Annotated in this window: 46 protein-coding genes and 1 pseudogene; 24 read left to right on the plus strand and 23 right to left on the minus strand. The window is 72.0% G+C overall.

All coding sequences use genetic code 11. From position 1 onward, the window contains the following. Positions 1-203 precede the first annotated feature (203 nt). Positions 204-1,340, plus strand: coding sequence for a LacI family DNA-binding transcriptional regulator (locus AC069R_RS18685; RefSeq protein ID WP_478767899.1), 1,137 nt, complete (start codon positions 204-206; stop codon positions 1,338-1,340). Further along, positions 1,337-2,248, plus strand: coding sequence for a carbohydrate kinase family protein (locus tag AC069R_RS18690; protein ID WP_478767900.1), 912 nt, complete (start codon positions 1,337-1,339; stop codon positions 2,246-2,248). Before AC069R_RS18685 ends, AC069R_RS18690 begins: the two co-directional genes overlap by 4 nt. Before the next feature lie 117 nt (positions 2,249-2,365). On the opposite strand, the gene uvrA is transcribed toward AC069R_RS18690, so the two are convergent. After that, complete coding sequence (gene uvrA / locus AC069R_RS18695; protein WP_478767901.1) at positions 2,366-5,446, minus strand: excinuclease ABC subunit UvrA; 3,081 nt, start codon at positions 5,444-5,446, stop codon at positions 2,366-2,368. 224 nt (positions 5,447-5,670) lie between these two features. Between uvrA and AC069R_RS18700 the strand changes: the two genes are divergently transcribed. The 5 genes from AC069R_RS18700 (at position 5,671) to AC069R_RS18720 (ending at position 10,003) form a co-directional block, all read left to right on the plus strand. Beyond that, positions 5,671-6,357, plus strand: coding sequence for a maleylpyruvate isomerase family mycothiol-dependent enzyme (locus AC069R_RS18700; protein ID WP_478767902.1), 687 nt, complete (start codon positions 5,671-5,673; stop codon positions 6,355-6,357). Positions 6,358-6,476: 119 nt separating this feature from the next. Beyond that, positions 6,477-7,133: an MBL fold metallo-hydrolase gene (locus AC069R_RS18705; RefSeq protein ID WP_478767903.1), complete on the plus strand. Its 657-nt coding sequence runs from the start codon at positions 6,477-6,479 to the stop codon at positions 7,131-7,133. 328 nt (positions 7,134-7,461) lie between these two features. Continuing rightward, positions 7,462-8,346 carry an ABC transporter substrate-binding protein gene (locus AC069R_RS18710; RefSeq protein ID WP_478767905.1) on the plus strand — a complete coding sequence of 295 codons (885 nt, stop codon included), beginning with the start codon at positions 7,462-7,464 and terminating at the stop codon, positions 8,344-8,346. Further along, positions 8,343-9,254, plus strand: coding sequence for an amino acid ABC transporter permease (locus AC069R_RS18715; RefSeq protein ID WP_478767907.1), 912 nt, complete (start codon positions 8,343-8,345; stop codon positions 9,252-9,254). Before AC069R_RS18710 ends, AC069R_RS18715 begins: the two co-directional genes overlap by 4 nt. Beyond that, positions 9,251-10,003, plus strand: coding sequence for an amino acid ABC transporter ATP-binding protein (locus AC069R_RS18720; protein WP_478767908.1), 753 nt, complete (start codon positions 9,251-9,253; stop codon positions 10,001-10,003). The genes AC069R_RS18715 and AC069R_RS18720 overlap by 4 nt, the downstream gene beginning before the upstream one ends. Positions 10,004-10,033: 30 nt before the next feature. Here AC069R_RS18720 and aroQ read toward each other — a convergent pair whose 3' ends face one another. Then, positions 10,034-10,507: a type II 3-dehydroquinate dehydratase gene (gene aroQ, locus AC069R_RS18725; protein ID WP_478767909.1), complete on the minus strand. Its 474-nt coding sequence runs from the start codon at positions 10,505-10,507 to the stop codon at positions 10,034-10,036. 175 nt (positions 10,508-10,682) lie between these two features. On the opposite strand from aroQ, the gene AC069R_RS18730 reads away from it, so the two are divergent. Further along, positions 10,683-11,999 carry an MFS transporter gene (locus AC069R_RS18730; protein ID WP_478767910.1) on the plus strand — a complete coding sequence of 439 codons (1,317 nt, stop codon included), beginning with the start codon at positions 10,683-10,685 and terminating at the stop codon, positions 11,997-11,999. On the opposite strand, the gene AC069R_RS18735 is transcribed toward AC069R_RS18730, so the two are convergent. From AC069R_RS18735 to AC069R_RS18760, 6 genes are all read right to left on the minus strand, one after another. Continuing rightward, positions 11,989-13,089 (minus strand): calcium:cation antiporter, encoded by a 1,101-nt coding sequence (locus AC069R_RS18735; protein ID WP_478767912.1) that lies wholly within the window; start codon positions 13,087-13,089, stop codon positions 11,989-11,991. The two genes, AC069R_RS18730 and AC069R_RS18735, sit on opposite strands and share 11 nt — an antisense overlap. A 201-nt stretch (positions 13,090-13,290) precedes the next feature. After that, complete coding sequence (locus AC069R_RS18740) at positions 13,291-14,295, minus strand: TerC family protein (protein WP_478767913.1); 1,005 nt, start codon at positions 14,293-14,295, stop codon at positions 13,291-13,293. Between the two features lie 225 nt (positions 14,296-14,520). Further along, positions 14,521-16,392 carry a TerD family protein gene (locus AC069R_RS18745; protein ID WP_478767915.1) on the minus strand — a complete coding sequence of 624 codons (1,872 nt, stop codon included), beginning with the start codon at positions 16,390-16,392 and terminating at the stop codon, positions 14,521-14,523. Positions 16,393-16,445: 53 nt separating this feature from the next. Next, the gene (locus AC069R_RS18750) at positions 16,446-17,024 is read right to left on the minus strand and encodes a TerD family protein (protein ID WP_478767916.1); all 579 of its coding nucleotides are present in this window, start codon (positions 17,022-17,024) and stop codon (positions 16,446-16,448) included. Positions 17,025-17,194: 170 nt separating this feature from the next. Next, a complete protein-coding gene (uvrB, locus tag AC069R_RS18755; protein WP_478767918.1) occupies positions 17,195-19,342 on the minus strand; it encodes an excinuclease ABC subunit UvrB in 2,148 nt (715 codons plus the stop codon). 40 nt (positions 19,343-19,382) lie between these two features. Next, positions 19,383-20,249: an MHYT domain-containing protein gene (locus AC069R_RS18760; protein ID WP_478767919.1), complete on the minus strand. Its 867-nt coding sequence runs from the start codon at positions 20,247-20,249 to the stop codon at positions 19,383-19,385. Between the two features lie 318 nt (positions 20,250-20,567). On the opposite strand from AC069R_RS18760, the gene AC069R_RS18765 reads away from it, so the two are divergent. The 4 genes from AC069R_RS18765 to AC069R_RS18780 all read left to right on the plus strand — a co-directional run bounded on the left by AC069R_RS18765 (position 20,568) and on the right by AC069R_RS18780 (position 24,160). After that, positions 20,568-21,443, plus strand: coding sequence for a glycerophosphodiester phosphodiesterase (locus tag AC069R_RS18765; protein ID WP_478767920.1), 876 nt, complete (start codon positions 20,568-20,570; stop codon positions 21,441-21,443). Positions 21,444-21,606: 163 nt separating this feature from the next. Next, complete coding sequence (locus tag AC069R_RS18770) at positions 21,607-22,161, plus strand: methylated-DNA--[protein]-cysteine S-methyltransferase (RefSeq protein ID WP_478767921.1); 555 nt, start codon at positions 21,607-21,609, stop codon at positions 22,159-22,161. A 146-nt stretch (positions 22,162-22,307) separates the two neighbouring features. Further along, the gene (locus AC069R_RS18775) at positions 22,308-23,216 is read left to right on the plus strand and encodes a pseudouridine-5'-phosphate glycosidase (RefSeq protein ID WP_478767922.1); all 909 of its coding nucleotides are present in this window, start codon (positions 22,308-22,310) and stop codon (positions 23,214-23,216) included. Beyond that, entirely contained in the window at positions 23,201-24,160 is a 960-nt protein-coding gene (locus AC069R_RS18780) for a carbohydrate kinase family protein (RefSeq protein WP_478767923.1), read from the plus strand. Before AC069R_RS18775 ends, AC069R_RS18780 begins: the two co-directional genes overlap by 16 nt. 114 nt (positions 24,161-24,274) lie before the next feature. Here the strand turns inward: AC069R_RS18780 and AC069R_RS18785 are convergent, their stop codons facing one another. After that, entirely contained in the window at positions 24,275-25,069 is a 795-nt protein-coding gene (locus AC069R_RS18785; protein ID WP_478767925.1) for a methyltransferase domain-containing protein, read from the minus strand. 259 nt (positions 25,070-25,328) lie between these two features. Here AC069R_RS18785 and AC069R_RS18790 point away from each other — a divergent pair, with 259 nt between their 5' ends. Further along, positions 25,329-26,456 (plus strand): magnesium and cobalt transport protein CorA, encoded by a 1,128-nt coding sequence (locus tag AC069R_RS18790; RefSeq protein WP_478767927.1) that lies wholly within the window; start codon positions 25,329-25,331, stop codon positions 26,454-26,456. Positions 26,457-26,565: 109 nt separating this feature from the next. Here the strand turns inward: AC069R_RS18790 and AC069R_RS18795 are convergent, their stop codons facing one another. Next, a complete protein-coding gene (locus AC069R_RS18795; RefSeq protein WP_478767928.1) occupies positions 26,566-27,198 on the minus strand; it encodes a nucleoside/nucleotide kinase family protein in 633 nt (210 codons plus the stop codon). Between the two features lie 224 nt (positions 27,199-27,422). Between AC069R_RS18795 and AC069R_RS18800 the strand changes: the two genes are divergently transcribed. Further along, complete coding sequence (locus AC069R_RS18800; protein WP_478767929.1) at positions 27,423-28,157, plus strand: DUF2293 domain-containing protein; 735 nt, start codon at positions 27,423-27,425, stop codon at positions 28,155-28,157. A gap of 169 nt (positions 28,158-28,326) precedes the next feature. Beyond that, positions 28,327-29,814 carry a glutamate synthase subunit beta gene (locus AC069R_RS18805; protein WP_478767930.1) on the plus strand — a complete coding sequence of 496 codons (1,488 nt, stop codon included), beginning with the start codon at positions 28,327-28,329 and terminating at the stop codon, positions 29,812-29,814. Positions 29,815-29,959: 145 nt separating this feature from the next. Here the strand turns inward: AC069R_RS18805 and AC069R_RS18810 are convergent, their stop codons facing one another. From AC069R_RS18810 to AC069R_RS18820, 3 genes are all read right to left on the minus strand, one after another. Next, a complete protein-coding gene (locus tag AC069R_RS18810) occupies positions 29,960-30,769 on the minus strand; it encodes an SAM-dependent methyltransferase (RefSeq protein ID WP_478767931.1) in 810 nt (269 codons plus the stop codon). Positions 30,770-30,871: 102 nt separating this feature from the next. After that, entirely contained in the window at positions 30,872-31,126 is a 255-nt protein-coding gene (locus AC069R_RS18815; RefSeq protein ID WP_397986496.1) for a DUF397 domain-containing protein, read from the minus strand. Further along, positions 31,127-31,987: a helix-turn-helix domain-containing protein gene (locus AC069R_RS18820; RefSeq protein WP_478767933.1), complete on the minus strand. Its 861-nt coding sequence runs from the start codon at positions 31,985-31,987 to the stop codon at positions 31,127-31,129. A 217-nt stretch (positions 31,988-32,204) separates the two neighbouring features. On the opposite strand from AC069R_RS18820, the pseudogene AC069R_RS18825 reads away from it, so the two are divergent. Both AC069R_RS18825 and AC069R_RS18830 read left to right on the plus strand, forming a co-directional pair. Then, positions 32,205-32,804: pseudogene (locus AC069R_RS18825) on the plus strand (ATP-binding protein); the annotation flags it as partial. 353 nt (positions 32,805-33,157) lie between these two features. Beyond that, on the plus strand, positions 33,158-33,550 hold the full coding sequence (locus AC069R_RS18830; protein ID WP_478768073.1) for a hypothetical protein: 393 nt from the start codon (positions 33,158-33,160) through the stop codon (positions 33,548-33,550). A gap of 25 nt (positions 33,551-33,575) precedes the next feature. Here the strand turns inward: AC069R_RS18830 and AC069R_RS18835 are convergent, their stop codons facing one another. The 3 genes from AC069R_RS18835 to AC069R_RS18845 form a co-directional block, all read right to left on the minus strand. Then, positions 33,576-33,752 (minus strand): hypothetical protein, encoded by a 177-nt coding sequence (locus tag AC069R_RS18835; RefSeq protein WP_478767934.1) that lies wholly within the window; start codon positions 33,750-33,752, stop codon positions 33,576-33,578. 152 nt (positions 33,753-33,904) lie between these two features. Beyond that, positions 33,905-34,549, minus strand: a complete 645-nt coding sequence (locus AC069R_RS18840; RefSeq protein ID WP_478767935.1) for a DUF899 family protein — start codon at positions 34,547-34,549, stop codon at positions 33,905-33,907. An 88-nt stretch (positions 34,550-34,637) separates the two neighbouring features. Then, complete coding sequence (locus tag AC069R_RS18845) at positions 34,638-35,495, minus strand: nucleotidyltransferase domain-containing protein (RefSeq protein ID WP_478767936.1); 858 nt, start codon at positions 35,493-35,495, stop codon at positions 34,638-34,640. Positions 35,496-35,639: 144 nt separating this feature from the next. On the opposite strand from AC069R_RS18845, the gene AC069R_RS18850 reads away from it, so the two are divergent. Both AC069R_RS18850 and AC069R_RS18855 read left to right on the plus strand, forming a co-directional pair. Further along, complete coding sequence (locus tag AC069R_RS18850) at positions 35,640-35,819, plus strand: hypothetical protein (RefSeq protein ID WP_478767938.1); 180 nt, start codon at positions 35,640-35,642, stop codon at positions 35,817-35,819. After that, a complete protein-coding gene (locus AC069R_RS18855) occupies positions 35,816-36,268 on the plus strand; it encodes an N-acetyltransferase family protein (protein WP_478767939.1) in 453 nt (150 codons plus the stop codon). The genes AC069R_RS18850 and AC069R_RS18855 overlap by 4 nt, the downstream gene beginning before the upstream one ends. A 6-nt stretch (positions 36,269-36,274) precedes the next feature. Here the strand turns inward: AC069R_RS18855 and AC069R_RS18860 are convergent, their stop codons facing one another. Then, a complete protein-coding gene (locus tag AC069R_RS18860) occupies positions 36,275-36,976 on the minus strand; it encodes a uracil-DNA glycosylase (RefSeq protein ID WP_478767940.1) in 702 nt (233 codons plus the stop codon). A 250-nt stretch (positions 36,977-37,226) separates the two neighbouring features. Between AC069R_RS18860 and AC069R_RS18865 the strand changes: the two genes are divergently transcribed. After that, positions 37,227-37,895 (plus strand): RNA-binding S4 domain-containing protein, encoded by a 669-nt coding sequence (locus AC069R_RS18865; protein WP_478767942.1) that lies wholly within the window; start codon positions 37,227-37,229, stop codon positions 37,893-37,895. A 259-nt stretch (positions 37,896-38,154) separates the two neighbouring features. On the opposite strand, the gene AC069R_RS18870 is transcribed toward AC069R_RS18865, so the two are convergent. After that, positions 38,155-38,850 carry a class I SAM-dependent methyltransferase gene (locus AC069R_RS18870; RefSeq protein WP_478767943.1) on the minus strand — a complete coding sequence of 232 codons (696 nt, stop codon included), beginning with the start codon at positions 38,848-38,850 and terminating at the stop codon, positions 38,155-38,157. Positions 38,851-39,076: 226 nt separating this feature from the next. On the opposite strand from AC069R_RS18870, the gene AC069R_RS18875 reads away from it, so the two are divergent. Continuing rightward, on the plus strand, positions 39,077-39,406 hold the full coding sequence (locus tag AC069R_RS18875; RefSeq protein ID WP_478767944.1) for a DUF6343 family protein: 330 nt from the start codon (positions 39,077-39,079) through the stop codon (positions 39,404-39,406). Between the two features lie 48 nt (positions 39,407-39,454). On the opposite strand, the gene AC069R_RS18880 is transcribed toward AC069R_RS18875, so the two are convergent. The 3 genes from AC069R_RS18880 to AC069R_RS18890 all read right to left on the minus strand — a co-directional run bounded on the left by AC069R_RS18880 (position 39,455) and on the right by AC069R_RS18890 (position 41,516). After that, positions 39,455-39,835, minus strand: a complete 381-nt coding sequence (locus AC069R_RS18880) for a tetratricopeptide repeat protein (RefSeq protein WP_037653237.1) — start codon at positions 39,833-39,835, stop codon at positions 39,455-39,457. Between the two features lie 49 nt (positions 39,836-39,884). Further along, positions 39,885-40,511 carry a dephospho-CoA kinase gene (gene coaE / locus AC069R_RS18885; protein ID WP_478767946.1) on the minus strand — a complete coding sequence of 209 codons (627 nt, stop codon included), beginning with the start codon at positions 40,509-40,511 and terminating at the stop codon, positions 39,885-39,887. A 66-nt stretch (positions 40,512-40,577) separates the two neighbouring features. Then, complete coding sequence (locus AC069R_RS18890; RefSeq protein ID WP_478767947.1) at positions 40,578-41,516, minus strand: PAC2 family protein; 939 nt, start codon at positions 41,514-41,516, stop codon at positions 40,578-40,580. A 220-nt stretch (positions 41,517-41,736) separates the two neighbouring features. Here AC069R_RS18890 and AC069R_RS18895 point away from each other — a divergent pair, with 220 nt between their 5' ends. Continuing rightward, positions 41,737-42,699, plus strand: a complete 963-nt coding sequence (locus AC069R_RS18895; protein ID WP_478767948.1) for a right-handed parallel beta-helix repeat-containing protein — start codon at positions 41,737-41,739, stop codon at positions 42,697-42,699. 121 nt (positions 42,700-42,820) lie between these two features. On the opposite strand, the gene rpsA is transcribed toward AC069R_RS18895, so the two are convergent. Further along, complete coding sequence (rpsA, locus tag AC069R_RS18900; RefSeq protein ID WP_478767949.1) at positions 42,821-44,311, minus strand: 30S ribosomal protein S1; 1,491 nt, start codon at positions 44,309-44,311, stop codon at positions 42,821-42,823. A gap of 304 nt (positions 44,312-44,615) precedes the next feature. Here rpsA and AC069R_RS18905 point away from each other — a divergent pair, with 304 nt between their 5' ends. Both AC069R_RS18905 and hrpB read left to right on the plus strand, forming a co-directional pair. Beyond that, entirely contained in the window at positions 44,616-45,521 is a 906-nt protein-coding gene (locus AC069R_RS18905) for a class I SAM-dependent methyltransferase (RefSeq protein ID WP_478767951.1), read from the plus strand. Between the two features lie 115 nt (positions 45,522-45,636). Continuing rightward, positions 45,637-48,153 carry an ATP-dependent helicase HrpB gene (hrpB, locus tag AC069R_RS18910; RefSeq protein ID WP_478767952.1) on the plus strand — a complete coding sequence of 839 codons (2,517 nt, stop codon included), beginning with the start codon at positions 45,637-45,639 and terminating at the stop codon, positions 48,151-48,153. Between the two features lie 188 nt (positions 48,154-48,341). On the opposite strand, the gene AC069R_RS18915 is transcribed toward hrpB, so the two are convergent. Beyond that, the gene (locus AC069R_RS18915; RefSeq protein WP_478767954.1) at positions 48,342-50,093 is read right to left on the minus strand and encodes a lytic transglycosylase domain-containing protein; all 1,752 of its coding nucleotides are present in this window, start codon (positions 50,091-50,093) and stop codon (positions 48,342-48,344) included. Positions 50,094-50,740 lie beyond the last annotated feature (647 nt).

Genomic DNA, 50,740 nt, shown 5'->3' on the forward strand with positions numbered 1-50,740 from the left:
CCGGACGAACTCCCACTCGGCATCCGACAGTTCATGGCGACGTATCACGACACCATGATCTACCAGCAATGATCATTTGAAGACACCGCCTAGGGCGAGAGCGGGCGCGTAAACGCTTGCGCAAGCGTTTACGCGGGGGCGGCCGGTGGGGTACCTTCCCGGCCGGAGGGCGCCCGTCCGGCGGGCGGCGAGGAGGGGGAACGATGGCCACCATGGCGGACGTCGCGCGGAGCGCCGGAGTCTCCGTGGCGACCGTCTCCCACGTCCTCAACGGCACGCGCCCGGTGTCGCCCGGTACCCGCCGGGCCGTCCTGGACGCCGTGGACGCGCTCGGCTACACGCCCAATACCCTGGCCCGCTCGTTGGTGACCGCGCGCACCCGTTCCATCGGGCTCGCGGTGTCGGCGGTCAGCAATCCGTACTTCACCGAGATCCTCCAGGGTGTCGAGACCGCGGCCCTGGAGTCCGGCTACGGGCTGCTCCTGGCCGATCCGCACGACGACCCCCTTCACGAGCGCAAGGTCGCGCAGCTTCTCCATGAGCGCCGGGTCGACGGCATGATCGTCGCCCCGTCCGCGCGGCCGGGCGAGCTGGTCGACTACCTCGGCCGCCATGCCGTGCCGACCGTGTTCCTGGACCGGCTGATCGACCCGACTGGGCCCGGCAGCGCGCCGGACACCGCGACCGCGGCCGCCCCGCTCTTCGATCAGGTCTGTGCGGAAAGCGCCGCGCCGACGGCCCGCCTCGTCGCCCATCTCGCCGGGCTGGGGCATCGCAGGGTCGGTCTGATCGCCGGGTTGCCGGGGCTCAGCACGACCCGTGAGCGCGTCACGGGTTACCTGGACGGCCTCACCACCGCGGGCCTGGCGCACGACGACCGCCTTGTGGTGTCCGGCAACTCGGAGTCCGCCGGTGCCGAGCGGGCCACCACCGCTCTGCTCGCCCTTCCCGATCCGCCCACCGCGCTCGTCACCGCCAACAACGCGATGACCCTCGGCGCCCTGCGCGCCCTGCGGCGACGCGGTCTATCCGTGCCCGGCGACATCGCCCTGTGCTGTTTCGACGACTTTCCCTGGGCCGACCTCTTCTCGCCCCGGCTCACCGCCGTCGCCCAGCCCAGCCGGGAACTGGGCGCCCGCGCCGTACGGCTGCTCCTGGAACGCCTGGCCGAGCCGGGCCTGCCGTCCCGCACCGTGCGGCTGCCCTGCGCGTTCGTGCACCGCACCTCCTGCGGCTGCCCGGAGGAGCCCGAGCGGCCCGCGGCAGCCGCGCCGGCCGCGTCGTCCGTCCTGTCCGAGATCCCGCCCGAGCCTCCGTCCGAGAAGGGAACCGCCTCGTGATCGTCGTCGCCGGTGAGGCACTGATCGACCTGGTACCGCAGGGCCCCGGTGCCCTCGCGGCCCTGAAACCGGCGCCCGGAGGCGGCCCGTACAACACCGCCCTGGCCCTCGGCCGGCTCGGCTCCCCCACCGCCTTCTGCTCCCGTATGTCGTACGACGCCTTCGGCGAGGCGCTGCTCGACGGGCTGCGGCGGGCCGGCGTCGAGGTGTCGGGTGTCCAACGCGGGCCGGAGCCGACGACCCTTGCGGTGGCCACGATCGACGACGGTGGTTCGGCGTCGTACTCCTTCCATGTGGAGGGCACCGCCGACCGTCTCTTCACCGCGCCCGCCGCGCTCCCCGCGGGCACCCGCGCGGTGTCCTTCGGCACCCTGTCGCTCGTCCTGGAACCCGGGGCGAGCGCCTATGAGGAGCTGATGCGCGGGGCGGCCGGGCAGGGGCTGTTCACCGCGCTCGACCCGAACATCCGGGCGGGGCTGATCCCGGACGCGGACGCCTACCGGGCGCGTTTCGCGGGCTGGCTGCCCTCGGTGACGCTGCTGAAGGTGTCCGCGGAGGACGCGGCGTGGCTGGGCGGGACGCCGCGCGAGTGGCTGGCCGAGGGACCGTCGGCCGTGGTGGTGACGCGGGGCGGCGAGGGTCTGACCGTGTACACGCGGGACGGCGGGGAGTGCTCCGTGCCCGGTGAGAAGGTCGATGTCGTGGACACCATCGGCGCCGGTGACACGGTGAACGCGGCGCTGCTGCACGGTCTGTCCGCCCTGGACGCGCTGTCGCGGGAGGCACTGGCCGCCCTCGGGACGGAGGGCTGGGCGCGGCTGCTGCGCTTCGCGGCGCGTGCGGCGGCGGTCACCTGTTCACGGGCGGGGGCGGAGCCGCCGTACGCGGACGAGCTGGGTGATGTGTGAGCCGTCCGCTCGCTGTCTGCTCTTGTCAAGGAGCGGCCGCCGGTTCATGCGGCTGATGGTGGAACGAACGGCGCCCCGCGGGGAGTTCCCGCGGGGCGCCGTACTTTTGACCGGATGTCAGGCTTTGCTCGCCCGCGTCGTCTTCTTCGCGGGCGTCGCCTTCTTCGCGGCCGTCTTCGTCGCAACGGTCTTCGTCGCAGCCGTCTTCTTCGTGGCCGCGGCGGCCTTCTTGGTCGCCGTGTTGTTGGCCTTGGCCGTCACCGTCTTCTTCGCCGCCGTCCCGGCCGCGGCGGTCTTCCTGGTGGCGGCCGTCTTCCTGGTCGCGCGCGGCGCCTTCGAGGTATCCGCGTCACTGACCCGGTCGCCGAGGATCTCGCGCAGGAACTTGCCGGTGTGGCTGGCCGGGACCGCGGCGACCTCCTCGGGTGTGCCCTCGGCGACCACCAGGCCACCGCCGGCGCCGCCCTCGGGGCCCATGTCCACGAGCCAGTCGGCGGTCTTGATCACGTCGAGGTTGTGCTCGATGACGATGACCGTGTTGCCCTTGTCGACCAGGCCGCCCAGCACCTTCAGCAGCTTGCTGATGTCCTCGAAGTGCAGACCGGTGGTCGGCTCGTCCAGGACGTAGACCGTGCGTCCGGTGGAGCGCTTCTGCAACTCGCTGGCGAGCTTGACGCGCTGGGCCTCGCCGCCGGAGAGCGTGGTGGCGGACTGGCCGAGCCGGACGTAGCCGAGGCCGACGTCGTGCAGCGTCTTCAGATGGCGGGAGATCGCCGGGACCGCCTCGAAGAAGTGCATGGCCTCCTCGATCGGCATGTTCAGCACTTCGGCGATGGACTTGCCCTTGTAGTGGACCTCCAGGGTCTCCCGGTTGTACCGGGCGCCGTGGCAGACCTCGCACGGGACGTAGACGTCCGGGAGGAAGTTCATCTCGATCTTGATGGTGCCGTCGCCCGCGCAGTTCTCGCAGCGGCCGCCCTTGACGTTGAAGGAGAAGCGGCCGGGCTGGTAGCCGCGGACCTTGGCCTCGGTGGTCTCGGCGAACAGACGGCGGACGTGGTCGAAGACGCCGGTGTAGGTCGCCGGGTTGGACCGCGGGGTGCGGCCGATCGGCGACTGGTCGACATGGACGACCTTGTCCACCAGGTCGTCGCCGGCCACCCGCGTGTGGCGGCCGGGGACGGTGCGCGCGCCGTTGAGCTCGCGCGCCAGGTGGGTGTACAGGATGTCGTTGACCAGCGTGGACTTGCCGGATCCCGAGACGCCCGTGACGGCCGTGAACACGCCCAGCGGGAAGGACACGTCGATGTCCTGGAGGTTGTTCTCGCGGGCGCCGTGCACGGTGAGCTGGCGGGAGGGGTCTCGGGGGCGCCGGACGTCCGGGAGCGGGATGGCCTTGCGGCCGGAGAGATAGGCACCGGTCTGCGACTCGGTATTGGTGAGCAGTTCCTTCAGGGAGCCGCTGTGCACCACCTTGCCGCCGTGCTCACCGGCGCCGGGGCCGATGTCCACCACCCAGTCGGCGACCTTGATGGTGTCCTCGTCATGCTCCACGACGATGAGGGTGTTGCCCATGTCGCGCAGCCGGACCAGGGTCTCGATCAGCCGGTGGTTGTCGCGCTGGTGCAGACCGATGGAGGGTTCGTCCAGCACGTACAGAACGCCGACCAGGCCGGAGCCGATCTGGGTGGCCAGGCGGATGCGCTGGGCCTCGCCGCCGGAGAGGGTGCCGGCCGCGCGGTTGAGCGAGAGGTAGTCCAGGCCGACGTCGACCAGGAAGCGCAGTCGCTCGTTGACCTCCTTCAGCACGCGTTCGGCGATCTTCTTGTCGCGGGCGCTCAGCTTCAGCTCGCGCAGGAAGTCCGCGCAGTCGCTGATGGACATCGCCGAGACCTCGGCGATCGACTTCCCCATGATGGTGACGGCGAGGACGATCGGCTTGAGGCGGGTGCCCTCGCAGGAGGGGCAGGGCACCTCGCGCATGTAGCCCTCGAAGCGCTCGCGGCTGGCGTCGCTCTCGGCCTCGCTGTGCCGGCGCTTGACGAAGGGCACCGCGCCCTCGAAGGGCGTGGTGTAGACCCGCTCGCGGCCGTACCGATTGCGGTAGCGCACCTCGATCTGCGTCTTGTGGCCATTGAGCAGGGCCTTCTTGGCGCGCTGCGGCAGGCCCGCGAACGGGATGTCCGTACGGAAGCCGAGCGCGTCCGCGAGGGCGCCGATCAGGCGGCCGAAGTAGTCCTTGGTGTGTCCGTGCGACCAGGGGTGGATGGCGCCTTCGTCCAGGGACTTGTCGGGGTCCGGGACGATCAGCTCGGGGTCGACCTCCATGCGGGTGCCGATGCCGGTGCACTCGGGGCACGCGCCGAAGGGCGAGTTGAAGGAGAAGGAGCGCGGCTCCAGCTCCTCGAACGACAGGTCGTCGTACGGGCAGTACAGGTGCTCCGAGTACATGCGCTCGCGCTCCGGGTCGTCCTCGGGGAGGTCGACGAAGTCGAGCACGACCATGCCGCCGGACAGGCCGAGGGCGGTCTCCACGGAGTCGGTGAGGCGGCGCTTGGCGGAGTCCTTCACCGTGAGGCGGTCGACGACCACCTCGATGGTGTGCTTCTCCTGCTTCTTCAGGGTCGGCGGTTCGGACAGCTGGATGGTCTTGCCGTCCACGCGCGCGCGGGAGTAGCCCTTGGTCTGGAGGTCGGAGAAGAGGTCGACGAACTCTCCCTTGCGCTCGCGCACCAGCGGCGAGAGCACCTGGAAGCGGCTCCCCTCCGGCAGCTCCAGGACCTTGTCCACGATGGCCTGCGGCGACTGGCGCGAGATCGGGCGGCCGCACTCGGGGCAGTGCGGCTTGCCGATGCGCGCGAACAGCAGCCGCAGGTAGTCGTAGACCTCGGTGATGGTGCCGACGGTCGAGCGGGGGTTGCGCGAGGTCGACTTCTGGTCGATGGAGACCGCCGGGGACAGGCCCTCGATGAAGTCGACGTCCGGCTTGTCCATCTGTCCGAGGAACTGCCGTGCGTACGAGGAAAGCGACTCCACGTAGCGCCGCTGGCCCTCGGCGAAGATCGTGTCGAAGGCCAGGGAGGACTTGCCCGACCCGGACAGGCCCGTGAAGACGATGAGCGAGTCACGAGGCAGGTCGAGCGAGACATTCTTCAAGTTGTGCTCGCGCGCGCCACGGACGATGAGACGGTCGGCCACGCCGGTCCGCACCTTTCTTGGGAGAAGTGACAGGGGCGAAGCCCCCGTGCTTCTTCACACTAGGGGGAGCCACTGACAACGCCGGTCGGATTGCCCGGTTGCATAACAATCCCCGGCCTTCCAGCATGCCCGACGCCACCTTCGACCATATAGCACGCGCATTCGAATAACGGGCAAGCTTCACCAGCTTCACCCGAACGAGTGGCACGGCTAGGGTCGGGCCCATGATTGATCACGCTCATGACCTGGCATGTGTACGTGACGCGACCGAGCGGCTGCTCAACGCGGTCGCCCAACTGGACAACGCCTCACTCGCCGAGCCGTCACGGCTTCCCGGCTGGAGCCGCGGCCATGTCCTCGCCCACCTGGCCCGCAACGCGGACGCGCTCGTGAACGTCCTCGAGGGCCGCCCCATGTACGCGAGCGCCGAGGCGCGGGACGCGGACATCGACAGCGGCGCCGCGCGCCCCCTGGAGACCCAGCTCGCCGACCTGCGAGAGACGGCGGACCGGTTCCGGGCGGCGGGGGACGCGCCCGCGGACTGGACGCGCACGGTGGAGCTGCGCAACGGGGTCACCGACGACGCGGCGCGGGTGCCGTTCCGCCGGTGGGGCGAGGTGGAGCTGCACCATGTGGACCTCGGGATCGGGTACGAGCTGGAGGACCTGCCCGCCGAGTTCCTGGAGCGCGAGACCGACTTCCTGGCCCGGCGCTTCTCCGGCAATCCCGACGTCCCCGCGACCCGTGTCACGGACGGCACGCACGCGTGGACCACGGGCAGGCACGCGGACGAGCCCGAGATCACCGTCTCGGGCACCCCGGCCGACGTGGTCGGCTGGCTCGCCGGCCGCCGCGACGGTTCCGCCCTGACGACGGACGGCGGTGACCTGCCGAAGCTCCCGCCGCTGTAGGTTTCGAACGCGCGGCACGGCAGAGCGGTCGCGGGCGCCGAGACGGAAGTGGCGGGCGGGACAGCGCTCGATCGTCAGTGAGGCGTCGCTCCCCGCCGGTACGGCATAGGCTGATCGTCATGACGTACACGGGCGAGGTCAGGGTCGGCGGGCCGGCGGATGTGCACGAGCTCAAGGACCTGATGATCACGAAGATCGCGGTCGGGCCGATGGACAACAACGCTTATCTGCTGCGCTGCCGGGCCACCGACGAGCAGCTTCTGATCGATGCCGCGAACGAGCCGCGGACGCTCCTGGGAATGATCGGTGACGACGGCATCGCGTCCGTCGTCACCACCCACCAGCACGGCGACCACTGGCAGGCGCTCGCCGAGGTCGTGGCCGCGACGGGCGCGCGCACGTACGCCGGCCGCGAGGACGCGCCCGGCATCCCGGTGCCCACCGACGTGCTCGTGGACGACGGCGACGTCATCCGGGTGGGACAGGTGGAACTCACCGCGCGCCACCTCGTGGGGCACACACCGGGCTCCATCGCGCTGGTCTACGACGACCCGCACGGCCATCCGCACGTCTTCACCGGCGACTGCCTCTTCCCGGGCGGTGTCGGCAACACGCGCAAGGATCCGGAGGCGTTCGCCAGTCTGATCCACGACGTGGAGACGAAGATCTTCGACGTGCTGCCGGACGAGACCTGGGTCTATCCGGGACACGGCGACGACACCACGCTCGGCGCCGAGCGCCCGCATCTGCCGGAGTGGCACGCGCGCGGGTGGTGAACCCCGGCCGCTCGTAAGAGGCGTGCCGTACGCCAGGCATGGATGCCGTCCCGCACCCCGTGTGAACGTTTCGCACGCGCCAGGCACACGCGCACGCTCCCCCGGACCCGTGGCGCGGGGTCAACTGGTGGCAGCCCCGCTCGGGTTGACGGCTCCCGAGCGGCGGGGGCCGCCGGTCTGCCCACCCCACCCTGGCCCGGCGGCCCGGCCAGGGCCCGTGCGCGGCCGTCCGGGCCCGCGTTCACACGGCCGCAACACCCGCTTCCACTATGCGGACAAAAATGGTCGTGACCTCGACAAAGGCCGAGTTCACTGCCACTCTCCCGCCATGCACCTCGCCCCTCGCACAGTGCGCCGCGCGGCAGCGGCCGCCACCCTCGCCCTGCTCGCCACCGCCGCCGGCTGCGCCCCGCAGCCCGAGGCGAAGTCACCGGCCACCGGCGCCGGTTCGGCCGGCACGAGCTGCGCCAAGGGCAAGCTGGCCACCAAGACGTCCGGAAAGCTGACCATCGCGACGGACGAACCCGCGTACGAGCCCTGGTTCCAGGACGACAAGCCCGCCAATGGCAAGGGCTTCGAGTCCGCGGTCGCCTACGCGGTGGCCCGGCAGCTCGGGTACGGCAAGGACGCGGTGGTCTGGCAGAGCGTGCCCTTCAACAAGGCGTTCGCGCCCGGTGTGAAGACCTTCGACTTCGACATCAACCAGGTTTCGATCAGCGCCGAACGCAAAAAGGCCGTCGACTTCTCCTCCGGCTACTACGACGTGCGCCAGGCCGTCATCGCGCTCAAGGGCGGCAAGGCCGCGAAGGCGACGAGCATCGCGGACCTGCGCGACCTCAAACTGGGCGCCCAGGTGGGCACCACCAGCCTCGACTACATCACCGACGTGGTGAAGCCGAAGCAGGAGCCCGCCGTCTACGCCAAGAACGACCAGGCCAAGTCCGCCCTGAAGAACGGACAGGTCGACGCCGTCGTCACCGATCTGCCGACCGCGTTCTACATCACCTCGGCCGAGGTGACGGACGCCAGGATCGTCGGTCAGTTCGAGAACCAGGGCGGCAAGCCCGAGCAGTTCGGCCTGGTGCTCGACAAGGGGAGCGCGCTGACCCCGTGCGTGAGCGGCGCCGTGGACGCCCTGCGCAAGAACGGCACGCTGGCGCGGCTCGACCAGCAGTGGCTGTCCGACGCCGTCGGCGCCCCGGTGCTCAAGTGACCGTCACCAAGGGCGAGTCCGCGTGGGAGGGAGCCGACGACGAGGACGGCATGCCCGGCGACGACTACGTGCCCTCCGAGCGGCGGCTGGAGCGCGAGCGCCACAAGCGGGCACGGGCCCGCCGCGCGACGGCCGTCGCGGCGCTGTCCACCCTGGTCACCGCCGCCGTGCTCTACCTGGTCGTGGTCGACGCGCCCGGCTGGCCGCGCACCAAGGAGACGTTCTTCAGCGCCCAGTACGCGCGTGAGGCGCTGCCCAAGGTCCTCGAAGGGCTGTGGCTGAACGTCCGCCTGCTGGTGATCTGCGGCATCGCCGTCCTGGTCCTCGGCATGCTGATCGCGATCGCGCGGACCCTGCGCGGCCCGGTGTTCTTCCCCCTGCGCGTGCTGGCGGCGGCCTACACCGACTTCTTCCGCGGACTGCCGCTGATCATCAATCTGATGATCGTGGTCCTGGGCGTGCCCGCGCTGCGGCTCCAGGGCGTCACGGTCGATCCGGTACTGCTCGGCGGTACGGCGCTGACGCTGACGTACTCGGCGTACGTCGCCGAGGTGTTCCGGGCCGGCATCGAGTCGATCCACCCCTCCCAGCGCGCGGCAGCCCGCTCCCTCGGCCTGACCAACCGCCAGGCCCTGCGCTACGTGGTACTCCCCCAGGCCGTGCGCCGGCAGGTGCCGCCGCTGCTCAACGACCTGGTGTCGCTCCAGAAGGACACCGGCCTGGTGTCGATCGGCGGCGCGGTGGACGCCGTACGGGCGGCCGACATCATCGTGGGCCGCAGCCTGAACTACACGCCGTACATCGTGGCGGGCCTCGTGTTCGTGGCGCTGACCATTCCGATGACCCGCTTCACGGACTGGTTGACGGCCCGGCTGGACCGTCGGCGGGAACAGGGGGGATCCCTATGAGCGACGTGCCCGTGCTGCGCATGGAGTCGGTCCGCAAGGCCTTCGGCGGCTCGGTGGTCCTGCGGGACGTCGACCTGGAGGTAGCCCCGCACACGGTGACCGCGCTGATCGGCGCCTCCGGGTCCGGGAAGTCGACGCTGCTGCGGTGCGCCAACCTCCTGGAGGAGATCGACGACGGCGCGATCTGGCTGGACGGCGAGGAGATCACCGATCCGCGGACCGACCAGGACGCGGTGCGGCGCCGGATCGGGGTGGTCTTCCAGGCGTACAACCTCTTCCCGCACATGACCGTGCTGGACAACATCACGCTCGCCCCGCGCCGGGTGCACGGCGTCGGTCGTGCCGAGGCCGAGGAGCGGGCCAGGGGGCTGCTGGAGCGCCTCGGGCTGGCCGGCAAGGCGAACGCCTACCCGGACCGGCTCAGCGGCGGCCAGCAGCAGCGCGTGGCGATCGTACGGGCCCTCGCCGTGCGGCCCCGGCTGTTGCTGCTGGACGAGATCACGGCCGCGCTCGACCCCGAACTGGTCGGCGAGGTGCTGGAGGTGGTCCGGGGGCTGAAGGACGAGGGGATGACCATGGTGCTGGCCACCCATGAGATGGGCTTCGCGCGGGACGTCGCCGACCAGGTGTGCTTCCTGGACGGCGGGGTCGTCCTCGAACGCGGCACCGCGGAGCAGGTGTTCGGGGATCCGCGGCAGGAACGCACCCGGCGCTTCCTGCGGCGGATCGTCGACGCGGGCCGCCTGTAGGACCGCCTCAGGGCCTCCGAGGGCGCGGGGCTACGCGTCGGCCCGCGTCGCGCCCAGGAGAGCCACGACGCGCTCGACACCGAACGCGTAGCCCTGCACACCGCAGCCCGCGATCACGCCGTCGGCGCGCAGGGAGACGTACGAGTGGTGCCGGAACGTCTCACGGCGGTGGATGTTCGAGATGTGCACCTCGATGACGGGCATGCCGTCGCAGGCGTTGAGCGCGTCCAGGATCGCCACCGAAGTGTGGGAGTAGGCGCCGGGGTTGATGACGATCCCGCAGTGGTCGAGGCGTGCCTCGTGGATCCAGTCCACCAGTTCGCCCTCGTGGTTGGACTGCCGGAAGTCGATCGTGCCCCCGTGCGCGGCCGCCGTCTTGGCGCACAGGGCCTCGACGTCGGCAAGCGTCTCCTTGCCGTAGATCTCCGGCTGGCGCTGGCCCAGCAGGTTCAGGTTGGGCCCGTTGAGGATCATGATCGGGGCGTTGGCCAGGGTGCGGGGCACGGTTCCTCCGGTCGTTCCGGGCGGTGCGTCCGCGACCGCCGCTCGTCCCCGGTCTATCACGGCTCCGGCGTGCGCTCCGGCTCCGTGCCCCACTCGCCCCGGGCGCGCGCTTCGGCCACTCGGTCACCCCTGTACGCCCCCGTAACCCGAGATCACAGTGGGTAGTTGAAACACCATGCACGACGTACGCCCTGTGACCAGGGTTTCTCTGCCGCGCCTGGCCGCCGCCTCCCTCGCGGGCACCGCGGTCGAGTTCTACGACTTCTACGCCTACGGGACCGCGGCGGCACTGGTCCTCGGGCCGCTGTTCTTCCCCTCGTTCTCGCCGGCCACCGGGACGCTCGCGGCGTTCGCGACCTTCGGTGTGGGTTTCGTGGCCAGGCCGCTGGGTTCGGTGCTGTTCGGGCACCTCGGGGACCGGCGCGGACGCCGCCCGGTGCTCATCGCCTCGCTGCTGCTCACCAGCACCTCGACGATCGCGGTGGGCTGTGTGCCCTCGTACGCCTCGATCGGCATGGCCGCGCCCGTGCTGCTCCTGATGCTGCGGTTCCTGCAAGGGCTCGGGCTCGGCGGCGAGTGGGGCGGGGCCGTCCTGCTCACCGTCGAGCACGCGCCCGCCGGACGGCGCGCCCTGTGGTCCAGCATTCCGCAGCTGGGGCCCGCGATCGGCTTCGTGCTCGCCAACGGGGTGATGCTGGCGCTGTCCGCCGGGCTCTCCGACGCGCAATTCGCGCAGTGGGGCTGGCGGGTGCCGTTCTGGTCGGCCGCAGTACCCGCGCTGGCCGGGCTGTGGCTGCGTTCGTCGCTCGCCGAGAGCCCCCGGTTCCTGGAGATCGACGACCACCCGCGCGTGCCCCTCGTGGAGGTCGTACGGCATCACAGACGGCCGGTGCTGCTGACCGCGGGGGCGCTGTCCGCCGGGTACGCGGTGTTCTACGCGGTGACGACCTGGTCGCTGTCGTACGCGACGGAACGGCTGGAGGTGAGCCGGAGCGTCATGCTGACCTGCGTCATGGCGGCGGTGCTCGTGCAGGCCCCGCTCATCCCCGCCGCGGCGATGCTGGGCGACCGTTACGGACGCCGGCCGATGTGCGTGACCGGATGCGCGGCCTGCGCGCTGTGGATGCTGCCCATGGTCTCGCTGCTGGCGAGCGGCGAGCCGCTGCTGATGTTCCTCGGGATGCTGGGCGCGCTGCTCGCCTTCGTCACCGTGTTCGCGGTGGTCTCCGCCTATCTGCCGGAGCTGTTCGACGCGCGGGTGCGCTGTACGGGCGCCGCGGTGGGCTACAACCTCGGCGGGGTGCTCGGCGGCGCGCTCACCCCGATCGTGGCCACGGCGCTCGCGCAGGGCGGCGGACGCGTCCCCTGGGGCGTGGGCGGTTATCTGACCGGCATGGCGCTGCTCAGCCTGGGGTGCTTCGCGCTGCTGCCGGAGACGAACCCGGCGCCCGTACCGGCGGTGGAGACGGTGGCCGGCCCGGTCAGGGGTTGATCGCCAGCTCCAGGTAGGCCGCGAACAGCACCAGATGGACACCGCCCTGCAAAGGGGTGGCCCGGCCCGGCACCACGGTCAGGGAGGCGACCACCACCGTCAGCGCGAGCAGCAGCATATGGACGGGGTCGAGGCCGAGGACGAGCGGTCCGGGCAGCCAGATGGAGGCCAGCGCCACGGCCGGGATGGTCAGTCCGATGCTGGCCATCGCGGAGCCGAGCGCGAGGTTGAGGCTGGTCTGCACACGGTCCCGGCGCGCGGCGCGCAACGCGGCGATGGTCTCCGGGAGCAGCACGAGCAGGGCGATGATCACACCGACGACGGCCTGGCGCAGGCCCGCCGCCGCCACGCCCGTCTCGATGGCGGGCGACACGCCCTTGGCTAGGCCGACCACGCCGATCAGTGCCAGGGCGAGCATGGCGAGGCTGATCAGGGCGGTGCGCCTGGACGGGGGGCTGGCATGGTCCTCGCTGCTGATGACCTCGCCCTGCCGGGTGATGGGCAGGAAGTAGTCCCGGTGCCGCACCGTCTGGGTGGTCACGAACAGGCCGTAGAGGATCAGCGAGGACAGCGCGGCGAAGCTCAGCTGGAGCGTGGAGAACTCCGGCCCCGGCTTGCTGGTGGTGAAGGTCGGCAGCACCAGGCTCAGCGTGGCCAGGGTCGCGACCGTCGCGAGCGCGGCGCCGGAGCCCTCGGGGTTGAAGACCGCGGTGCGGTGCCGGAGCGAGGCGACGAGCAGGCAGATGCCGACGATGCCGTTGCAGGTGATCATCACGGCGGCGAAGACGGTGTCCCTGGCCAGGGTGGAGCTTTTGTCGCCGCCGTCGGCCATCAGCGTGACGATCAGCGCCACCTCGATGACCGTGACGGCGATGGCCAGGACCAGGGAACCGAGGGGTTCGCCGATGCGGTGGGCGATCACTTCGGCGTGGTGCACCGCCGCGAGGACGGAGCCGGCGAGCACCACCGTCACCAGGGCGATGACCGGGCCGGGCATGGTTCGGTGCCAGGTGAGGATCAGCAGGACGACCGCGAGCACCGGCACGGGGATCGTCCATCGCCGGGCGAGCGATCGCAGCCAAGTGATCATGCCGCGATGGTCGCAGAGAGCCACATGGTTCGCATTCTGTCCGTTCCGGATGCTTCCGTCCCTTCTCCGCGGCGCCCGGCACCGGCTCGGGCCGGGGGCCGCGTGTCCGATCATGTCCGGCGAGGGTGCCTCCGCTCGCGGAGGCCCCTTCGTAGGTGGTGGCCCTTACGAGCCGTGCGAGCCAGCCGTGCGGGCCGACCGTCAGATGTCCACGGACTCCTTCTTCTCGGCGCCTTCCGTGTCGGCGCCCACGGCTGCGGCCGCCTGCTTCCTGGAGGCCATGAGGCTGGTGACCGTGGTGATGACCAGGACGCCGCAGATCACGCCGAGCGAGACCGGGATGCTGATCTCGGGTACCGGGACGCCCGACTCGTGCAGGGCGTGCAGCACGAGCTTCACGCCGATGAAGCCGAGGATGACCGACAGGCCGTACGAGAGGTGGACCAGCTTCTTCAGCAGGCCGCCGAGGAGGAAGTACAGCTGGCGCAGGCCCATCAGCGCGAAGGCGTTGGCGGTGAAGACGATGTACGGGTCCTGGGTCAGGCCGAAGATGGCGGGGATCGAGTCCAGGGCGAACAGGATGTCGGTGGTGCCGATGGCGAGCATCACGACCAGCATCGGGGTCATGATCCGCTTGCCGTTCTGCCGGATCCACAGCTTGGTGCCGTGGTACCGGTCGGCGACGCCGAACCTGCGCTCCGCGGCCTTCAGCAGCCGGTTCTCCTCGAACTCCTCCTCGCCCTCGTCGTCGGCGCGGGCCTCCTGGACGAGCTTCCAGGCGGTCCATATGAGGAAGGCGCCGAAGAGGTAGAACACCCAGGAGAAGCTGGTGACGATCGCGGCTCCGGCGGCGATGAACACCGCTCGCAGCACCAGGGCTATCAGGACGCCGATGAGCAGGACGCGCCGTTGATAGAGGGCGGGAACCGCGAACTTCGTCATGATCAGCACGAAGATGAAGAGGTTGTCGACGCTCAGCGACTTCTCGGTGATGTAGCCCGCGAAGAACTCTCCGGCCGGCTGTCCGCCGCCGAAGACGAGGAGGCCGAGGCCGAAGAGACCGGCCAGGACGATCCAGACGACGGTCCAGATGCCCGCTTCCTTGATCGATACCTCGTGGGGCTTGCGCCCGATGAGGAAGTCGAAGCCGATCAGGGCGGCAAGGCCCACGATGGTCAGGACCCACAGGGTCATCGAAACTTCCACGGCAACCTCCGGCATTTCGAGATGGCAAGCACAGATGCGTTGTCACTGCCGGAGGTCTCTTCCACCCGCACGGGGGCCGACGCCCCGGGACCGGAACCGGTCCGTACTGACGGGTGCGCCGCAGTCAGGGAGTACTCCCCTCCGCACGGAAAACAGTACCCCAACGACCAAGCGTTGGTAAAGAGAAAAGCAAAGAAAAGATCAAAACCCCAAGTCAGATCATCTTTACCTGCACTTGGTCCTAGCGGCGGTGACCTCGCCGAGCACCTGCTCCACGATCCGGCTGCCGGCCGGCGCGAGCGCGGGCTCGTAGGTCCAGGCATGACCCACCCAGGGGTCGGCGAAGTGATCGTCGGGGACGGGCGTGAGGCGCATCAGCGAGCGCCACAGCGGGTCCAGCAGGGGACCGTAGGCGGCGGCATCAGCACGGTCCGCCACCAGCAGAAGGTGCACGCCGACGGCCGGGCCCTCGTCCGCCAGGTAGCGCAGCCGCGTGACGGCCCGGTCGTCGAAGCCGTGCGGGAAGTCGTTGACGATCAGCAGCTGCTGCGCGGTGTCCACATCGTCCGGCAGCGACGCGGCCACGCCGACTCGCATCGCCATCTGCACCAGATCGACCCGCCGGGTGAGCCGCTCCAGCACCTCCGTGACGCCCGCCGCCCCGGTCGCGGGCGGCGCCGCGAGTACTCCGGCGCCGGTCAGCGGCCACAGCGCACGTGCGCCCGCGCCGGCCGGGTCGATGACCCGCACGGCGAACTCCCCCGCCGGATACGCGGCGAGCAGTCGCGCCGCGAGCGTCACCGCCGCCTCCATGGCCGACTGCCGCGGCGCGTCCGAGGCCGTGAAGGAATCTCCGGGCATGTCCGCGGCCCCGCTGTCGATCCACAGACCGTGCTCCAGCGGCAGCCTGACCAGCAGCGGAATGCGCAACGGCAGGCTCTCGGGCATATGCAGATCACCGAGCCGAAGCGCCATCGGCGGCTCGGTGGGCACGCGGTAGCCGTGCCAGACGGGGCTGTCCCAGCGGGCGTAGGCGGGCGGGAGCACCGGTTCCACCACCTCGGATTCCGCGGTCAGCTGGGCGAGGTCGCGGTCGAGGGCGGCGCGCGCCCGATCGGCCAGTTGGTCCCGGCGGGTCCGGGCCGCCTCGCGCGCGGCCGCGTTCCCGTCGCCGAGGCGGGCGCGCGGGTCGGCGAGGGCCTGGTCGAGTTCCTTCTCCAGACGGGTGTCGGCGAAGTCGACGGCGCTGCGGTACGCGGCCGTGGTGCGCGCCAGGTCCTCGAACATGCCCCAGACCTGGTTGTACAGCCGCTCCTGCATCGACCAGCCCACGGCGTCGCCCGCGACCGGCGGGGCGGGCTGTCCTTCGGCAGCCGGGGAGGCCACCGGGCGGGGCGGGGGCGGGGCGGTGTGCCGTGTGCGGCGGGGATGCGCGTAGTCGACCGGCCCGCCGGTGGTGGGTACGTCCTCTGGCGCCGGGGGGTCGTAGGGGCCGCCGCGGCCCGCGTCGTCCGTGCGGTGCGTGTGATGGTCGTACGCGGCCGCGGGGCCGGGAGTCGTCGTTCCGTGTATGACGGTGGCGAGCGTGTCGGGCTCCGGCAGGCCGTGGTCGGCGAGGAGGGCCGGGAGGCCGTCGGCGTATCCCTGGCCCATCGCGCGGATCTTCCACGCGCCCTGTCTGCGGTACAGCTCCAGGGCGATGACGGCTGCCTCGGTGTCCAGGCCGGTGATGGTGTAGCGGGCGATCGCGGTGCCGTCGGGGCCGTGCACCGCGGTGTGCGGGGCGGGGACGGCGCCGAAGCGGTGCGGGCCCGTGGTCCCGGTGGGCAGGGCGAGGAAGACGCCGACCCGGTGGACGGCCTCCGGCACGGCTGACAGGTCCACGGCCAGGCGGTGTTCGGCGGCGGCCCGCTTGGGGACCTCGATGCCGGGGAGTGCGGGGGCGCCAGGGTGGGCGACCCTCTGGGGGCCGTGCACCGTGCCGTTCTCGTCGGCGAGCGTGACCCCGGCCAGGACCGGGGCTCCGGCCTGGATCCGGATCTCCAGCCGGATCCGCGACAGCAGATGGTTCTGCCCCCGCACCAGCTCGGCCGTCATCCCCGTCGCCCCCGTGCCGTGTCGTCGTAAGGCCCCGCCCGCCGGACCCGCGTCTACAGGTGCGGCAGGATCGCCGGCATCAGGTCCTGGAAGGTGCGCCCGTTGGCGGCGGTACCGAGTGCGGTCATCGTCCAGCCCGAGCCCGCCCGGTGCACCTTGGCCATGATCTGGGCGGTGTACTCGCCGCCGCCGGCCAGCGTGTAGCGGGCGAGTTCCTGGCCGTTGGACTCGTCCACCAGACGGCAGAACGCGTTCTCCACCTCCTGGAACGTCTGGCCCGTGAAGGAGTTCACGGTGAAGACGATCTGGTCGATGTGGACAGGGACGCGCTGGAGGTCCACGAGGATCGCCTCGTCGTCACCGCCCTGACCGGCGCCGCCCACCAGGTTGTCGCCGGTGTGGCGCACCGATCCGTCGTCGCTCACCAGGTGCCGGAAGAAGACGACGTCGACCGGCTGCTTCTCGGCGAAAAGCACCGCGGAGGCGTCCAGGTCGATCTCCTTGGTGCGCGAGCCGAACAGGCCCCGGCGCTTGGCCGCCTGCCAGCCCAGCCCCATACGGACCGCGGTGAGGGTGCCCCCGTCGTTCTTCTCCAGGCTGATGGCCTGACCCTTGGTCAAGTTGACGGACACGGCTGAATCCCCTCTCGAAGGTCCCCTGTTGTCGCGCAGCGCGCGGCTGATCAGAACCCTACGCAGGGGCACCGACACCGCCGAACCCCGGCCCGCGCTTTGTGTCGGTGTTGCAACACTCCGCGTGTATGCCGAGGTCCGGCGGCATGTCCCGGACGGTGTGTCCCGGATCAGGCGATGCCCGCCTCCCGCATCTGGCGCAGCTCCTTCTTCATCTCGGAGACCTCGTCGCGCAGCCGGGCCGCGATCTCGAACTGGAGCTCCGCGGCGGCGGCGCGCATGCGCTCGGTCATCTCCTCGATCTGTTCGGCGAGTTCGGCCGCCGGACGGTCCGTGGGCACCGCGGCCGCGGCCTTGCCCTTCGCACCCTTGGCCGCCTTGCCGCCCTTGGCCGCCTTGTCGCTCAGCGCGGGCACGGGGGCCTTGGCTCCCTTGCCGTCCTTCGACTTGCGGTAGCCGCTGCCGAGGAGCTGCTCGGTGTCGACCTCCTCGCGGGCGATCTGCGCGACGATGTCGTTGATCTTCTTGCGCAGCGGCTGCGGGTCGATGCCGTTCGCCTTGTTGTAGGCGATCTGCTTCTCACGGCGGCGGTTGGTCTCGTCGATGGCCCGCTCCATCGCCGGGGTGATCTTGTCGGCGTACATATGGACCTGGCCGGAGACATTGCGCGCCGCGCGGCCGATGGTCTGGATCAGCGAGGTGCCGGAGCGCAGGAAGCCCTCCTTGTCGGCGTCGAGGATCGCCACCAGGGAGACCTCGGGCAGGTCGAGCCCCTCGCGGAGCAGGTTGATGCCTACCAGGACGTCGTACTCACCGGCGCGCAGTTCGCGCAGCAGCTCCACGCGGCGCAGGGTGTCGACGTCGCTGTGCAGGTAGCGCACCTGGATGCCCAGTTCCAGGAAGTAGTCGGTGAGGTCCTCGGCCATCTTCTTGGTGAGCGTGGTGACCAGGACGCGCTCGTCCCTGTCGGTGCGCTTGCGGATCTCGTGCACCAGGTCGTCGATCTGGCCCTCGGTGGGCTTGACGACGACCTCGGGGTCGACCAGGCCGGTCGGGCGGATGATCTGCTCGACGACGCCGTCGGAGCGCGACAGCTCGTAGTTGCCCGGAGTGGCCGACAGGTAGACGGTCTGGCCGATGCGCTCCTGGAACTCCTCCCACTTCAGGGGCCGGTTGTCCAGGGCGGAGGGCAGGCGGAAGCCGTGCTCCACGAGGGTGCGCTTACGGGAGGCGTCGCCCTCGTACATCGCGCCGATCTGCGGGACGGTGACGTGCGACTCGTCGATGACGAGCAGGAAGTCGTCCGGGAAGTAGTCGAGCAGGGTGTTGGGCGGGGAGCCGGGCGAGCGGCCGTCGAAGTGCATCGAGTAGTTCTCCACGCCGGAGCAGGTGCCGATCTGGCGGAGCATCTCGATGTCGTAGGTGGTGCGCATCCGCAGCCGCTGGGCCTCCAGGAGCTTGCCCTGCTTCTCCAGCTCGGCCAGGCGCTCGCCCAGCTCCTTCTCGATGTCGTTGACGGCCCGCTCCATGCGTTCGGGGCCGGCGACGTAGTGGGAGGCCGGGAAGACGTACAGCTGCTGGTCCTCGCTGATGATCTCGCCGGTGAGCGGGTGGAGCGTGGACAGCGCCTCGATCTCGTCGCCGAACATCTCGATGCGGACGGCGAGCTCCTCGTAGACCGGGAAGATCTCGATGGTGTCGCCGCGGACGCGGAAGGTGCCGCGGGTGAAGGCCAGGTCGTTGCGCGTGTACTGGATGTCGACGAAGCGGCGCAGCAGCTCGTCCCGGTCGACCTCGTCACCCACTCTGAGGGGGACCATGCGGTCCACGTACTCCTGCGGGGTGCCCAGGCCGTAGATGCAGGACACGGAGGCGACCACGACGACGTCGCGGCGGGTGAGCAGCGAGTTGGTCGCCGAGTGGCGCAGCCGCTCGACCTCCTCGTTGATCGAGGAGTCCTTCTCGATGTAGGTGTCCGACTGGGGGACGTACGCCTCGGGCTGGTAGTAGTCGTAGTACGAGACGAAGTACTCGACCGCGTTGTTCGGGAGGAGCTCGCGGAACTCGTTGGCCAGCTGGGCGGCCAGGGTCTTGTTCGGCGCCATCACGAGGGTGGGGCGCTGGAGCTTCTCGATCATCCACGCAGTGGTGGCGGACTTGCCGGTTCCGGTCGCGCCCAGCAGGACGACGTCCTTCTCGCCGGCCTCGATGCGCTTGGCCAGCTCGGCGATGGCCGTCGGCTGGTCGCCGCTGGGCTGGTAGGAACTGACGACCTCGATGGGCGCCACCGTGCGTTCGATGTGGGAAACGGGCCGCATGTCATCAACCGTACGACCCCCCACTGACAACGGGGCCCGGTCAGCGGTTCTGCGGGGTGCGGGCGCCCTGCCGTACGGGCCCCCTGCCGGGGTGTCGGTGCAGGTGAGGGGCGGTGCGGGGGGCGAGGGCGGTCGCCGGGACACCCGGTGCGGGAAGGGCGGGCGCCTGCTCGGGGCGGCGCAGGACCAGCATCGGGTCGAGGATCACGACGACGCCGGCGAGGACCAGGAGGACGAGGGGGCCGAGCAGCATGGGGACGAGCGCGGACGCGTCCGGCGTGTCGGCGGTGGTCTCGGCGGTGCCGTCGAGGTGGACGCTGAGGGCGGCCATGGCCGTGTAGTGCATGCCGCTGACGGCAAGGCCCATCAGAAGGCTCGCCCCCACGCTGGGCAGCAGACCGCGGGCGCGTCCGGCGGCCCACAGGGCGGCGGTGGCGGCGGCGACCGCTATGGCGACGGACGCGACGACGGTGGGGGTGCTGTAGGCGAAGCTGCCGTGGAAGCGCATCCCGGCCATGCCGAGGTAGTGCATCGAGGCGAGGCCCAGCCCGGTGACGGTGCCGCCGGTGAAGAGGGGCGCCCCGGTGGCGCCCCGGTAGCCGACGATGAAGACACCCACGCCGACCATGACGACGGCGAGCCCGAGGCTGGCGTAGGTGACCGGCTCGTCGTAGTGGACGGGGGCCCCTTCGATGCTGAAGCCCATCATGGCGACGAAGTGCATGGTCCAGGTGCCGCAGCCGAGCGCGGCGGCGCCGAGGGCCAGCCAGGCCGGTCGTCGCGAGTGCCTGACCAGCAGGGACCGGGTGATGCAGCGCAGCCCGAGGGCGCCGCCGAGGCAGGCCATCAGATAGGCCACCAACGGGGTGACCGCCCCGTAGCCGAAACCGTCGACCGTGCCCTGCATCCGCGGCTGCCCTTCGCCCTCATCCGTCCCGGAAACCCCGAAAATGCGCGCCGTACCAGGACCGCGCGGGCGGCCGGGGTGTCGCTGAGAGTATGACTGCCACCGGAATGGTCGAACGACTTTCCGACAAAGAAACACGGGCTTGCCCCACTTGTGAGCCACCGGTGAGCGCCAGGCGGCGTCTTACCGGCATATGTGACCTTCGTGCGGCCGCGTCCCGTTGCCGCTCTGCTGTCACTCTGGTGCTGTCGGTTGCCGGTCCGTGCCATGGGTCGTCGGTCCGGTGCTGTGGGTTTCCGTTCGACGCGAGGAGTAAGCATGCACACGCGCCTGGTCGCCGCGATGGCCGCCGTGGTCCTGGCGGTGTTGTCCGCGGTGGCCCTGGTGAGCCTCACCTCCGACGCCAAGGCGGGCGTCCGGCCGCCCCTGGTGATCGCCCACCGGGGCGCCCCCGCCTACGCTCCCGAGAACACGCTGCCCTCGATCGACGAGGCGGCGCGGCTGGGCTCCACCTGGGTCGAGAACGACGTCCAGCGGACGAAGGACGGCCAACTGGTGGTCATCCACGACGACAGCCTGAAGCGCACCACGAACGCCGAGAAGGTCTTCCCCGGCCGGGCGCCGTGGAAGGTGAAGGACTTCACCGCCGCCGAGATCGCCCGGCTGGACGCGGGAAGCTGGTTCTCCCCCGCCTTCGCGGGCACGCGCGTGCCGACGCTGGAGCAGTACATGCGCCGCGTCGAGCGCAACCACGAGAGCCTGCTCCTGGAGGTCAAGAACCCGGAGCTGTATCCGGGCATCGAGCAGCAGATCCTGAAGGTCCTCGGCAACGAGGGCTGGCTGGACCGCGGCCATCTGAAGCGGCTCGTCGTGCAGAGCTTCAGCGCCGACAGCGTGCGGACCGTGCACGAACTCAAGCCCGCGCTGACCACGGCCTACCTCGGGGCGCCCCCGGTCTCCCAGCTGAAGCAGTACGCGCGCTTCGCCGACCTGATCAATCCGTCGTACGGGTCACTCACCAAGTCGTACGTGTCGGCGGTGCACGGCGTCCGCGGGCCGCACGGCCGGCCGCTCGGGGTGTACGCCTGGACGGTGGACGACAAGGTCACCGCCCGCAAGGTCGCCGGGTACGGCGTCGACGGGATCATCAGCAGCAAGGCGGACGTGGTGCGGGCGGCGCTGGACCCGAAGTGAGCCGGGCCCCGGACGGGGGCACGTGGGCGGGATGCCGGTGCGGGGCCGCGCGGCGGGCGCGGGCGTTGCGGGGCAGGCGGGCCGGATCGGCGGGCGCGGGGGTTCCGGGGCGGGCCGAGCCGGGGTGGCGGGCGTTGTCAGTGGCGGGTCGTACCGTGGGCGCATGGACAGCCATGGGCAGGACGAGCAGCGGGTGGTGTGGACCGTCGTCGAGACCGACATCGGCCCGCTGATGCTGGCGGCGACCAGGAACGGACTGGTCAACGTGGTCTTCCACGCCACCGACGCGGTGCGCGAGCGGACGCTGGAGCGGCTGGCGGCGCGGTTCGGCAGCGCGCCCGTGGCGGATCCGCAGGCGCCGGTGCTGGCCGAGGCGATACGTCAGCTGCGGGCCTACTTCGCGGGTGAGCGGCAGGACTTCGAGCTGCCGCTGGACTGGTCGCTGATCTCCGGGTTCAACCGGCAGGTGCTGCGGGAGCTGGCGGCCGGGGTGCCGTACGGCAGCGTGGTGGGGTACGGCGATCTCGCCGGCCGGGTCGGGCAGCCCGGCGGGGCGCAGGCGGTGGGCGCGGCGATGGGCGCCAATCCGCTGCCGGTGGTCGTGCCGTGCCACCGGGTGGTCGAGCGCGACGGCGGAATCGGGGGGTTCGGAGGCGGGCTGGAGACCAAGCGGCAGTTGCTCGCCCTGGAAGGGGTGCTGCCCGAGCCGCTGTTCTGAGCGGGCGCCCGCCGGATCCGGCCAGGGCCGGTCGCCGTTCGGCCAGGTGTGGCCGCTTCGGGTGCGCCGCCGGGCCCTTGGGTGTTTAGCCGTGGCCGGCGCCCGCCAGGGATAGCGGCAGGGACCGGCGGACAGGAGGCGGGCACATGGTGCTGGTGGTGTCGGAAGAGGTCCGGGAGGCGATCGAGGCACGGCGGCCGGTGGTGGCCCTGGAGTCCACGATCATCGCCCATGGTCTGCCCCGCCCGCGCAATCTGCGGGTGGCACTGGAGCTGGAGCACGCGGTACGCGCCGAGGGCGCGGTGCCGGCGACCGTCGCCGTGCTCGACGGGCGCCCGCTGATCGGTCTGGACAAGGCACAGCTGGAGCGGGTCGCCCAGGACGGCGGCATCCGCAAGCTGGGCCATCGCGATCTGCCGTTCTCCGTGGCGGCGCGGGCGAGCGGGGCGACCACCGTGTCGGCGACCGCGCGGCTGGCCGCGCTGGCGGGCATCCGGGTCTTCGCCACCGGTGGGCTCGGCGGGGTGCACCGGGAGTGGACGGTGACGCAGGACGAGTCGGCCGACCTGGGGCTGCTGGCGCGGACCGGGATCACGGTGGTGTGCGCGGGCGTGAAGTCGATCCTGGACGTGCCCGCGACCCTGCAACGGCTGGAGACGCTGGGCGTGCCCGTCGCCGGATTCGGCACGGACCGGTTCCCCGGCTTCTACCTCTCCGACTCGGGGTATCCGGTCGACTGGACGCTGAACGGCCCCGAGGAGGTCGCACAGGTGATGCGGTCCCAGGACGCGCTGGGCGGGGCGGAGTCCGCGCTGATCGTCGCCAATCCGGTACCGGAGGCGGAGCAGCTCGATCCCGAGCTGCACGCGCGTGTGCTCGACGAGGCGCTCGCCGCCTGTGCGGAGCAGGGCGTCACCGGTCAGGCGGTGACGCCGTTCCTCCTCGACTACCTCGTGCGGCACACGGACGGTGCGTCGCTGCGCGCCAACCTGGCGGCGGTGCGCGGCAATGTGCGGCTGGGGGCGCGGATCGCCACGGCGTGGGCGCGGGGGTGACCGGGGGCCGTACGGGAGCGCTCCTGGTCGTCGGGGACGTCGTCACGGACGTGGTCGCCCGGCACCGGGGGCCGCTCGCGACCGGCACGGACACCGCCGCGGTGATCCGGACGGTGCCGGGTGGCGCGGGTGCCAACGTGGCCTGCTGGGCGGCTCACTCGGGCTGTGCGGACGTACGGCTGCTCGGCCGGGTGGGCGCGGACGCGGCGGAGTGGCACGAGCGGGAGCTGGTCGCGGCCGGGGTACGGCCGCTGCTGGTGACCGACCCGCAGGCGGCGACCGGGACGGTGGTGTGCCTGGTCGACGCGGGCGCGGCGGCCGAACGTACGTTCCTGACGGACAGCGGGGCGTCGTTGCGGCTGGAGCCCGCGGACTGGTCGGACGCGTTGCTCGACGGGGTCGGCTGGCTGCACTTGTCGGGTTATCTACTCTTCACGGAGTCGAGCCGGGCGCTCGCGCGGACCGCGCTCGATGCCGCACGCGCGCGGGGCGTGCCGGTCAGCATGGATCCGGCGTCGGCCGGCTTCCTGCTGGAGCTGGGGGCCGACCGGTTCCTCGCCTTCGCCAAGGGGCTGGACGCGCTGCTGCCCAGCCGCGACGAGGCCTGCCTGCTGACGGGGCTGACGGAACCGGCCGACGCGGCGGCGGAGTTGAGCCGTGTCGTCCCGCTGGTGGTGGTCACGGCGGGGGCGGACGGGGCGCTGGTCGCCCGCTCCGGGGGCGCGCCGGTGCGCGTCCCGGCCGTACCGGCGAGCGCGCGGGACACCACGGGCGCCGGTGACGCCTTCACCGGCGCCTTCCTCGCCGCCCTCCTCGCGGGCGCGGACCCGACGGAGGCGGCGGCGCGGGGGTGCCGGGCGGGCGCGCGGGCGGTGGCCCGGATCGGCGGCAGACCACCACGTCCGGGGCGGGTGGCCGGGGAGGGCGTGGCGCGGAGCGGCTGAGGGGCGGGGTGGCCGACAGAACCGTCGGGCGAGGCGGTTGCGCCGGTGCCGGTCGAGCCGGGTACGGGCGGGTTGGCCGCGCGCGAGATGCCGCGCGCCGCGTCGAGGGACGGGCTACGCCTTGCGGCCCCACGCCGAGATCATCGGTGCCGTGGTCAGGTCCATGTCACCGGTCTCGACGTTGGCGAGGTGCTGGTCGATCTCCTCGTCGGTGGCCAGGCCCGCGTCGAGGAGGCGGCCGCGGATCTGGCGGACCGTCGCGGCTTCCAGGGCGGTGCAGGCGGGCGAGGTCATGGGGAAGAAGCCGTCGGTCTCGACGCCGCGCAGTCCGGCCTCCCGGAGCAGGCGCGGCAGTCGGCGGCCGTAGGAGAGGTCGGCGCCCCGTTCGGCGAGCAGGCTGCGGAAGCCCTGGCGGAGCCGGTTGGCGAGCCGCTGCTCGGGGCCGTGCTCGTCGGGGCAGGTGAGCGGCTGGAGGGCGGGGTCTGCGTCCTCGATCAGCAGTCGGCCGCCGGGCTTCAGCACCTGGATCATGGACCTCAACGCGCGTGCGCGGTCCGGGACATGGACGAGGACGAGCCGGGCGTGGACCAGATCGAATCCCTCCCCCGGCGGCTCCTCGGCGCCCACGTCGTGGGTGCGGATCTCCACCGGCGGGTGGTCCACGGGGGCCAGCCGCGAGGTGTCGATGTCGGTGGCGACGACCGCGCCGTCCGGTCCCACCTTCCGTGCGAGCCACGACACCACGGAGGTGCCGCCGGCCCCGACCTCCCAGCAGCGCCAGCCCGGCTCGATACCGAGGGCCTCGATGTGCCGGAAGGTCGTGGGGTCGAACAGGGTGGCGAACGCGTCGAAGCGCTCCCCCGCCTCGCGCTGCTGGTTGTCCAGGAGATATCCGTCGGATGCTGTCATGTCGCGCATCATCGCAGGTGACTGGCGGGTCCGGGCGGTCGGCACCGCTGGGACGAGGGGCCGGCTCCGCGGGGGCGGGCGGCTGGCGTCGCAGGGGTGGACGGCCGGCTCCGCGGAGGCGGGCGGGGGTTTTCCACAGGCGGGAACAAAGCGGAACTCCGTGTTCCCACAGGCTTGCCCGCTCTTTGCCCGGGACTGGCACACTTTCGAGCCAGGGCGCGAAAGCGTCGCAGGGGGAGATCCACACGAGGAGACCCGGATGTCCATGGCAGGGAATCTGCGGAAGGTCACGAAGCTGGGCACGGCCGGCGGCCTGCGCAAGGTCGCTCAGCTGACCCGGCGGCGGCCGCGCGTGGACCTGAGCCATCCCGCCCGCTCACCGCTGGGCTCCTCCGTGGTCAACTGCGTGACGTACCAGGACGGCATACGGGTACCGCAGTGCACCGATCTGCTGGAAGCCGTGCGGATGGTCCGCAAGACCGGCGAGGGCTTCGTCTGGCTGGGGTTGCACGAGCCGACGGACCGCGAGTTCGCGGGCGTCGCCGAGCTGTTCGACCTGCATCCGCTGGCGGTGGAGGACGCGGTCGAGGCTCATCAGCGGCCGAAGCTTGAGCAGTACGGCAACACCCTGTTCGCGGTGTTCAAGACCGTCTGCTACGTGGAGCACGAACGGCTGACCGCGACCAGCGAGGTGGTGAACACCGGCGAGATCATGGCCTTCGTCGGCGAGGACTTCGTCATCACGGTGCGGCACGGCCGGCACGGCTCGCTCGGGCCGCTGCGCGAGGAGCTGGAGGCACACCCGCACCAGCTCTCCAAGGGGCCGGCGGCGGTGCTGCACGCACTGGCGGACCATGTGGTCGACGGCTATCTCAGTGTGACGGACGCGGTGCAGGCCGACATCGACCAGGTGGAGACGGAGGTGTTCTCGGAAGGGGGTGCGCGGCTCGATCCGGGGCGCATCTACCAGATGAAGCGTGAACTGCTGGAGCTGAAGCGGGCGGTGATGCCGCTGGCCCGACCCGTGGAGGACCTGGCCACCCGGCCGCTGCGGGTGGTCGCCCCCGGCATACAGGCGTACTTCCGGGATGTGCTCGACCACCTGACCCGCGCCACGGAGCAGATAGCCGCCTTCGACGAACTGCTCAACTCCATCCTCCAGGCGCACCTCGCGCAGGTGACGGTCGCGCAGAACGAGGACATGCGGAAGATCACGGCATGGGCGGCCGTGATCGCCGTACCGACCATGGTGTGCGGGTTGTACGGCATGAACTTCGACCACATGCCGGAGCTGCACTGGCGGTTCGGCTATCCGCTGGCCATGGGGGTGATGGCCGCGGCGTGCCTGGCGCTGTACCGGGGGTTCCGCCGCAACGGCTGGCTCTGAGCCGCGACGACCGCCCTGACCGGCGGCATACCGGGCGGCGGGCGGGTGCCGACGATCCGGCACGGGCCATGCGGGGACGCGGCCGTTCCGGTGGGGCGGTCGGCGGAGGTCAGCCGCGCCAGGCGGGGTGGCGTGGATCGTCGGCGCGGACGAGGACGTCCGCCGTGGTGGCCGGGTCGGTCTCCGCCTCGTAGCGCGCGAAGGCGGGGAGCGTCCAGTGATCGGTTTCGGGAGTACGGCGGCGCAGAGCGGCCGGGGACAGGAGGACGTGGACGGTCAGGTCGAACGGGAACCAGTGGCGCAGCAGAAGGGGGCCGTGGAGCAGCAGGACGCCACCGGGCGGGAGTTGGATGTACGGGCTGCGGGTGGCGCGGTCGGTGGCCGGGTCCCACAGGTCGGGCAGGACGCGCCCGCTGCCGCCGGGGTCGAGCGGGCCGAACACCTCGCGCCACAGGGCGCCGGTGTCGTACCAGCCGCCGTAGTACGACTCCGCGTCGCGCCGTCCGTGCTCCAGGCGCAGTGAGGCGGGGCGCAGAAAGCCCTCCGCTCCGACCACCAGCGAGGGCCGGCCGCACACCCGGAGCGCCTCACCGACCCGCTCGGCCAGGTCTCCGGGGCGGGCGGCCGGGGCCCCGTCGAAGGCGACGCGCAGCCACGCGCCACCGTCGGCCGGCACCGACCCGGCAAGCCGGTCGGCGAGCAGTCCGGCGAGCCGTTCCCAGGTGATCGCTTCGAGTCGCACAGGGCCATGATGCCGGGTGCGGGAAGGGGGTGGGCGGGGGCGAGGGGGCCCTGTGCCGTGGAACGGATTACTGAGGACCAGGTTGAACGGCTGGTCCGTTTCGTACCGGAACGCATCCCCGACACGGCTTCGCTTCAAGGTGAAGCCCGCCGCACGGCGACAGCCACGCAGACCGAGCGGGTGAGGAGGAAAGCCGGCGCACCGAAACGGGGGAAGAAACAAGCATGGAAACCCCTTCAACTCCCCGTCCCTCGCACGGGATTGTCGTCATTCAGCCCATCAAGCACCAGCGCTGTTCCGCCTGTCGGCGTGGGCCGCTGTCGCTACTGGTGCTGGAGGACGGTGCCCCTCACTGCCTGGGCTGCGCGGATCTCGGGCACCTGGTTCTGCTGCCGCGCGGTGACACGGCTCTCACTCGCAGGTCGCGGGAGGAGAGCGCGTTGTCGGCGGTGGTGGTGCGGTTCAACCGGCGCAAGGGCCGTTACGAGCGGCAGGGTGTGCTCGTGGAGGGGGCGGCGCTGGCGCGGGCCGAGGAGCGGTGCCTGGCGGACGCGGAGGCCCGGCGCCGGCGGCGGGCGCGGGACGCGCGGCGCAGGGGGGTGGAGGACGAGCGGTTCGCGGCGGCGTTCGCGGCGGAGATACTCCGGCTGTTTCCGGCCTGCCCGGTGGAGCGGGCGCGGGCGATCGCGGCGCATGCCTCCGTGCGGGGCAGCGGACGGGTGGGGCGCAGTGCGGCAGGGCGGGCGCTGTCCGAGGGTGCGGTGATCTCGGCGGTCGTGGCGGGCGTACGGCATGTGGACACGCCGTACGACCAGCTGCTGATGAGCGGGGTGGCACGGTATGAGGCCCGGCGCCGGATCGCCCCCGTCGTGGAGGGAGTGCTGCGGGCGTGGCAGGGGGGGCGGGGAAGCGGGCGTGGGCTGAGGGCACCGGAAGGCACCCTCGGCTACAGACGGTGACCCCGGCCAGGGAGTGCGATACCCACCGGCCCCGTCCCCACCCCGTCGGCCGCCCTGCGCCGCCCTCCCCGCAGTCGTATCGTGGCCGGAAGAGTGCCGATATGTGCCGTCCGGTGGCGTTTGGCCGGTCGGGCGGCCGGTGCGGGGTGCCCAGGCGAGGAAGATGATCATGGCCGATCCCAAGGGGTTCATGACCACGCCACGTCAGGAGTGGGCGCGGCGGCCCGTCGGGGAGCGGGTGCGGGACTGGGACGAGGTGTATGTGCCGGGGGCGCTGCTGCCGATCATCAGCAAGCAGGCGGACCGGTGCATGGACTGCGGGGTCCCCTTCTGCCATGACGCCTGTCCGCTGGGCAATCTCATCCCCGAGTGGAACGATCTGGTGGCCCGCGAGGACTGGCGGGCGGCCAGCGACCGGCTGCACGCGACGAACAACTTCCCCGAGTTCACCGGGCGGTTGTGTCCGGCGCCCTGTGAGGCGGGGTGTGTGCTGGCGATCAACCAGCCGGCCGTCACCATCAAGAACGTCGAGTGCGCGATCGCCGACCGGGCCTGGGAAGAGGGGTTCGTGCCGGCACGGCCGCCGGAGCGGCTGTCGGGGAAGACGGTCGCCGTCATCGGCTCCGGGCCCACCGGGCTCGCGGCCGCGCAGCAGTTGACGCGGGCCGGGCACACGGTCGCGGTGTACGAGAGGGACGACCGGATCGGTGGGCTGATGCGGTACGGCATCCCCTCGTTCAAGATGGAGAAGCGGCATCTGGAGCGGCGCCTGGAGCAGATGCGGGCGGAGGGGACGAGGTTTCGCACCTCGGTGTCGGTGGGCCGGGACGTCGACGCGGCGGAGCTGCGGACGCGGTACGACGCGGTGGTGCTCGCGACGGGCGCCACGGCGTGGCGGGAACTTCCGGTGCCGGGTCGGGAGTTGGAGGGGATACATCAGGCGATGCGGTATCTGCCGCTTTCCAACCGGGTGGGCGAGGGGGATCTGGAGGTTTCGCCGTTGTCGGCGGCGGGGCGGCATGTGGTGATCGTCGGCGGCGGGGACACCGGGGCGGACTGTCTGGGCACGGCGGTGCGGGAGGGTGCCGCGTCGGTGACCCAGCTGGACATCTACGCGCAGCCGGGGGCGGAGCGCGACGAGTACGCGGAGCCGTGGCCGACGTATCCGAAGGTCTACCGGTTGTCGCCCGCGCACGAGGAGGCGGCGGAGCTGCGGACGGCGCCTGCGGCGGACGCGGACGCGCGGTTGTTCGCGGCGTCGACGCTGCGTTTCACCGGGGACGAGGGCGGGCATGTGCGGGCGCTCGAACTGGTGGAGGTGGACGAGCGGCGACAGCCGGTGCCGGGGACCGAGCGGACGATCCCGGCGGATCTGGTGCTGCTCGCGCTGGGGTTCTCGGGGCCGGACCGGGAGGACGGGCTGGTCGAGCAGTTGGGGCTGGCGCTCGACGCGCGGGGCACGATCGCCCGTGACGTCGGTTTCGCCACCAACGTTCCGGGGGTGTTCGCGGCCGGGGACGCGGCGCGCGGGCAGTCGTTGATCGTGTGGGCGATCGCGGAGGGGCGGGCGGTGGCGGCGGCCGTCGACCGTTATCTGACGGGCAGTTCGCAGCTGCCCGCACCGATCTCGCCCGGAGACAAGCCGATGCGGGTCTGAGCCGGGGGGGACGGCGGCACGCCCCCCGGACGCCCGCCGCCCCCGCCGCACTCACCGATCAGGGCTTACGCCCCCCGCCTGCGCCCCCGGCTCGCACACCCTCGCTTACGGCTCCCCGCTCACGCCCCCCGATTACGGCTCCCGCTTACGGCTTACGAGCCACCGCACCGTATCCGGGAATCACCCCGTCGTCCTGACCCGGCACCGGCTCGCCGAGCTCCGGGTGCCACTTGTGGACGATCTCGACGCCGGGCTCGACGAGTTCGAGGCCGTCGAAGAAGCGGGTGAACTCCGCGCGGGAGCGCAGGGCGATGGTGATGCCGGCGCTCTTGAGCTTGTCGGTGGCGGTGGCGGACTCCTCCGGGGTGAAGTCGGAGGTGGCGTGGGTCATCATCAGGTAGCTGCCGGAGGGCAGTTCGGACAGCAGCCGGCGGACGAGTTCGTGCGCGCCGTCCGCGTCCGTGATGAAGTGCAGCAGGGCGATCAGCGAGAGGGCGACCGGCTGCTTCAGGTCGAGGACCTCGCGGGCGCCGGCGATGATCGCGTCCGGGTCGCGCACATCGGCCTGGAGGTACTCGGTGGCACCCTGGGGCGTGCTGCGCAGCAGGGCGGCCGCGTGGGCGAGCACGATCGGGTCGTTGTCGCAGTAGACGACGCGGGCGTCGGGCGCGACCTCCTGGGCGACCTGGTGCAGGTTCGGCTCGGTCGGTATGCCGGTGCCGATGTCCAGGAACTGCCGTACGCCCTGCTGGGCCAGCCACCTCGTGGCGCGGTGCATGAAGGCGCGGTTGACCCGTGCCATGACCGGCACGCGGGGTTCGAGCGCCAGCATCTGGCGGCCCATTTCCTCGTCGACGGGGTAGTTGTCCTTGCCCCCGAGGTACCAGTCGTACATCCGTGCGGGATGCGGCTTGCTGGTGTCGATCTCGATGGCCGTCGGGTCCTGCCCGCTCATGCGGCACTCCGTAAGCGTCTGTGGTGATGGTCAGTTGAGTCTGTTGGTCAAGCCTGTTGTCAAGAGCAGAAGTCGAGCAAGTAACAACACAAGCGACACGTGTCAGGAAAGCAGGAAGTCGGCCTCCCCCGCCTTGGCTCCCTCTATGAAGGCGGTCATCTCGTCCGTGGTGTAGATCAGGGCCGGTCCGTCGGGATCGGTGGACTGGCGTACGGCGATACGGCCGTCGGCCAGTTTCATCGCCTCCAGGCAGTTGCCGCCGTTGCCGCCGCTCCAGGGCTTGTGCCAGCCCTCGCTGCCCAGCTCCCGTGCGGGCATGCCGTTGTAGACGCGGGAACGCGGCTCGATGCGTTTCATTCACAGCTCCTTGCAGAGATCCTGAAGGATCTCTTTCGTGCGTTGCGCCGTGGCGGCCTGCGCCGCCATGCGGTCCATGACCTCGAGGTGGGTCGCCACCTCGGCGCGCGCGTCGAGGTAGACCGCGCCGGTCAGGTACTCGCTGTAGACCATGTCCGGCAGTTCTGACATGGCGAATCGGAACAGCACGAAGGGCCCGTACGTCCCCGGATGCGGGCCGTTCTCGAACGGGACGACCTGGAGCGTCACGTTCGGCAGGCTCGCGGCCTCGATGAGCCGTTCGAACTGGGCGCGCATCACCTCGGGGCCGCCGACCGGGCGGCGCAGGGCGGTCTCGTCCATCACGGCCCAGAACCGGGGCGCGTCGGGGCGCCGGAGGAGTTCCTGGCGGCGCATGCGCAGCGCGACATGGCGCTCGATGTCGTCCGGGCTGGTCTGGCCGATCGCCCCGGATCTGAGCACTCCGCGCGCGTAGTCCTCGGTCTGGAGCAGTCCGGGGACGAAGTGCGGCTCGTAGGAGCGGATGAGGCTCGCGGCGCCCTCCAGGCTGACGTACATGGAGAACCAGCCCGGCAGGATGTCGTGGAATCGCTGCCACCAGCCGGGGCGGTTGGCCTCCTCGGCCAGCTGGACGAAGGCCTCGGCCTCCTCGTCGGGGACGCCGTAGGCCTTCAGCAGCAACTGGAGGTACGGAATCTTGAGGGCGACCTCGGCCATCTCCATACGGCGGACGGTCGCGGGGGCGACGCGCAGTACCCGCGCGGCGTCCTCACGCTTCAGTCCGGCGCGTTCCCGCAGGTCCAGCAGGCGCCGCCCGAGGACCACCTGACCCACCGTCGGCGCGGACCGCGGTTCGCTCACGCTCCCACCTCCACCGAAAGCCTTCTCCCGAAGGAACCCTGACAGCCCTGCGGCGCCGTTCGAAGACTCACTCGGAGATCGGGTCGGACCCCCGATGGACCCAATTGGCGCCGCTCGACGTGCTGTTGCGAGCAGTGTGCCACGGCGCCTGACCGAGTCACAGCGCACTCTGCATTTTTCAGAGTGACCCTTGCCAAGTGTCCGCGGCGGGGCGATAGTGGCAGGCGTGATTCCGTCCGCGCCTTTAGGAACAGAAGCCGCCGGGGACCGTCCCGGTCACGGCGCCGCGACGGCTGCGGCCCCTCGGGGTGGCGCCGCCGTCGAACGCCGGTTCCGCTTCGAGCTGGCCGCGCATCCGGGTTCCGTCGCCCGGGCCCGGCGCCTGGCGCAGGCCCGGCTGACCGGCTGGTCGGTGTGCGCGGACACCTGTCACAGCGCGGCTCTGGTCATATCGGAGCTGGTCACCAACGCGATCGTGCACACCGCCAGTGAGCGGGTCGTGTGCGAGTTGCATGACCGGGACGGCCTGGTGCGCATCGCCGTACGCGACGAGGGCTGCGCCCCCGGCGAGCCCCACCCGTCCCCGCAGCGCCCCGACGAGGAGCACGGGAGGGGGTTGCTCCTCGTCGAGGCGCTGTGCCGGTCCTGGGGCGCGCAGGAGCACGGCTCCGGACTGCTGGTCTGGGCCGAGCTGACGCGGGACGAGGTGCCTCCGGGTTCCACCGGGCCGCGCGCCGACCTGGGCTGGGGCGCCGCCCGCCCCAAACCGGACCGGCCGGACGGCTCCGACGGCGACGAACAGACCGAGGACCACGGCATGGAGCACCGCAGGGCCCCTGGCACGGACCACGGCTTGGATCACGGTATGGACGGTGAAATGGGTACCGACCGAGTCGGGGACGCGCTGGAACAGCCCGCGCTCCGGGTACCGGCGCAGCATCCTCCGCACGAGGTGTCCGGCCGGCCCCCGCGGCGGACCCCGGACCACCGGTGGCACGGGGCGCAGGAGCGGTACGGCGTGCCGGAGCGCCGTCCGCACCGGTCCCCCGAGCAGCGTCTGCGGGAGCGGCCGTGACCGGCGCGGCGGGCCGGGGGCGGCACGGCGTCCGGGGTTCCGGCAGGCGCCTCGACGTCCGTCTGGAGGCCGCGGGGTCCGAGCGGGCGATCGGGATGGACACCCTGGTACGACTACAGCGCCGCCGCCCCGCCTCGGAGCCGCTCAACCGGCTCCAGGTGCCGGAGGGCATGACGGTGCCGCTCGGCTGCGATGCCGTGGGGGTGCCCGACCGGCTCGGGCCGCTCGTCGTGTCGCGGCTGCCGCGGCTGGGCTGTGTGTACGCCGACGACGCCCACTGGTGGTGGCTCGTCCCCTCGGACTCCGACTACGCCCTGCCATGGCCGGAGCCCGCCCAGTACGCTCCGGGTGCCCTGGTCAGGGGCGCCGCCCGGCTGGTCCACCATCCGGGGGGCACGGCGCCGTACACCCCGCCGATCCCCCTCTACCTGGCGCTGTGCCGGGCGACGGGCACGACCCCGGACTGGTCGCGGACCGTCACCGCGTAAGGTCGTCGTCATCGCCGCGCGCGGCTCACTCGACCGTTTCGCTCCCCCGCACGATCACCAGGAACGTGTCCGTCGCGAGGTCCATGACGACCTCCGCGGGCAGGCCCTCCAGACGCCGCGCGTGCGCGAACTCCTCGGCGGGCCACGATCCGCGCGGGCCGCCGGCGGGAAAGCGTTCGAGCACCGTTCTCCCGTTCACCATCGCGCACCTCCACAAAGCGCCGTCCTGCTTGAATGAACGCTTCGCGGGGGCCGAACGCTTCGCCCGGTGACCCGACTGAGACATGTCTGACACGAATCCGGCACACATCGTGACGATTCGGTCACTTATCGGCACGCAGCCCGCTGTCGGCGTCAGAACTCGTACTCGTCGTGCAGGCGCAGCGCCTCGCTTCCCTCGGGGTGGCGGCCCAGGGCGGTCAGGTCGAGGAGGGCGGTGGTGGTTCCCAGCTCGTCCAGGTCCCCGTCGTACACCGAGTAGGTGTGGAAGACCCGGTCGCGCTCGCGCAGGAAGCAGCTCAGGCCCGGTCGCTCGACCGGTTTCCCGCCGTCCCGCACGGTGGCCCCGAAGTCCTCGTCGAAGTCGCCCGGAGACGAGGAGTACCAGCGCACCGCCCAGCCCATCCGCGCCTTGAACGGCAGGATGCGGGTGAACGGCGCCCGTGAGACGGCCGCGAACGAGGTGTTGCGGGCGCGCAGATGGGCGAGGTGGCCGACCTGGTCCAGGAAGGCGGCGCAGCACGGGCAGCCGGTCGTCCACTCGGGGGCGAACATGAAGTGGTGGACGACGAGTTGGGAGCGCCCCTCGAAGAGGTCGAGGAGGGTGGCCTTGCCGTCACCGCCCTCGAACAGGTACTCCGGGTCGACCTCGACCATGGGCAGCCGCCGCCGCTCGGCGCCGAGGGCCTCGCGCGCCCGTCTGACCGCCTCCTCCCGGCGCCGCAACTCCTCGCGCGCGGCGCGCCATTGCTCGCGCGAGACGATCTCCGGTAGCGACATGGGCCCTCCTGTCCGACGGTCGGTTCGTGGTGGTGACCGGCGGCGGTGGCGGAACTCATCGCCCAGGCGGGGATTTTCTCCGGTGGGTTTACGACGGCGCTGTTCGCCAAGTCGTACTCAGTGCCCCGGCGATGATCTCCTCGGCCCTGGTGACGGCCGTGACCAGAGCGTCGGGGGTGGCCCGCAGCCGGCCCGTCACCTCGTCGAACTCCCGTAGTCCGGCCCGCTCCAGCAGCCGTTTCTCGTTGGTGACCCACTCGCCGCGGGCCGCGAGGACCGCGTGGGCCGCCTGGGCAGCGGCGGCGGCGAGGGCACCCGCGGTCTCGGTGAGGCGGCCGTGGGGCGCGTGGTTGGCCTTGGCGTAGTCCAGGGTCGCGCGGGCGGTGCCGCCCCAGCGCTCGGCGGCGGTACGACGCAGCCGCTCGGGGTAGCCGGCCGGGCGGGGCAGTTCGCCGCGGAGCACCTGGTTGAGGGCGAGCTCGGCGACGATCAGGTAGGTGGGGATGCCGACGAGGTGGAACAGCAGCGGCTCCACCCGGAACCGTCCCTGTTCCGCCTCGGCCAGCTCGTGTTCCACGACGTCCAGGTCGCGGTAGTGCACATCGACGCGGCGTCCGTCGATGGCCAGCCAGGCGCCGCCGTTGAAGACGCCGCCGCCCCAGCCGCCGAGTTCGCCGACCTCGCCGGGCCAGCCGACGGCGCGCAGGCCGGCGGGGTCGAAGGGGCCGCGGTAGTAGACCGCGAGGTCCCAGTCACTGTCCGGGCGGTGGGTGCCCTGGGCGCGGGAGCCGCCGAGGGCCACCGCGCGGACGGTGGGAAGCGCGGCCAGCCGGTCGGCGGTGTTCGAGAGGAAGCCGGAGTCGGGGTCGGGGACGTGGTCGGGTCCGGGGCCGCCGGGGAGGGGGCCGGCTGCTCCGGGACGGGCGTCCGGGTCGGGGTGAGGCATGGGGCCAGTCTGTGTCATGGTCCGCCGGGCGCGCTCGCGGGTTTCCCTCATGTCCTTTGCCGCGCCGGGAAAATGGGGTGCGCGCGCATCCGTCGGAGGCCGATGATCGGGAGATTGTCCGCTGACCGTCGTAGGAGCAACTCCGTGATCCAGCGCGTCACCGTCCCCACCCTTCTTCCACCACCCGCCTGCTCACCCGGTGAGATCGTCGGACCGGGCGATCCGGTGCGCCAGGCCGAGGAGTTCCTGGAGATCACGGCGGTGGTGCCGGACGACTCGGAGGCCAAAGTGCGGGGCCGGGAAAACGAAGGGGTACGACGGTGACCGGTGTCGTCCTCCGGCGGGCGCGGGCCGCCGACGCGCGGGCCGCCGCCGATGTCTGGCTGCGCTCCTTCGCCGCCGCGCTGCCCACGGTCGTCCGGCCGCACACCGACGACGATGTCCGCGACTACTTCCGGGACGTCGTCGTGCCGTTGCGGGAGACCTGGGTGGCGGAGGAGGACGGGGAGCGGATCATCGGGGTGATGGTGCTCGACGGACAGCTGCTGTCCCAGCTGTATCTGGAGCCGGACCGGCGGGGGCTGGGGCTCGGGGACCGGTTCGTCGCGCTGGCCAAGGAGCGCAGCCCGCAGGGGCTGACCCTGTGGACCTTCCAGGTCAACAAGCCCGCCCACCGCTTCTACGAACGCCACGGTTTCCTCGTCGCCGAGTCCACGGACGGCAGCGGAAACGAGGAGCGGGAACCGGATGTGCGGTACGTCTGGCGGCCCTGAAGCGGTTCAGGACACCGGTAGCCCGGCCGTTCGTGCCGCCGTGCCCAGTACCTCGCGCAGCATCGCCGGGGTGAGCTTGCCGGTGAAGGTGTTGCGCTGGCTGACGTGGAAGCAGCCGAACAGGTCCAGGCCGTCGAGCGCGACGCGGGCGCCGTGGGCGAAGGCCGGGCGGGGGCGGGGCACGGTCCAGCCGGCCTCGGTGAACGCGGGCAGCGCCGCCTGCCAGCCGAAGGCCCCGAGCACCACCGCGGCCCGCAGCGTCGGACGCAGCAGCTTCAGCTCCTGGACCAGCCAGGGGCGGCAGGTGTCGCGCTCGCCGGGCGTCGGCTTGTTGGCGGGCGGCGCGCAGTGCACGGGTGAGGTGACCCGGACCCCGTACAGCTCCAGGCCGTCGTCGATGCGGACCGAGGTGGGCCGGCTGGCGAGCCCGAGGTCGTACAGCGCCTGATACAGCACATCGCCGGAGCGGTCGCCGGTGAACATGCGGCCGGTGCGATTGCCGCCGTGTGCGGCCGGGGCCAGGCCGATGATCAGGAGCCGGGCGTCGGCGGGTCCGAAGCCGGGCACCGGGCGGCCCCAGTACGTCCAGTCCGCGAAGGCGGCGCGCTTGGTCCGCGCCACTTCCTCGCGCCACTCCACCAGCCGGGGGCAGGCCCGGCAGCCCGTGACCCGCCGGTCCAGCCGGGCAAGGGGGCTGCTGTCGTCCATAGGATCACCGTATGCCCAGGGCGCCGCCGCCCATGCCGGCGACCGGCCCCGCACCCCGGCCTCCCCGCACCCTCCCTCCGGACGGCACCCTCTCCCGGACTGCAGCCCATCACGGAGACCGGCCCATCCCGGAGACTGGCCCATCCCGGACGGCACCCGCTTCCCGGACGGCGCCCACTCCCCCGTGAGCCTTCGTCCGCCCCCGGAAATTCTGTCCAGGTCGCCCGGCCCGTGGAGTTAGGGTCGGGACATGGCTTTGGAGGATGCGGACGAGAACGTGCACCGGGGCACCGGCGAGCCGGCCGGGGCGGGACCTGCCGCGGGTGCCGAGGACTCCGGCGCCCCGGCCAGCGGGCCGACGGTCCCAGAGGCCCAGCCCACGGTCGCCCCCGAGGCAAAGCCCGCGGAGGACACCGAAGCGAAGCCCGCGCAGGACACCACGGTCGATCCCAAAGTCGCCGCCGCGGTCGCCGCCGCCGAGGCCGCGGGTCCCGGCAGCGGTGGGTCGGTCCGGATCGACAGCTGGATCTGGGCCGTACGGCTGGTCAAGACGCGTTCCCAGGGCGCCGCCGCCTGCCGTGGTGGGCATGTGCATGTGAACGGTGAGCGGGTGAAGCCGGCCTACGCGGTGCGGGTCGGCGACGAGATCCGCCTGCGGAACGAGGGCCGGGAGCGGATCGTGGTCGTCAAGCGCCTCATCCGCAAGCGAGTCGGAGCGCCCGTGGCCGTGCAGTGCTACATCGACAACTCCCCTCCCCCGCCGCCCCGCGAGGCCGTCGCCCCCGTCGGTATCCGCGACCGGGGCGCCGGCCGGCCCACCAAGCGTGACCGCCGGGACTTGGAGCGGCTGCGCGGCCTCCTGCCGCCGGGGTTCAGCAGCGGCATGAGCGGGCGGGAGGGACGACCCCGCGGGCGGTGACGCGGACCGCCCGACGCGCCGGCCCCCGCCCCGGCGTCTGTTTCCCATCCATCGCGCACGCCGGACCACCACGTCCCCCGGCGTCCGCATCGCGCCCACCGAGCCGACCACATCCCCCGGCGTCCGAATCATGCACGCCGGACCCGCCGCATCCCCCGGCCACCACATCGCGCCCACCGAGCCGACCACATCCCCCGGCCTCCAAGTCACGCCCGCCGCGCCCACCACGTCCCCCGAGCGCCCAACGCGTCCCCGACGCCTACCGCGTCCGCACAGCCCGTACCCATGTCCCGTCCTCCGTCAGGTACTTGTCCACCTCCAGCCCCGCCTCCGCCAGCGCCGATTCGAACTGTTCCTTCGTCAGGGGCCGGGCGAGGAGGGTCTGGGTCCAGGTGCCGTCCGGGAAGTCGTACTCGACGTGGACGGAGTCGACTCCGTCGCCGACCGGGGTCACCGAGGCGACGCGCACCGTGAAGCCGGCCGGATCGGCCCGCTCTCTCGGCACATTGGTGTGGTAGTCGGCGCCCTCCCGCTGGATGAGCACGCAGCCGCCGTCGGCCACATGGCGGGCGCAGGTGCGCAACAGGCCCCGGCGCACCTCCTCGTCACCGGCGTGGACCAGGAACGAGGCGAGCAGCACCACGTCGAACTTCTCGCCGCCCAGGTGCAGTTCCTCGATCGGGGCGCATATGGTGCGTGTTCCGTGGATCCGGGCCAGCATGCCGGCGGATTCGTCCACCGCGGTGACCGTGAAGCCGCGCTCCAGCAGGGGGCGGGTCATCCGGCCGGCCCCGCTGCCGAGTTCCAGGATGTGCGCCCCGGCCGGTACCGCGGCGGCGATGATGTCCGGCTCCGGCCCGACCGGCAGGCGGGTGTAGACCTCCACGGCGCAGCCGTCCGGGGTGATCGCACCGGTGCCTGTGCCCTCGTATCCCTCACGCATCTCGACCGTCATGCCCGGAGAACGGGCCGTCCCCGCCCTCCCGTTCCCGTTCGACCACAGTTCACCCGTTCGAGCGATCCACCGCCGAGCGGGAACTGATGGGACCGGCGAGCGGGAGCTGATGGAACCGCCGAGCGAGAGCTGACGGGACCGGCGAACGGGAGCTGATGGGACCGGCGCTCGCCGTGGGTGCGCCCCGCCGCCCCGGAGAGTACGTTGCAAGCAGGAGTGGTGGTCGATGCGTACAGGCAGTGAACCGGCGACCGCGCGCAGTGCTCTGCGGGCGCGGTTGTGGCTGTGCGTGTGGGGGCTGGTCTGGACGGTCTTCGGCACGGCGGTGTTCGCGCTCGTCGGACGCCCCGGCTGGGCGGTCGCCTGCGGGGTGCTGCTGCTGATCGTCACCGTCGACCTGGCCATGATCGTCCGGCACATCCGGCAGGGCCCGCACTACCAGCCCGGCCAGGACGTGCCGCCGTACCAACCGGTGGACGACGACGGGCGCCGCCCTCCCCGGCTGCCGCGGCGCGGACCCTCCTACCCCCGGCCGCCACGCCACCGGCACCCCTGAAGGACGTCAGCCCTCCGACCGCGGGGTCGGCTGTCCGACCACCCGGCCTCAGCCGTCGAACCGCGCCGCCTTCAGATACTCCGGGTTGGGATCCAGCGCCGCGGCCAGCCGGAAGTGGCGCTTGGCCTGGTCGGCGCGGCCCTGCCGCTCATAGGTGCGAGCCAGGGCGAAATGCGCGAAGGCGTTGTCCGGCTCGCGCTCCAGGACGATGGTGAACTCCAGCTCGGCGGGCCGCAGTTGCGCGGCGGCGAAGAAGGCACGGGCGCGCAGCAGCCGGGCCGCGGTGTTCTCGGGATGCGCGGCGATGACTCCGTCGAGCAGCTTCACCGCGCCCCGCGGATCCCGCGCGTGGAGCAGCTGCTCGGCGGCACGGAAGTCGATGACATGCGTCTCCGGAGTGGGTCCGGGGGAACCGCTGGTCTCGGGCACTGCTGAGTCCTTCCCTCGTTCCCGGAGTTCAACGCCCCTCGCCGGGCCGCTATTCCGCGGGCCGGTCCGCGGCGGAGGTGCCGCGGGCCCGGCGCACCAGGTCGTCCCAGACCGCGTCGACCCGCTTGCGCAGCGCGTCCAGGGGGACGTCGTTGTCGATCACGATGTCCGCGATCGCGCGCCGCTGCTCGCGGGTGGCCTGGGCGGCCATGCGGGCGCGGGCGTCCTCCTCGGTCATCCCGCGCAGCCGTATCAGCCGGTCGAGCTGGGTCTCGGGGCTCGCGTCCACCACGATCACGAGGTCGTACAACGGCGCCAGGCCGTTCTCGGTGAGCAGGGGTACGTCGTGGACCACCACGGCGTCGGGGGCCGCGGCCTCCTCCAGCTCGCGGGAGCGGGCGCCGACCAGGGGGTGCACGATCGAGTTGAGGACCGCGAGCCTGTCCGGGTCGGCGAAGACGATCGAGCCGAGGCGGGGCCGGTCCAGGCTGCCGTCCCCGGCGAGGATGTCCGGGCCGAACGCCTCGACCACCGCGGCGAGGCCGGGTGTGCCGGGCGCCACCACCTCGCGCGCGATGCGGTCCGCGTCGATCAGCACGGCTCCGTGGTCCACGAGCAGCCGCGACACCTCGCTCTTGCCGGCGCCGATCCCGCCGGTCAGGCCAACTTTCAGCATGAGCGGAAGCTTAGGCCCTGCCACCGACAGTGGCAGGGCCGGAGCCGGACGGCGGCGGCTCGGGGCTCAGGCCTCGCCCTCGCGCTCTGCCAGGAATCGTTCGAACTCGCGGCCGATCTCGTCGGCGGACGGGATCTCCACCGGCTCGGCGAGCATGTTGCCCCGAGTCTCGGCGCCCGCCGCCGCGTCGTACTGGTGCTCAAGGCCCTGGACGAGGGCGGTCAGTTCCTCGTCGCCCTCCTGGATCTGCCGGTCGATCTCGGTCTGGGTGCGCCGCGCGTCCGTGCGCAGGGAGTGCGCGATGCCGGGCAGGACCAGGCCGGTGGCGGCGGTGATGGCCTCCAGGACGGTCAGCGCGGCGTCCGGGTAAGGGGAGCGGGCGATGTAGTGCGGGACGTGCGCGGCGACGCCCAGGACGTCATGACCCGCCTGCATGAGCCGGTACTCGACCAGCTGCTCCACGCTGCCGGGCACCTGGGCCTCCTCGAAGGGGCTGGTGTGGCCGGGGACCAGGTCGGTGCGGTTGCCGTGGGGGGTGAGGCCCACGGGGCGGGTGTGCGGGACGCCCATGGGCAGGCCGCTGAAGTTCACGGACAGGCGCACGCCGAGCCGGTCGGCGATCTGCCGTACCGCCGTGGCGAAGCGCTCCCATTCCACGTCCGGCTCGGGTCCGGACAGCAGCAGGAAGGGGGCGCCGGTGGTGTCCTGGACGAGATGGACCTCGATCGCCGGAGTCTCGTAGTCGGTCCAGCGGTCGCGCTTGAAGGTGAGCAGAGGCCGGCGGGCCCGGTAGTCCACGAGCCGGTCGTGGTCGAACCGGGCGACGACCTGGTGGGGCAGTGAGTCGAGCAGCCGGTCGACGATGAGGTCGCCGGTGTCGCCCGCGTCGATGTATCCGTCGAAGTGGTAGAGCATGACAAGGCCGGCCGATTCCTGGGCGAGCGCCATGTCGACCACGGCCAGGCCCTTCGGCTCCCATGCGTACAAACCCTGCGGATCAAGCACTGTGACCGCTCCTCCTCCTGTTCCATGGCTACAACGCGCCCTTGAACGGGGGCATTCCCGCCACCCGTCGCTGGTCAGCGATCTCCCGCAGACCGTCTTGACGCTCCGTCACCTGGTCCGTACCTTCACGGTGCACTGTTCATCATGTCGGCCACGATTCACGTATGAGATCGCAGCTCGTACGTACGAGATCGCCCCCTGGAACAGGAAGGCACCCCCCATGCGCATATCCATGCCGCTCACCTCCCTGCTCGCCACGGCCGCCGTCACCGGTGGTCTGCTCCTCGCCGCCCCCGGCCCGGCCATGGCCGCCTCGACGGTCGAGGTGACGACCGCGGCCCAGCTGAAGACCGCGCTGGCCGGCGCGCGGCCCGGCGCCACGATCCATCTCGCGGACGGCACCTACAAGGGCAACTTCAACGCGACCACGCCGGCCACGGCGTCCGAGCGCATCACCCTCACCGGCTCCGCCAAGGCCATCCTCACCGCGAGCGGCGGCTACGGGCTGCACCTCAACGGTGCCTCCTACTGGACGGTCAGCGGGCTGACCGTGACCGGCGGCCAGAAGGGCATCATGATCGACGCGGCCAAGGGCGTGATCGTGGACGGCGTCACGGTGCACGGCCTGGCCATGGAGGGCGTGCACTTCCACGATTCCAGCACGGACGGCGTGATCAGGAACTCGAAGATCTACGACACCGGGAACGACGGCGACGGCATGGGCGAGGGCGTCTATGTCGGCACCGCCGGCACGCTGTCCGACCACAGCGACCGCGTTCAGATCCTCGGCAACACCATCGGCCCGGACGTGGGCGGCGAGAACATCGACGTCAAGGAGGGCACGACCGGGACACGGATCGTCGGCAACACCTTCGACGGCAGCGGTCTGACGGGCGCCAACTACGACGACTCCTGGGTCGATGTGAAGGGCAACGGCGTCCTGGTCCAGGACAACACCGGCGTCCACACCAGCAACGACGGCTACCAGACCCACACCCAGCAACCCGGCTGGGGCTGCGGCACGGTCTTCAAGAACAACCGGTCGACCCTGACCGGCGCCACGGGCCCCACCCAGTTGGCCATCGACGTCACCAACAACGCCACTGACTGCACGACGACGGTCTACACCTCGAACACGGTGACGGGCGGCAAGGGCCTGACGAATATCGGGGTGACGTCCTGACGGACGGGATCGGCGTCCCGATGAGGGCCCCGGCAGCCAGACCCCCGGAAAACCCTGAGGGGCCCCACCTCGAAAGGTGGGGCCCCTCAGCAGCTACCTGCTAAGCCTCAGCGGCCTGCGTTCAGCTCTGGCCGCCGGCCAGCTTCTCGCGCAGGGCAGCCAGGGCCTCGTCCGACGCCAGGGCGCCGGAGGTGTCCGCACCCTCGGAGGAGTACGAGCCACCGGTCGCGGCCGGAGCCGCAGCCTCGCCGCCCTCGGCCGCGGCAGCGGCGTCGGCCTCGCGGGACTTGATGACCTGCTGCTGGTGCTGCTCGAAGCGGGACTGCGCCTCGGCGTACTGGCGCTCCCACTCCTCGCGCTGCTTCTCGTAGCCCTCGAGCCAGTCGTTGGTCTCGGGGTCGAAGCCCTCGGGGTAGATGTAGTTGCCCTGGTCGTCGTAGGACGCGGCCATGCCGTACAGGGTCGGGTCGAACTCGACGGCGGCCGGGTCGGCGCCGAAGGACTCGTTGGCCTGCTTCAGCGAGAGGCTGATGCGACGGCGCTCGAGGTCGATGTCGATGACCTTGACGAAGATCTCGTCGTTGACCTGGACGACCTGCTCCGGGATCTCCACGTGGCGCTCGGCCAGCTCGGAGATGTGGACCAGACCCTCGATGCCCTCGTCCACGCGGACGAACGCGCCGAACGGAACCAGCTTCGTGACCTTACCGGGCACGACCTGGCCGATCTGGTGGGTGCGGGCGAACTGCTGCCACGGGTCTTCCTGGGTCGCCTTCAGCGACAGGGAGACGCGCTCGCGGTCCATGTCGACGTCGAGGACCTCGACGGTGACTTCCTGGCCGACCTCGACAACCTCGGACGGGTGGTCGATGTGCTTCCAGGACAGCTCGGAGACGTGGACCAGACCGTCGACGCCACCCAGGTCCACGAAGGCACCGAAGTTGACGATCGAGGAGACCACACCGGAGCGGACCTGACCCTTCTGGAGGGTCGTGAGGAACGTCTGGCGGACCTCGGACTGGGTCTGCTCCAGCCAGGCGCGGCGGGACAGGACCACGTTGTTGCGGTTCTTGTCCAGCTCGATGATCTTGGCCTCGAGCTCCTTGCCGACGTACGGCTGGAGGTCGCGGACGCGACGCATCTCGACCAGGGAGGCCGGCAGGAAGCCACGGAGGCCGATGTCGAGGATGAGACCACCCTTGACGACCTCGATGACGGTACCGGTGACGATGCCGTCCTCTTCCTTGATCTTCTCGATGGTGCCCCAGGCACGCTCGTACTGGGCGCGCTTCTTCGAGAGGATCAGGCGGCCTTCCTTGTCCTCCTTCTGGAGGACAAGGGCCTCGATCTCGTCGCCGACGGCAACGACCTCGTTCGGGTCGACGTCGTGCTTGATCGAGAGCTCGCGGCTCGGGATGACACCTTCGGTCTTGTAACCGATGTCGAGCAGGACCTCGTCCCGGTCGACCTTCACGATGACGCCGTCGACGATGTCGCCGTCGTTGAAGTACTTGATCGTCTCGTCGATCGCGGCGAGGAAAGCTTCCTCGTTACCGATGTCGTTGACCGCTACCTGCGGGGTGGTGGCGGTGGTCTCGGTGCTGCTCGTCATGTGGGAAAGGGCTCCGGTACGGACATTGAAGTCGTAGGTACTGCTTACGCCGGGAGCCTGTTTCGCTCTGCAGAAGCCGGACAGCCAAGGAAGCGCCACCTTTTCAGGACACCGGGTGCCCGGTGGCGCCTCGAGAACCGAGGGGACATACATACAGATGCGAGCGCAGCCTGCTACGTCTGAGGCGCGCAGGCCCGCAGCGCAACTTGTAGCATACGGGGGCAGCCGGACAGGGTCAATGCGCGAAGGCGGACACCAGGGGCGGATCGCCGTATACCCGGCAGGAAATGTCCCGCATGGCCGCGTGGCAGGGCTGTACGACCCCCGTGGGCGGCGTACCGCCGTCCGGTGGTCGGGACGGAAGATTACGACGAGGGAGCCGATCATCCAAGAGTCCGAACGGCCCGAGCCCGAGGGGTTCGAGCCCGAAGCCACCCGCCGTGAGGCCGACGTCACGGAGAGCAGCCGGGCCAACCGGGGCTGGTGGGACCGCAACGCGGACGAGTACCAGGTCGAGCACGGCACGTTCCTCGGCGACGACCGCTTCGTGTGGGGCCCGGAGGGGCTGGACGAGGTGGAGGCCGAGCTGCTCGGCCCGCCGGAGGAGCTGAAGGGCAAGGACGTCCTGGAGATCGGCGCGGGCGCGGCGCAGTGTGCGCGCTGGCTGGCCGCCCAGGGCGCCCGTCCGGTGGCCCTGGACCTCTCGCACCGCCAGCTCCAGCACGCGCTGCGCATCGGCGGATCGTTTCCGCTGGTGTGCGCGGACGCGTGCGCGCTGCCCTTCGCGGACGGCTCCTTCGACCTGGCGTGCTCGGCGTACGGCGCGCTGCCGTTCGTCGCCGATCCGCGCCTGGTGCTGCGCGAGGTGCGGCGGGTGCTGCGGCCCGGCGGCCGGTTCGTCTTCTCGGTGACCCATCCGATCCGCTGGGCGTTCCCGGACGAGCCGGGTCCCGAGGGCCTGTCGGTGTCCGCCTCCTACTTCGACCGCACGCCCTATGTCGAGCAGGACGAGCGGGGCCGGGCGGTCTACGTGGAGCACCACAGGACGCTGGGCGACCGGGTGCGCGACATCGTGTCCGCCGGGTTCCGGCTGGTGGACCTGGTGGAGCCGGAGTGGCCGGCCTGGAACAGCTCGGAGTGGGGCGGCTGGTCCCCGCTGCGGGGCAGCCTGATTCCGGGGACGGCCGTCTTCGTGTGCGAGCGGGACTGAAACGTCCACGATCGGGTGAGGCGGGGGCCGGGTCCGCCCCGGCGGGGAGCCGGAGACGAGTTCGCCCGGACGGGGGACGCCGGGCGGGTTTGAAGGCCGTACGACACTTAAGAGCGTGATCCGTTACGACGCCCTGGACGCCCTGGACGCGCTGCCCGTGCGCTCCGCCCTGCCCGCCCTGACCGACGCGCTCGCGGACGGCGGCACCGCCGTCCTGGTGGCGCCGCCCGGCACCGGCAAGACCACGCTGGTGCCGCTGGTGCTGGCGGGACTGGTCGGGGACGGGCCCGCGCGGCGGGTCGTGGTGGCCGAGCCGCGGCGGATCGCGGCCCGTGCGGCGGCGCGCCGGATGGCGTGGCTGCTGGGTGAGCGGCCCGGCGAAAGCGTGGGCTTCACGGTGCGCGGCGAGCGGGCCGTGGGGCGGCGCACACGGGTGGAGGTCGTGACCACGGGGGTGCTGCTCCAGCGGCTCCAGCGGGATCAGGAGCTGGCCGGGGTGGACGTCGTGGTGCTCGACGAGTGCCATGAGCGGCATCTGGACGCCGACACGGTGGCGGCCTTCCTGTGGGACGTACGGCAGGCGCTGCGGCCGGAACTGCGGCTGGTGGCCGCGTCGGCGACCACGGACGCCGAGGGGTGGGCGCGGCTGCTGGGCGGGGCGCCGGTGGTGGAGGCGGCGGGGACCGCGCATCCCGTGGAGGTGGTGTGGGCGCCGCCCGCGCGCCCGGTGCGGCCGCCGCACGGGATGCGGGTGGATCCCGCGCTGCTCGCGCATGTGGCGTCGGTGGTGCGGCGGGCGCTGGCCGAGCGGGACGGTGACGTGCTGTGTTTCCTGCCCGGAGTCGGCGAGATCGCGCGGGTGGCGGGTCAGCTGGGCGACCTGGGGGGCATCGAGGTGCTCCAGGTGCACGGGCGGGCGCCGGCGGGCGTCCAGGAGGCGGTGCTGTCGCCCGGTGAGCGGCGGCGGGTGGTGCTGGCGACGTCGGTCGCGGAGTCCTCGCTGACCGTGCCCGGTGTGCGGGTGGTGGTGGACTCGGGGCTGGCCCGCGAGCCTCGGGTGGATCACGCGCGCGGGCTCAGCGGGCTGACGACGGTACGGGCGTCGCGCGCGGCCGGGCGGCAGCGGGCGGGGCGGGCCGGGCGGGAGGCGCCGGGTGCGGTGTACCGGTGCTGGGCGGAGGCCGAGGACGGCCGGCTGCCGGCGTTTCCGGCGCCGGAGATCAAGGTGGCCGACCTGACGTCGTTCGCCCTTCAGGCGGCCTGCTGGGGCGATCCGGACGCCTCGGATCTCGCGCTGCTGGATCCGCCGCCGGGCGGGGCGATGGCGGCGGCGCGCTCCGCGCTGGCGGCGGTGGGCGCGGTGGACTCCGCCGGGCGGCCGACGGAGCGCGGCGTACGGCTCTCCCGGCTCGGGCTGCACCCGCGGCTGGGGCGGGCGCTGCTGGACACGTCCGGGGCGGGGGCGGAGGTGGTCGCGCTGCTGTCGGAGGAGGTACCGCGGGAGTACGGCGACGATCTCGCCGGGGCGTTGCGCTCCGCCCGGCGCGGGGGTGACGGCTATGCGGCGCGCTGGGCCACGGAGGTACGGCGGCTGCGGTCCGCCGTGACGGAGTCTTCCCGCGCACCCGCCGATGCCGGCCGGCCACAGGCGGGCGCCGGGGAGGAGGGCATCGCCGGGCTGGTCGCCGCGTTGGCGTTCCCCGAGCGGGTCGGGAAGCTGGACGGTGGGTCGTACCTCATGGTGTCCGGGACGCGGGCGGAGCCGGCGGAGGGGTCGGCGCTGCGCGGGGCGCCGTGGATCGTCGTGGCCGTTGCCGACCGGCCGGGCGGCAAGGGGCATGCGCGGGTGCGGCTCGGGGCCGCCGTGTCCGGGGAGGTGGCGCGGGCGGCGGCGGGCGCGGCGCTGGACGAGCGGGACGAGGTGCGCTGGGCGGACGGTGATGTCGTGGCCCGGCGGGTCGAGCGGCTCGGGGCGATCGAGCTGGCGGTGCGGCCCTTGAGGGACGCCGCGCCGGAGCTGGTGCGTGCGGCGCTGCTCGAAGGGCTGCGGCAGGAGGGGCCGGGGCTGCTGCGGTGGACGCCGGACGCGGAGGTGCTGCGGCAGCGGCTGGCGTTCCTGCGCGCCCGGCTCGGGGGGCCGTGGCCGGACGTGTCGGACGAGGCGCTGCTCGCGGCGGCGGAGCGGTGGCTGGAGCCGGAGCTGGGCCGGGCCCGGCGGCGGGCGGATCTCGCACGGATCGACGCCGGGCAGGCGCTGGCGCGGCTGCTGCCCTGGGCGAGCGGGGAGGCCGTACGCCTGGACGAACTGGCGCCCGAGCGGCTGACCGTGCCGAGCGGGTCCAGGATCCGGATCGACTACCGGGATCCCGAGCGGCCGGTGCTCGCGGTCAAGCTCCAGGAGATGTTCGGGCTGCGCGAGACGCCGTCCGTGGCGGGCGTGCCGCTGCTCGTGCATCTGCTCTCCCCCGCGGGGCGGCCGGCCGCCGTCACGGCCGATCTGGCGTCGTTCTGGCGGGACGGCTACAAGGCCGTGCGGGCCGAGCTGCGCGGCCGTTATCCGAAGCACCCGTGGCCGGAGGACCCGGCGGCGGCCGAGCCCACCCGGCACACCAACGCGCGGCTCGGACGCTGACCGGCCTCGGTCCCGTCGCCTCGGCGGGCGCGGTCTCCAGGGCGACGTACGGTCGTGCTGGCGGGCAGGCGGGGCCTGCCCATGGGGACGGGCGGCCTACTAACGTGTTTTTGACGGAGCGTCAGCACGGACTGCGGCGCCCTCCCTGCGGGAAGCGGGGAGGGCGGCGCCGGCTAGGTCCGGTCGGGTCAGGAGGTGGCGGATGCGCTCGGGGACGGGGACGGGCTCGTCGTGGCGGTGCCGTCGGCGGCCACCGTCAGCTGGACGGTGAGGGTGCCGCCGCCGGGCGTGGTGATGCGCAGCAGGAACGTGCCGGTGGTGTCGTCCGCGTACAGCTTCGGCAGCGTCAACTGGCCCTTGGCGTCGGTCTTCAGACCGGTCAGGGTGCGTACGGCCTTGCCGGTGGCGTCCTTGAAGTAGGGGCCCTTGTCGTTCTCGGTGGCGTCGGTGGCGGACTTGACCAGGGTGGCGGTGGCCGCGACCTTGTCCGCGACGGCGCCCTTGTACGTCGCCTTCACCTGGACCTGGTCGGCGAACTCACCGCCCGGCGTGCAGGTCAGCGCGGTGTCACCGGCGGTGGCGGCGGTCAGCTTGTCGGCGGCGCGTTCGGTGACGGTCGCCTGGTAGTCCACGCCCTTGACCGAGCGGCCCACGACGGTGGCGGTGACCTTGAAGTCGCCGGTCTTCTCGCCCGCCGTGAGCACCGGGGCCTTGGCGACGCCCTTGGCGTCGGTGGTGACCGTGGCCACGTCCTCGCCGTCGAAGGTGGCATCGGAGCCCGCCGAGACGGTGAACCGGATCCTGACCTTGGCCACCGGGGCGCCGGACTCGGTCTCGGCGCGGGCGCTGATCGTCCCCGTGAAGGCGTGCCCGGCCATCGCGGTGAGCTTGGTGGTGGCCGTGGCCGCGTCTTCCAGGTGGTCCACCGTGTCGGTGGGGGTGGGCGGGGCGGGCGTCCCCGGCGGGCGCGGGGCCGGGTCGCCGCCGTCCTGGCCGCCACCGGAGCCGGTGGGCGAGGGGCTCGGCCGGCCGCCCTGGTCCTTCGAGCCCGGCTTGCCCTGGTGCGGGTTCGCGGGGGCCGGCGGTGTCGTGCGCGGGGTGTCGTCGTCGCTGCGGTGGCCGGGCGCGGGCCCGGTGCCGTCGGGCACGGAGTAGGTGCCCTTGCTGTAGTACTCCATCCACGACAGGACGGTGTTCAGATAGTCCTGCGAGTCGTTGTAGCCGAGGATCGCGCTGTGCAGGTCGGCCTCTTGGGACAGGTCCCGGTCGCCGCGGCACAGGTAGTGGCCGGCGGCGAGGGCGGCGTCGTAGATGTTGTTGGGGTCCTTCTTGCCGTCGCCGTTGCCGTCGCGGCCGGCCCAGGCCCAGGTGGACGGGATGAACTGCATGGGCCCGACGGCCTGGTCGTACTGGGCGTTGCCGTCGTACGCGCCGTGGTCGGTGTCCTTGATGAGCGCGAAGCCGTTGCCGTCGAGGACCGGGCCGAGGATCGGTCGCAGGGTGGTGCCGGCGGCGTCGACCTCGCCGCCGCGGGCCTGGCCGGACTCCACCTTGCCGATGGCGGCGAGGAGTTGCCAGGGCAGGTTGCAGCCGGGTTTGGAGGTACGCAGCTCCGCCTCGGCCTTCTTGTACGCGTCGAGGACCGTCGCGGGTATGCCGGCCTCGCCCGCGCCCTGGGCGACGGGAGGGCCGGCGCTCGGCGAGGGGCTGGGGTTGGGGCTGTTCAGGGGCGGCAGGTCCGTGTAGTACGGCGAGTTGCCCGTGGCGTCGCCGCCCGCGGGGTCCGGTACGGGGGCGGAGGCGCCGGCCGTCGCCTGTCTGCCGTGGTCCTCGCCGGTCGCTCCCGGAGCCTGGGACGCGGACAGAGCCGCGACCGCTGCCGCGGCCACGGCGGTGGTCGCCGCCCCCTTGCGCAGCCGCCTGCCGAAATGCGCCGCCATAGAGTGAACCCCTCCCAAGGACGTCCTGCGTCCGTATCCACGTGTGTGTCCCGCCCGGTCTGACGTACGACCCGGCGTTCCGGTTGCCCCTGTGCCGCCCTTTCCCCTGTGCGATGGGTGTCGGCCCGTGCGCCCGGCACGGCGCCGCAGGCGACCCTACGACAACTTGCTTTGCGGGGGCACCCGTTCGTGCCCGATTTTCACCGGTTGGCCACCTGCCGTCGAGGTGGGCGCGCCCGGCGTTCCGCCAGGGCGGCGGCACTGGCCCGCTCTTGAGTTGGGGGGAGGGGGATGCCTGCCGTCAGAAGGCGGCGCGCGGTCCGGGGTCGCGGGGGTTCCGGCCGGCCGGGCGTTCGGCGAGGGAGGCGACGAAGACCGTGAGGGTGGGGCGGGGGCGGGACTTCGGCACCAGGGTGAGCGTGAGCGCGAGATAGCCGCGGGCCAGGTCGGCCCACTGGCGCCAGTCGGGGGCCCGGCCGGCCAGTGCGGCGGTGCCGGTCCGGGCGGCGCGGTCCTTGAGCCCGCGCCGGGCGGTCCTGGCGGGGGGGGGGGGGGGGGGGGGGGGGGGGGGGGGGGGGGGGGGGGGGGGGGTGGCCGGGGGGGGGGGGGGCAGCGAGCAGGGCGGGGCCAAGCCGGAACTCGGCGTC

The organism is Streptomyces sp. NPDC043952 (assembly GCF_056435325.1).

Excerpts from the sequence above, each read along its gene's own strand:
- AC069R_RS18685 (WP_478767899.1), top strand. The coding sequence starts at position 204 with ATGGCCACCATGGCGGACGTCGCGCGGAGCGCCGGAGTCTCCGTGGCG.
- AC069R_RS18700 (WP_478767902.1), top strand. The coding sequence starts at position 5,671 with ATGATTGATCACGCTCATGACCTGGCATGTGTACGTGACGCGACCGAG.
- AC069R_RS18705 (WP_478767903.1), top strand. The coding sequence starts at position 6,477 with ATGACGTACACGGGCGAGGTCAGGGTCGGCGGGCCGGCGGATGTGCAC.
- AC069R_RS18710 (WP_478767905.1), top strand. The coding sequence starts at position 7,462 with ATGCACCTCGCCCCTCGCACAGTGCGCCGCGCGGCAGCGGCCGCCACC.
- AC069R_RS18720 (WP_478767908.1), top strand. The coding sequence starts at position 9,251 with ATGAGCGACGTGCCCGTGCTGCGCATGGAGTCGGTCCGCAAGGCCTTC.
- AC069R_RS18730 (WP_478767910.1), top strand. The coding sequence starts at position 10,683 with ATGCACGACGTACGCCCTGTGACCAGGGTTTCTCTGCCGCGCCTGGCC.
- AC069R_RS18735 (WP_478767912.1), bottom strand. The coding sequence starts at position 13,089 with ATGATCACTTGGCTGCGATCGCTCGCCCGGCGATGGACGATCCCCGTG.
- AC069R_RS18745 (WP_478767915.1), bottom strand. The coding sequence starts at position 16,392 with ATGACGGCCGAGCTGGTGCGGGGGCAGAACCATCTGCTGTCGCGGATC.
- uvrB (WP_478767918.1), bottom strand. The coding sequence starts at position 19,342 with ATGCGGCCCGTTTCCCACATCGAACGCACGGTGGCGCCCATCGAGGTC.
- AC069R_RS18760 (WP_478767919.1), bottom strand. The coding sequence starts at position 20,249 with ATGCAGGGCACGGTCGACGGTTTCGGCTACGGGGCGGTCACCCCGTTG.
- AC069R_RS18765 (WP_478767920.1), top strand. The coding sequence starts at position 20,568 with ATGCACACGCGCCTGGTCGCCGCGATGGCCGCCGTGGTCCTGGCGGTG.
- AC069R_RS18770 (WP_478767921.1), top strand. The coding sequence starts at position 21,607 with ATGGACAGCCATGGGCAGGACGAGCAGCGGGTGGTGTGGACCGTCGTC.
- AC069R_RS18775 (WP_478767922.1), top strand. The coding sequence starts at position 22,308 with ATGGTGCTGGTGGTGTCGGAAGAGGTCCGGGAGGCGATCGAGGCACGG.
- AC069R_RS18785 (WP_478767925.1), bottom strand. The coding sequence starts at position 25,069 with ATGACAGCATCCGACGGATATCTCCTGGACAACCAGCAGCGCGAGGCG.
- AC069R_RS18790 (WP_478767927.1), top strand. The coding sequence starts at position 25,329 with ATGTCCATGGCAGGGAATCTGCGGAAGGTCACGAAGCTGGGCACGGCC.
- AC069R_RS18800 (WP_478767929.1), top strand. The coding sequence starts at position 27,423 with ATGGAAACCCCTTCAACTCCCCGTCCCTCGCACGGGATTGTCGTCATT.
- AC069R_RS18805 (WP_478767930.1), top strand. The coding sequence starts at position 28,327 with ATGGCCGATCCCAAGGGGTTCATGACCACGCCACGTCAGGAGTGGGCG.
- AC069R_RS18810 (WP_478767931.1), bottom strand. The coding sequence starts at position 30,769 with ATGAGCGGGCAGGACCCGACGGCCATCGAGATCGACACCAGCAAGCCG.
- AC069R_RS18815 (WP_397986496.1), bottom strand. The coding sequence starts at position 31,126 with ATGAAACGCATCGAGCCGCGTTCCCGCGTCTACAACGGCATGCCCGCA.
- AC069R_RS18830 (WP_478768073.1), top strand. The coding sequence starts at position 33,158 with ATGGACACCCTGGTACGACTACAGCGCCGCCGCCCCGCCTCGGAGCCG.
- AC069R_RS18835 (WP_478767934.1), bottom strand. The coding sequence starts at position 33,752 with ATGGTGAACGGGAGAACGGTGCTCGAACGCTTTCCCGCCGGCGGCCCG.
- AC069R_RS18840 (WP_478767935.1), bottom strand. The coding sequence starts at position 34,549 with ATGTCGCTACCGGAGATCGTCTCGCGCGAGCAATGGCGCGCCGCGCGC.
- AC069R_RS18845 (WP_478767936.1), bottom strand. The coding sequence starts at position 35,495 with ATGCCTCACCCCGACCCGGACGCCCGTCCCGGAGCAGCCGGCCCCCTC.
- AC069R_RS18860 (WP_478767940.1), bottom strand. The coding sequence starts at position 36,976 with ATGGACGACAGCAGCCCCCTTGCCCGGCTGGACCGGCGGGTCACGGGC.
- AC069R_RS18865 (WP_478767942.1), top strand. The coding sequence starts at position 37,227 with ATGGCTTTGGAGGATGCGGACGAGAACGTGCACCGGGGCACCGGCGAG.
- AC069R_RS18870 (WP_478767943.1), bottom strand. The coding sequence starts at position 38,850 with ATGACGGTCGAGATGCGTGAGGGATACGAGGGCACAGGCACCGGTGCG.
- AC069R_RS18875 (WP_478767944.1), top strand. The coding sequence starts at position 39,077 with ATGCGTACAGGCAGTGAACCGGCGACCGCGCGCAGTGCTCTGCGGGCG.
- coaE (WP_478767946.1), bottom strand. The coding sequence starts at position 40,511 with ATGCTGAAAGTTGGCCTGACCGGCGGGATCGGCGCCGGCAAGAGCGAG.
- AC069R_RS18895 (WP_478767948.1), top strand. The coding sequence starts at position 41,737 with ATGCGCATATCCATGCCGCTCACCTCCCTGCTCGCCACGGCCGCCGTC.
- rpsA (WP_478767949.1), bottom strand. The coding sequence starts at position 44,311 with ATGACGAGCAGCACCGAGACCACCGCCACCACCCCGCAGGTAGCGGTC.
- AC069R_RS18915 (WP_478767954.1), bottom strand. The coding sequence starts at position 50,093 with ATGGCGGCGCATTTCGGCAGGCGGCTGCGCAAGGGGGCGGCGACCACC.